Source organism: Bacillus massilinigeriensis, assembly GCF_900111815.1.
GTDB classification, from domain to species: Bacteria; Bacillota; Bacilli; order Bacillales; family Cytobacillaceae; genus Mesobacillus_C; species Mesobacillus_C mediterraneensis.
On sequence record NZ_LT630004.1, the window covers coordinates 595671 to 653341 of the forward strand.

Annotated in this window: 66 protein-coding genes, 1 CRISPR repeat array and 2 other annotated features (1 of these 69 only partly in view); all 66 genes read left to right on the top strand. The window is 44.9% G+C overall.

Going from position 1 to position 57671, the window contains the following annotated elements; genetic code table 11:
• Positions 1-397: 397 nt before the first annotated feature.
• Positions 398-859, top strand: a complete 462-nt coding sequence (locus BQ5796_RS03170; RefSeq protein WP_071458913.1) for a CtsR family transcriptional regulator — start codon at positions 398-400, stop codon at positions 857-859.
• 26 nt (positions 860-885) lie between these two features.
• Positions 886-1434 (top strand): protein-arginine kinase activator protein McsA, encoded by a 549-nt coding sequence (gene mcsA / locus BQ5796_RS03175; RefSeq protein ID WP_071458914.1) that lies wholly within the window; start codon positions 886-888, stop codon positions 1432-1434.
• A gap of 2 nt (positions 1435-1436) precedes the next feature.
• Positions 1437-2510, top strand: a complete 1074-nt coding sequence (gene mcsB / locus BQ5796_RS03180; protein WP_071458915.1) for a protein-arginine kinase McsB — start codon at positions 1437-1439, stop codon at positions 2508-2510.
• Positions 2511-2524: 14 nt separating this feature from the next.
• Positions 2525-4963 carry an ATP-dependent protease ATP-binding subunit ClpC gene (gene clpC / locus BQ5796_RS03185; protein ID WP_071458916.1) on the top strand — a complete coding sequence of 813 codons (2439 nt, stop codon included), beginning with the start codon at positions 2525-2527 and terminating at the stop codon, positions 4961-4963.
• A gap of 88 nt (positions 4964-5051) precedes the next feature.
• Entirely contained in the window at positions 5052-6434 is a 1383-nt protein-coding gene (radA, locus tag BQ5796_RS03190; RefSeq protein ID WP_071458917.1) for a DNA repair protein RadA, read from the top strand.
• 231 nt (positions 6435-6665) lie between these two features.
• A complete protein-coding gene (locus BQ5796_RS03195) occupies positions 6666-7742 on the top strand; it encodes a PIN/TRAM domain-containing protein (protein ID WP_071458918.1) in 1077 nt (358 codons plus the stop codon).
• A gap of 18 nt (positions 7743-7760) precedes the next feature.
• Positions 7761-8450 (top strand): 2-C-methyl-D-erythritol 4-phosphate cytidylyltransferase, encoded by a 690-nt coding sequence (gene ispD, locus BQ5796_RS03200; protein ID WP_071458919.1) that lies wholly within the window; start codon positions 7761-7763, stop codon positions 8448-8450.
• Positions 8451-8472: 22 nt separating this feature from the next.
• Complete coding sequence (ispF, locus tag BQ5796_RS03205) at positions 8473-8949, top strand: 2-C-methyl-D-erythritol 2,4-cyclodiphosphate synthase (RefSeq protein ID WP_071458920.1); 477 nt, start codon at positions 8473-8475, stop codon at positions 8947-8949.
• Between the two features lie 125 nt (positions 8950-9074).
• Positions 9075-10529, top strand: coding sequence for a glutamate--tRNA ligase (gene gltX, locus BQ5796_RS03210; RefSeq protein WP_428839285.1), 1455 nt, complete (start codon positions 9075-9077; stop codon positions 10527-10529).
• A 65-nt stretch (positions 10530-10594) separates the two neighbouring features.
• Positions 10595-10822 (top strand) — a binding site (T-box leader).
• A gap of 68 nt (positions 10823-10890) precedes the next feature.
• On the top strand, positions 10891-11544 hold the full coding sequence (gene cysE, locus BQ5796_RS03220) for a serine O-acetyltransferase (RefSeq protein WP_071458922.1): 654 nt from the start codon (positions 10891-10893) through the stop codon (positions 11542-11544).
• Positions 11541-12938: a cysteine--tRNA ligase gene (gene cysS, locus BQ5796_RS03225; protein WP_071458923.1), complete on the top strand. Its 1398-nt coding sequence runs from the start codon at positions 11541-11543 to the stop codon at positions 12936-12938. The genes cysE and cysS overlap by 4 nt, the downstream gene beginning before the upstream one ends.
• 3 nt (positions 12939-12941) lie before the next feature.
• Positions 12942-13349, top strand: coding sequence for a Mini-ribonuclease 3 (locus BQ5796_RS03230; protein WP_071458924.1), 408 nt, complete (start codon positions 12942-12944; stop codon positions 13347-13349).
• A 67-nt stretch (positions 13350-13416) separates the two neighbouring features.
• Positions 13417-14160 (top strand): 23S rRNA (guanosine(2251)-2'-O)-methyltransferase RlmB, encoded by a 744-nt coding sequence (gene rlmB, locus BQ5796_RS03235; protein WP_071458925.1) that lies wholly within the window; start codon positions 13417-13419, stop codon positions 14158-14160.
• A gap of 2 nt (positions 14161-14162) precedes the next feature.
• On the top strand, positions 14163-14672 hold the full coding sequence (locus BQ5796_RS03240; protein WP_071458926.1) for an NYN domain-containing protein: 510 nt from the start codon (positions 14163-14165) through the stop codon (positions 14670-14672).
• A 64-nt stretch (positions 14673-14736) separates the two neighbouring features.
• On the top strand, positions 14737-15393 hold the full coding sequence (sigH, locus tag BQ5796_RS03245; protein ID WP_200792898.1) for an RNA polymerase sporulation sigma factor SigH: 657 nt from the start codon (positions 14737-14739) through the stop codon (positions 15391-15393).
• A gap of 118 nt (positions 15394-15511) precedes the next feature.
• Complete coding sequence (gene rpmG, locus BQ5796_RS03250; protein WP_071458927.1) at positions 15512-15658, top strand: 50S ribosomal protein L33; 147 nt, start codon at positions 15512-15514, stop codon at positions 15656-15658.
• A gap of 50 nt (positions 15659-15708) precedes the next feature.
• Positions 15709-15888, top strand: coding sequence for a preprotein translocase subunit SecE (gene secE, locus BQ5796_RS03255; RefSeq protein WP_071458928.1), 180 nt, complete (start codon positions 15709-15711; stop codon positions 15886-15888).
• Between the two features lie 204 nt (positions 15889-16092).
• Complete coding sequence (nusG, locus tag BQ5796_RS03260; RefSeq protein ID WP_071458929.1) at positions 16093-16626, top strand: transcription termination/antitermination protein NusG; 534 nt, start codon at positions 16093-16095, stop codon at positions 16624-16626.
• 173 nt (positions 16627-16799) lie between these two features.
• A complete protein-coding gene (gene rplK / locus BQ5796_RS03265; protein WP_071458930.1) occupies positions 16800-17225 on the top strand; it encodes a 50S ribosomal protein L11 in 426 nt (141 codons plus the stop codon).
• Between the two features lie 157 nt (positions 17226-17382).
• Complete coding sequence (gene rplA, locus BQ5796_RS03270) at positions 17383-18075, top strand: 50S ribosomal protein L1 (protein WP_071458931.1); 693 nt, start codon at positions 17383-17385, stop codon at positions 18073-18075.
• A 50-nt stretch (positions 18076-18125) separates the two neighbouring features.
• Positions 18126-18266, top strand: a sequence feature (ribosomal protein L10 leader region).
• A gap of 35 nt (positions 18267-18301) precedes the next feature.
• The gene (rplJ, locus tag BQ5796_RS03275) at positions 18302-18802 is read left to right on the top strand and encodes a 50S ribosomal protein L10 (RefSeq protein ID WP_071458932.1); all 501 of its coding nucleotides are present in this window, start codon (positions 18302-18304) and stop codon (positions 18800-18802) included.
• 58 nt (positions 18803-18860) lie between these two features.
• The gene (rplL, locus tag BQ5796_RS03280; RefSeq protein WP_071458933.1) at positions 18861-19226 is read left to right on the top strand and encodes a 50S ribosomal protein L7/L12; all 366 of its coding nucleotides are present in this window, start codon (positions 18861-18863) and stop codon (positions 19224-19226) included.
• 88 nt (positions 19227-19314) lie between these two features.
• Positions 19315-19923 carry a class I SAM-dependent methyltransferase gene (locus BQ5796_RS03285; protein WP_071458934.1) on the top strand — a complete coding sequence of 203 codons (609 nt, stop codon included), beginning with the start codon at positions 19315-19317 and terminating at the stop codon, positions 19921-19923.
• Positions 19924-20159: 236 nt separating this feature from the next.
• Entirely contained in the window at positions 20160-23720 is a 3561-nt protein-coding gene (rpoB, locus tag BQ5796_RS03290) for a DNA-directed RNA polymerase subunit beta (RefSeq protein WP_071458935.1), read from the top strand.
• 81 nt (positions 23721-23801) lie between these two features.
• On the top strand, positions 23802-27395 hold the full coding sequence (gene rpoC, locus BQ5796_RS03295; protein WP_071458936.1) for a DNA-directed RNA polymerase subunit beta': 3594 nt from the start codon (positions 23802-23804) through the stop codon (positions 27393-27395).
• Positions 27396-27566: 171 nt separating this feature from the next.
• A complete protein-coding gene (locus BQ5796_RS03300; protein ID WP_071458937.1) occupies positions 27567-27815 on the top strand; it encodes a 50S ribosomal protein L7ae-like protein in 249 nt (82 codons plus the stop codon).
• A gap of 102 nt (positions 27816-27917) precedes the next feature.
• Entirely contained in the window at positions 27918-28340 is a 423-nt protein-coding gene (gene rpsL / locus BQ5796_RS03305; protein ID WP_023626436.1) for a 30S ribosomal protein S12, read from the top strand.
• Between the two features lie 45 nt (positions 28341-28385).
• A complete protein-coding gene (rpsG, locus tag BQ5796_RS03310) occupies positions 28386-28856 on the top strand; it encodes a 30S ribosomal protein S7 (RefSeq protein ID WP_071458938.1) in 471 nt (156 codons plus the stop codon).
• Between the two features lie 48 nt (positions 28857-28904).
• Entirely contained in the window at positions 28905-30983 is a 2079-nt protein-coding gene (gene fusA / locus BQ5796_RS03315; RefSeq protein ID WP_071458939.1) for an elongation factor G, read from the top strand.
• 122 nt (positions 30984-31105) lie between these two features.
• Positions 31106-32293, top strand: coding sequence for an elongation factor Tu (gene tuf / locus BQ5796_RS03320; protein ID WP_071458940.1), 1188 nt, complete (start codon positions 31106-31108; stop codon positions 32291-32293).
• A gap of 158 nt (positions 32294-32451) precedes the next feature.
• Positions 32452-33186 carry a CRISPR-associated endoribonuclease Cas6 gene (gene cas6 / locus BQ5796_RS03325; RefSeq protein WP_071458941.1) on the top strand — a complete coding sequence of 245 codons (735 nt, stop codon included), beginning with the start codon at positions 32452-32454 and terminating at the stop codon, positions 33184-33186.
• Positions 33170-34963, top strand: a complete 1794-nt coding sequence (locus tag BQ5796_RS03330; protein ID WP_071458942.1) for a hypothetical protein — start codon at positions 33170-33172, stop codon at positions 34961-34963. The genes cas6 and BQ5796_RS03330 overlap by 17 nt, the downstream gene beginning before the upstream one ends.
• Positions 34956-35846 (top strand): type I-B CRISPR-associated protein Cas7/Cst2/DevR, encoded by an 891-nt coding sequence (cas7i, locus tag BQ5796_RS03335; RefSeq protein WP_071458943.1) that lies wholly within the window; start codon positions 34956-34958, stop codon positions 35844-35846. The genes BQ5796_RS03330 and cas7i overlap by 8 nt, the downstream gene beginning before the upstream one ends.
• Positions 35846-36547, top strand: coding sequence for a type I-B CRISPR-associated protein Cas5b (gene cas5b, locus BQ5796_RS03340; protein ID WP_346190272.1), 702 nt, complete (start codon positions 35846-35848; stop codon positions 36545-36547). The genes cas7i and cas5b overlap by 1 nt, the downstream gene beginning before the upstream one ends.
• A 53-nt stretch (positions 36548-36600) precedes the next feature.
• Positions 36601-38820 (top strand): CRISPR-associated helicase/endonuclease Cas3, encoded by a 2220-nt coding sequence (locus tag BQ5796_RS03345; protein ID WP_071458944.1) that lies wholly within the window; start codon positions 36601-36603, stop codon positions 38818-38820.
• A gap of 11 nt (positions 38821-38831) precedes the next feature.
• Positions 38832-39341, top strand: a complete 510-nt coding sequence (cas4, locus tag BQ5796_RS03350; protein ID WP_071458945.1) for a CRISPR-associated protein Cas4 — start codon at positions 38832-38834, stop codon at positions 39339-39341.
• Positions 39342-39343: 2 nt separating this feature from the next.
• Positions 39344-40330 carry a type I-B CRISPR-associated endonuclease Cas1b gene (cas1b, locus tag BQ5796_RS03355; protein ID WP_071458946.1) on the top strand — a complete coding sequence of 329 codons (987 nt, stop codon included), beginning with the start codon at positions 39344-39346 and terminating at the stop codon, positions 40328-40330.
• Between the two features lie 2 nt (positions 40331-40332).
• Positions 40333-40596, top strand: coding sequence for a CRISPR-associated endonuclease Cas2 (gene cas2 / locus BQ5796_RS03360; RefSeq protein ID WP_071458947.1), 264 nt, complete (start codon positions 40333-40335; stop codon positions 40594-40596).
• Between the two features lie 201 nt (positions 40597-40797).
• Positions 40798-42914: a CRISPR direct-repeat array (repeat unit 29 nt; unit sequence ATTTAATCTGAACGTAGTGGGATATAAAG).
• Positions 42915-43088: 174 nt separating this feature from the next.
• Positions 43089-44405, top strand: a complete 1317-nt coding sequence (locus BQ5796_RS03365) for an IS1380 family transposase (protein ID WP_071458948.1) — start codon at positions 43089-43091, stop codon at positions 44403-44405.
• 624 nt (positions 44406-45029) lie between these two features.
• Positions 45030-45338, top strand: coding sequence for a 30S ribosomal protein S10 (gene rpsJ / locus BQ5796_RS03370; RefSeq protein WP_059174169.1), 309 nt, complete (start codon positions 45030-45032; stop codon positions 45336-45338).
• Between the two features lie 43 nt (positions 45339-45381).
• On the top strand, positions 45382-46008 hold the full coding sequence (gene rplC, locus BQ5796_RS03375; RefSeq protein ID WP_071458949.1) for a 50S ribosomal protein L3: 627 nt from the start codon (positions 45382-45384) through the stop codon (positions 46006-46008).
• 28 nt (positions 46009-46036) lie between these two features.
• The gene (gene rplD / locus BQ5796_RS03380) at positions 46037-46660 is read left to right on the top strand and encodes a 50S ribosomal protein L4 (RefSeq protein WP_071458950.1); all 624 of its coding nucleotides are present in this window, start codon (positions 46037-46039) and stop codon (positions 46658-46660) included.
• Positions 46660-46944: a 50S ribosomal protein L23 gene (rplW, locus tag BQ5796_RS03385; RefSeq protein WP_071458951.1), complete on the top strand. Its 285-nt coding sequence runs from the start codon at positions 46660-46662 to the stop codon at positions 46942-46944. The genes rplD and rplW overlap by 1 nt, the downstream gene beginning before the upstream one ends.
• A gap of 33 nt (positions 46945-46977) precedes the next feature.
• Positions 46978-47808, top strand: a complete 831-nt coding sequence (gene rplB / locus BQ5796_RS03390; RefSeq protein WP_071458952.1) for a 50S ribosomal protein L2 — start codon at positions 46978-46980, stop codon at positions 47806-47808.
• A gap of 57 nt (positions 47809-47865) precedes the next feature.
• A complete protein-coding gene (gene rpsS / locus BQ5796_RS03395) occupies positions 47866-48144 on the top strand; it encodes a 30S ribosomal protein S19 (RefSeq protein ID WP_071458953.1) in 279 nt (92 codons plus the stop codon).
• 18 nt (positions 48145-48162) lie between these two features.
• Positions 48163-48504: a 50S ribosomal protein L22 gene (gene rplV / locus BQ5796_RS03400; RefSeq protein WP_071458954.1), complete on the top strand. Its 342-nt coding sequence runs from the start codon at positions 48163-48165 to the stop codon at positions 48502-48504.
• A gap of 3 nt (positions 48505-48507) precedes the next feature.
• Positions 48508-49164, top strand: coding sequence for a 30S ribosomal protein S3 (gene rpsC, locus BQ5796_RS03405; protein ID WP_071458955.1), 657 nt, complete (start codon positions 48508-48510; stop codon positions 49162-49164).
• A 1-nt stretch (position 49165) separates the two neighbouring features.
• Positions 49166-49600, top strand: a complete 435-nt coding sequence (rplP, locus tag BQ5796_RS03410; protein ID WP_071458956.1) for a 50S ribosomal protein L16 — start codon at positions 49166-49168, stop codon at positions 49598-49600.
• The gene (rpmC, locus tag BQ5796_RS03415) at positions 49590-49793 is read left to right on the top strand and encodes a 50S ribosomal protein L29 (protein WP_071458957.1); all 204 of its coding nucleotides are present in this window, start codon (positions 49590-49592) and stop codon (positions 49791-49793) included. Before rplP ends, rpmC begins: the two co-directional genes overlap by 11 nt.
• A 21-nt stretch (positions 49794-49814) precedes the next feature.
• The gene (gene rpsQ, locus BQ5796_RS03420; RefSeq protein ID WP_041966521.1) at positions 49815-50078 is read left to right on the top strand and encodes a 30S ribosomal protein S17; all 264 of its coding nucleotides are present in this window, start codon (positions 49815-49817) and stop codon (positions 50076-50078) included.
• Positions 50079-50118: 40 nt separating this feature from the next.
• Entirely contained in the window at positions 50119-50487 is a 369-nt protein-coding gene (rplN, locus tag BQ5796_RS03425) for a 50S ribosomal protein L14 (RefSeq protein WP_071458958.1), read from the top strand.
• A gap of 33 nt (positions 50488-50520) precedes the next feature.
• Positions 50521-50832 carry a 50S ribosomal protein L24 gene (gene rplX / locus BQ5796_RS03430; protein ID WP_071458959.1) on the top strand — a complete coding sequence of 104 codons (312 nt, stop codon included), beginning with the start codon at positions 50521-50523 and terminating at the stop codon, positions 50830-50832.
• A gap of 29 nt (positions 50833-50861) precedes the next feature.
• The gene (gene rplE, locus BQ5796_RS03435) at positions 50862-51401 is read left to right on the top strand and encodes a 50S ribosomal protein L5 (protein WP_071458960.1); all 540 of its coding nucleotides are present in this window, start codon (positions 50862-50864) and stop codon (positions 51399-51401) included.
• A gap of 25 nt (positions 51402-51426) precedes the next feature.
• Entirely contained in the window at positions 51427-51612 is a 186-nt protein-coding gene (gene rpsN, locus BQ5796_RS03440) for a 30S ribosomal protein S14 (protein ID WP_001085700.1), read from the top strand.
• Positions 51613-51642: 30 nt separating this feature from the next.
• Complete coding sequence (gene rpsH, locus BQ5796_RS03445) at positions 51643-52041, top strand: 30S ribosomal protein S8 (RefSeq protein ID WP_071458961.1); 399 nt, start codon at positions 51643-51645, stop codon at positions 52039-52041.
• A 31-nt stretch (positions 52042-52072) separates the two neighbouring features.
• The gene (gene rplF, locus BQ5796_RS03450) at positions 52073-52609 is read left to right on the top strand and encodes a 50S ribosomal protein L6 (protein ID WP_071458962.1); all 537 of its coding nucleotides are present in this window, start codon (positions 52073-52075) and stop codon (positions 52607-52609) included.
• A 33-nt stretch (positions 52610-52642) separates the two neighbouring features.
• Positions 52643-53005, top strand: coding sequence for a 50S ribosomal protein L18 (rplR, locus tag BQ5796_RS03455; RefSeq protein ID WP_071458963.1), 363 nt, complete (start codon positions 52643-52645; stop codon positions 53003-53005).
• 23 nt (positions 53006-53028) lie between these two features.
• Positions 53029-53529 (top strand): 30S ribosomal protein S5, encoded by a 501-nt coding sequence (gene rpsE, locus BQ5796_RS03460; protein WP_071458964.1) that lies wholly within the window; start codon positions 53029-53031, stop codon positions 53527-53529.
• A gap of 14 nt (positions 53530-53543) precedes the next feature.
• Entirely contained in the window at positions 53544-53726 is a 183-nt protein-coding gene (gene rpmD / locus BQ5796_RS03465; RefSeq protein ID WP_071458965.1) for a 50S ribosomal protein L30, read from the top strand.
• A 36-nt stretch (positions 53727-53762) separates the two neighbouring features.
• Positions 53763-54203 (top strand): 50S ribosomal protein L15, encoded by a 441-nt coding sequence (gene rplO, locus BQ5796_RS03470; RefSeq protein WP_071458966.1) that lies wholly within the window; start codon positions 53763-53765, stop codon positions 54201-54203.
• A complete protein-coding gene (gene secY, locus BQ5796_RS03475; protein ID WP_071458967.1) occupies positions 54203-55507 on the top strand; it encodes a preprotein translocase subunit SecY in 1305 nt (434 codons plus the stop codon). Before rplO ends, secY begins: the two co-directional genes overlap by 1 nt.
• Positions 55508-55561: 54 nt before the next feature.
• Positions 55562-56212, top strand: coding sequence for an adenylate kinase (locus BQ5796_RS03480; RefSeq protein ID WP_071458968.1), 651 nt, complete (start codon positions 55562-55564; stop codon positions 56210-56212).
• On the top strand, positions 56212-56958 hold the full coding sequence (gene map / locus BQ5796_RS03485) for a type I methionyl aminopeptidase (RefSeq protein WP_071458969.1): 747 nt from the start codon (positions 56212-56214) through the stop codon (positions 56956-56958). The genes BQ5796_RS03480 and map overlap by 1 nt, the downstream gene beginning before the upstream one ends.
• 286 nt (positions 56959-57244) lie before the next feature.
• The gene (gene infA, locus BQ5796_RS03490) at positions 57245-57463 is read left to right on the top strand and encodes a translation initiation factor IF-1 (protein ID WP_028390440.1); all 219 of its coding nucleotides are present in this window, start codon (positions 57245-57247) and stop codon (positions 57461-57463) included.
• Between the two features lie 35 nt (positions 57464-57498).
• Positions 57499-57612 (top strand): 50S ribosomal protein L36, encoded by a 114-nt coding sequence (gene rpmJ / locus BQ5796_RS03495; RefSeq protein ID WP_003156543.1) that lies wholly within the window; start codon positions 57499-57501, stop codon positions 57610-57612.
• Positions 57613-57633: 21 nt separating this feature from the next.
• A protein-coding gene (rpsM, locus tag BQ5796_RS03500; RefSeq protein ID WP_071458970.1) for a 30S ribosomal protein S13 crosses the window boundary here: on the top strand, positions 57634-57671 show its 5' end (the start). It continues 328 nt past the right edge of the window; 38 of the gene's 366 nt are visible here — the first part of the coding sequence; it begins with the start codon at positions 57634-57636; the stop codon falls past the right edge of the window.

The window sequence follows — 57671 nt, forward strand, 5'->3', positions numbered from 1 at the left end:
GACCAGTATTTGGTTGTTTTTTCCGCAAGATGAGCGATTTCTCCTCAAAGTCGGCTGATTCTGCGCACAACTTGGTTGATTCCGCCCCCGGTGTGAGTAATTCCGCCCCCCCAGGCCTTCGGCTCTAATTGCAAGTGCTACCTTTCAATCATCCTCGATACGAGAAGGAGGGGCATAGGAGATAGCGTTAACTCGTATTACTTGAATCTAATTTGAGCTATGAGACAAATGCAGGTTTTGTGCATTGTTATTCCGGGCATGATAGAGGTAGTGGAAGATTGCAACGGAAGAAAAAATTTTGTATAATTAATGTCAAAGATAGTCAAAGTCAGGGCGTGCTTAATAAGGTGCCCAGACAGACTCAAAGGAAGGCTGAAGTCGGAATGGGGGAGGTTTTGTGAGAAATATCTCGGATATCATTGAAAGATACCTGAAACAGGTGTTGGAATTGAGTGATAGGGATATCGTTGAAATAAAAAGGAGCGAAATTGCCGATAAATTTCAATGCGTGCCATCCCAAATCAACTATGTTATCAATACAAGGTTTACGATTGAACGCGGCTATATGGTGGAAAGCAAACGGGGGGGCGGAGGTTATATCAGGATTATGAAAGTTCAGCTGTACGATCATGCGCACTTGATCGATCAGCTGCTGTCGCTGATAAACCACCGTGTCACTCAAGCGAATGCCGGACATATCATCGGCAGGATCACAGAGGAAGAAGTGATCACAGAGCGGGAAGCGAAAATCATGATGAGTGTCCTTGACCGTTCCGTTCTGCATATCGATTTGCCCGAGAGAGATGAACTTCGGGCGAGAATGCTTAAGGCGATGCTGATGGCGCTTAAATATAAGTAAAAAGATTGAGCTAAAGAGGTGAAAGCATGATATGTCAGGAATGTAACCAAAGACCGGCGACCCTGCATTTTACGAATTTCAGCAATGGTGAAAAAACAGAGCTTCATTTATGTGAGCAATGTGCACATGAAAAAGGGGAAATGTTTATGATGAACCAAGGACATGGTTTCTCCCTTAACAACTTGCTTGCTGGGCTGCTTCATATTGAACCAGCTCTTCAATCAAGCGCCCAAGGCCACTTTCATCAGGACGAGGTGCTCCAGTGTCCGCATTGCCATATGATGTATCCTCAATTCGTGAAAATTGGGCGCTTCGGCTGTGCTCACTGCTATGATACTTTCAGGGAGCAGCTTGTGCCGATTATCCGAAGACTGCATAGCGGAAATTCTGTCCACAGCGGTAAAATTCCAAAGCGGATTGGCGGGACAATCAGCATGCAAAGAAACTTATCTTCCTTAAAAGAAAAAATGGGAGATTTGATTGCGAAAGAGGAATTTGAACAGGCTGCTGAGCTAAGGGATGAAATCCGTGCACTTGAAAAGAGGCTCGCTGAGCAGAGCAAGGGAGGGGAGTAGATTTGTCACTGGAAAGATTCATCAACCAGGCAGTCAGTTCCTGGATGGGTACGGAAGGGCCTGATTCCGATATTGTCCTAAGCTCGCGAATTAGGCTTGCACGAAATTTAAATAATTACAAATTCCCAACATTAGCCGAAAATGAAGAGGCGTCCAGAGTTTTAAATGCAGTGGAGGCATGGGCTCATGAAAGCAAGGGGCCAAACGGTGAAAAGCTTGAAATGCTGAAGATGAATGAAGTCCAGCCGCTGCAAAAGCGAGTGTTGGTAGAGAAGCATTTGATCAGCCCGCATCTTGCGGAGCAATCAAGGCAGGGTGCTTGTCTCTTATCTGAAAATGAAGAGTTCAGCATCATGGTAAATGAAGAGGATCACATTCGGATTCAATGCCTTTTCCCGGGATTTCAGCTTTCTGAGGCGCTAGAGGCTGCGAATGATATTGACGATTGGATGGAAACGAGTTTTGATTATGCTTTCGATGAGAAATATGGCTACTTGACGAGCTGCCCCACAAATGCGGGAACCGGCTTAAGGGCATCCGTTATGATGCATTTGCCAGGGCTTTATTTGACCCAGCAGATCAATAGAATTGTCCCTGCGATTAATCAGCTCGGACTTGTAGTAAGAGGGATATACGGAGAAGGCAGTGAAGCCCTCGGCAATATTTTTCAAATATCGAATCAGATTACACTCGGAAAATCTGAGGAAGATATTGTGGAAGATTTAAAGAGTGTTGTTAAACAGCTCATTGAACAGGAAAGGTCAGCACGGGAAGCATTAGCTAAAACATCCAACATACAATTAGAAGATAGAATCTTCCGCTCCTATGGGGTACTTGCAAATAGCCGGATCATTGAGTCAAAGGAGGCAGCTCGCTGTTTATCCGATGTTCGGCTTGGAATAGATATGGGATATTTAAAGGATATCTCTAAAAATATTTTAAATGAATTGATGATACTCACGCAGCCGGGGTTTTTGCAGCAGTATGCTGGTGGCCCGCTTAGACCGGACGAAAGGGATATCCGAAGGGCTGCAATGATTAGGGAACGTTTAAGGATGGAAAAGAACAAACTATAAGGAGGATGGGTATTATGATGTTTGGACGCTTTACAGAGAGAGCTCAGAAAGTATTGGCATTGGCACAGGAAGAGGCAATCCGCCTTGGACACAGCAATATTGGCACAGAGCATATCCTGCTTGGTCTTGTACGCGAAGGCGAAGGGATTGCCGCAAAAGCGCTGTATGGTCTCGGTCTTGGGGCTGAGAAGATTCAGAAGGAAGTCGAGAATTTAATTGGCCGCGGGGAAGAAGGAGCACAAACTATTCATTATACCCCTCGTGCCAAAAAGGTCATCGAACTGTCGATGGATGAAGCGCGTAAACTCGGACATTCTTATGTCGGCACAGAGCATATCCTGCTCGGCTTAATTCGTGAAGGAGAAGGTGTTGCCGCGCGTGTGCTCAACAATCTTGGCGTCAGCCTAAACAAAGCGCGCCAGCAGGTGTTGCAGCTGCTAGGCAGCAACGAAACAGCCGGGGGACAGCCGGGAGCATCTGCCAACGCTAACACCCCTACACTTGACAGCCTTGCAAGGGATTTGACCGCTACAGCAAGGGAAGGAAGCCTTGACCCGGTAATCGGGCGCAGCAAAGAAATCCAGCGTGTCATTGAGGTGCTGAGCCGAAGGACAAAGAACAATCCTGTCTTGATCGGGGAACCGGGTGTAGGTAAAACCGCAATTGCGGAAGGGCTCGCTCAGCAGATCGTGAACAATGAAGTGCCGGAAATTTTGAGAGACAAACGGGTCATGACACTCGATATGGGAACCGTTGTAGCCGGGACGAAATATCGAGGAGAGTTTGAGGATCGTTTGAAAAAAGTCATGGATGAAATTCGCCAGGCAGGGAATATTATCCTTTTCATCGACGAACTTCATACGCTGATTGGCGCAGGGGGAGCAGAGGGAGCCATTGATGCCTCCAACATTTTGAAACCGTCCCTTGCACGTGGTGAATTACAGTGTATCGGCGCAACAACGCTGGATGAATACCGTAAATACATTGAAAAGGATGCTGCGCTTGAAAGGCGCTTCCAGCCAATTACGGTGGATGAGCCAACAGCAGAAGAATCCGTTCAAATATTGAAAGGGCTGCGTGATCGTTACGAAGCACATCACCGTGTTTCCATTACTGATGAAGCAATTGATGCAGCTGTTAAATTTTCAGATCGCTATATTTCCGATCGATTCTTGCCTGATAAAGCAATCGACTTAATTGACGAGGCAGGCTCTAAGGTCCGCCTTCGTTCTTACACCACACCTCCAAACTTGAAAGAGCTTGAAATGAAGCTTGAGGAAGTAAGGAAAGAGAAGGACGCATCCGTACAGAGCCAGGAATTCGAAAAGGCTGCTTCCCTCCGCGATACAGAACAGCGTCTCCGTGAGCAGTTGGAGAATACGAAGAAGACATGGAAGGAAAAGCAAGGCAAGGAAAACAGCGAAGTGACAGTGGAAGATATCGCCCATGTTGTCTCAAGCTGGACCGGAATTCCTGTCTCCAAGCTGGCGCAAACTGAAACAGATAAATTATTGAAGCTGGAAGAAATTCTTCATTCCCGCCTTATTGGCCAGGAAGAAGCGGTAAAAGCGGTGTCGAAAGCAGTCCGCCGTGCACGGGCAGGGTTGAAAGATCCGAAGCGTCCAATCGGCTCCTTTATTTTCCTTGGACCTACAGGTGTAGGTAAAACCGAATTGGCAAGAGCGCTTGCGGAGTCCATGTTCGGAGATGAAGATGCGATGATCCGCATCGATATGTCTGAATACATGGAGAAGCATTCCACTTCAAGGCTTGTTGGTTCACCTCCGGGATATGTCGGCTATGACGAAGGCGGGCAATTAACTGAGAAGGTCCGCAGGAAGCCATACTCAGTTATTCTCCTCGATGAAATCGAGAAGGCACATCCCGATGTCTTTAATATCCTTCTGCAGGTGCTGGAAGATGGCAGGCTGACAGACTCGAAGGGGCGCACCGTCGATTTTCGCAACACGGTGCTGATTCTGACATCCAACGTCGGTGCAGAGGCCTTGAAGCGCAACAAATACGTTGGATTTAACATTCAGGATGGCGAGCAGAATTACAAAGACATGAAGGGCAAAGTTATGGAAGAGCTGAAAAGGGCGTTCCGTCCGGAGTTTCTCAACCGGATTGACGAAATCATCGTTTTTCATTCTCTTGAAAAAGAACATCTGAAAAAGATTGTCACGCTCATGTCTGATCAGCTCGTTCTGCGTCTGAAGGAACAGGATATCCAACTCGAGCTGACAGATGCAGCAAAAGAAAAGATCTCGGACGAAGGATACGATCCGGAATATGGTGCAAGGCCGCTTCGCAGGGCAATCCAGAAGCATATTGAAGACCAGCTTTCGGAAGAGCTGTTGAAAGGGACTGTCTTAACAGGTCAGCATGTTCTAATCGACGTAGAAGATGGCAAATTTGTTGTAAAAACAATAGAGAATGCAACAAACGTGTAACATATTTCCATTATAATAAAGAGGTATACGGATATCGTGTACCTCTTTTTCGTTTAAGATATGGCTGGCATGGAGAGGAAGAAAGAACATGGCTAAAAGAAAAACGAAATTCATCTGCCAGGAATGCGGATACGAATCAGCAAAATGGATGGGAAAATGTCCGGGTTGCGGTCAATGGAACAGAATGGTCGAAGAGACGGAAACAGCTTCCGGCGGCAGACGCGGAGCTTTTACAGGAGCAGGAGGAACTTCATCGGGAATAGCGGTAAAGCCTGTCCCAATCACATCTATTGAGATGGTGACGGAACCGCGGATTTACACTGACTTGATGGAAATGAACCGTGTGCTTGGAGGAGGAGTCGTCAGGGGATCGCTTGTATTGATCGGTGGAGACCCTGGCATTGGGAAGTCCACCCTTCTTCTGCAGGTTTCCTTTCAGCTTGCAAGGAAAGGGCATTCTGTCTTGTATATATCAGGGGAAGAATCAATGAGGCAGACTAAACTAAGAGCAGAGCGCCTTGGGGTTGCTTCCGATAATTTGCTCATCTATTCAGAAACAAACCTGGAGGAAATCAGCAGGACGATTGAAAATGTTTCCCCTGAATTTGTCATTGTTGACTCTATTCAGACGGTCTACCATCCTGATGTCACTTCTGCTCCGGGTAGTGTTTCCCAGGTTAGGGAATCTACAGCGGAATTGATGCGGATTGCCAAAACAAAAGGCGTGGCGATTTTTATTGTCGGACATGTGACGAAAGAAGGCTCCATTGCAGGTCCGCGCCTGTTGGAGCATATGGTGGACACAGTGCTGTATTTTGAAGGAGAGCGGCACCACACATACAGGATATTGCGGGCGGTGAAGAACCGCTTTGGTTCTACGAATGAGATGGGGATTTTTGAAATGAAGGAAGCTGGACTGGAAGAAGTCGCGAACCCCTCGGAGATTTTTCTCGAGGAACGCTCGCAAGGAGCATCCGGTTCGACAGTCGTTGCTTCCATGGAAGGGACAAGGCCGGTGCTTGTAGAAATTCAGGCGCTTATTTCCCCATCAAGCTTTGGAAACCCGAGGAGGATGGCAACAGGTATTGACCATAACAGGGTGTCGCTGCTGATGGCGGTGCTGGAAAAACGAGTGGGCCTCTTGCTCGCTAACCAGGATGCCTACCTGAAAGTGGCAGGGGGCGTTAAGCTGGACGAGCCTGCGATCGACCTAGCTGTAGCTGTCAGCATTGCGTCAAGCTTCCGTGACAAGCCTGCGAGCCCGGCTGTCTGCCTAATCGGAGAGGTAGGACTGACAGGGGAGGTCAGACGGGTGTCGAGGATTGAACAGCGAGTTCAGGAAGCGGCCAAGCTTGGATTTGAAAGGATTATCCTGCCTGCAAATAATCTTAGCGGCTGGACGGCACCAAAAGGTGTGAGACTGATTGGAGTAAATACTGTCAGTGAAGCATTGAAGGTGACATTAGATTGACTGAAATTAGGGAATTTTCATTGAAAGAAGACGGGTTTGAGAGCTGTTGCAAGTTGGCAGTCTGCTATCATTTGACAGTCCCTGTAAGCGGTGCTACCTTAAAGATGTGCCGACTGCCGGCAACTCCCGTTCTATTTCCGACTTTTTCCGGTCCGGTCATAACGTAAAAAATCCAACCAGTATGTTTCAAATATTGGAAAATGTTTATAATGAGTAGAAGGAGGTGAAGGGATGTTAAGACGTATCATCCAGGCCTGCTTCCTTTTTACCGGAGGAACGCTTGGTATATTCTTAATTCCTGATTTAGTAACATTGATTAATCTAGAGGATGTTCCTCTTCTCGTAAGTCCGTATGTTTCTGCCGTTCTAGGTGCAATTATTTTTTATCTTATTACATTCTGGGCAGTCGGGCATGTGACGAATTTTGTGAAGTGGTTTGAGGAATCGCTGATCAAGGCGCCAATCACTGATATCATTTTTGGAAGCGTCGGCTTGTTGTTCGGCTTGTTCGCCGCTTTTTTGATTGGATTTACCTTGAATGATTTTCCAATACTCAACACGGTGGTTCCGATCGTATTGACGTTGATCTTCGGTTATCTCGGCTTCCAGGTGGGCTTTAAGAAGCGTGATGAGATGCTTAACCTTTTTGCGAAAAACAAGAAAAAGGCAGTAGAAGAGGATCCGGAGAAGAAGCATCCTGGCACAATGAAAATCCTCGATACGAGCGTTATTATCGATGGAAGGATTGCGGATATTTGCCAGACAGGCTTCCTCGACGGAACGATTGTCATTCCGCAATTCGTATTAGAGGAATTGCAGCATATTGCGGATTCTTCCGATGTCCTCAAGCGCAACAGAGGACGCCGGGGTCTTGATATCCTGAACAAGATCCAGAAAGAAATTGATATTAAAGTTGAAATTTACGAAGGTGACTTTGAGGATATCCAGGAAGTCGACAGCAAGCTTGTGAAGCTCGCAAAGCTTTCCGGCGGAATTGTTGTCACAAATGATTTCAATCTTAATAAAGTGTGTGAGCTGCAGGGAGTGTCTGTGCTCAATATTAATGACCTGGCAAACGCGGTGAAGCCTGTGGTGTTGCCAGGTGAGGAGCTTAACATCCAAGTGATCAAGGATGGAAAAGAACAGAAGCAAGGAATCGCTTATCTTGACGACGGAACGATGATCGTTGTGGAGGAAGGGCGCGATTATATTGGAAAAAGAATCGATGTGCTTGTGACGAGCGTGCTGCAAACTTCGGCAGGCCGAATGATTTTTGCAAAACCGAAGCTGTTGGAGAAAGCTTTATAGAAAGATAGGGGTTATATTATGGCATATACTGTCATCATCCCGGCGGCTGGCCAGGGAAAGAGAATGGGTGCAGGGAAGAACAAGCTGCTTTTAGCGCTTCGAGAAATCCCTGTGCTCATCCATACATTGAGGGTTTTCGAAGAAGATGAGGATTGTTCCGGAATAGTGTTAGCAGTTCATCCTGATGATGTACTTGCATTCAAGGAGCTCTTAGCGGAATATGCCATCAGTAAAATTCAGGCGCTTGTACCGGGCGGCAAAGAGAGGCAGGACAGTGTTCGGAACGGGTTAAAAGCTGTGGAAGGAGAAGAGATTGTTCTCGTCCACGATGCAGCTCGTCCGTTCATTAGGATAGAGACGATTTCCTTGTTGACAGCCGCTGCCAAGCGCGAAGGTGCTGCCATTGTCGCGGTTCCTGTGAAGGATACGATCAAGAAAGCGGAAAACCTTCAGGTGACAGAGACGGTGGAGAGATCAAGCTTGTGGGCAGTCCAAACCCCGCAAGCTTTTCGTGTTTCCATCCTTCGCGAAGCCCATGAAAGGGCTGAGGCAGAAAGTTTCATCGGGACAGATGAAAGCAGCCTTGCGGAGAGAATAGGTGTGAAGGTCGCAATCATCGAAGGAGATTATGATAATATTAAGCTGACGACACCAGAGGATTTATTTTTCGCTGAAGCCATTCTGAACAAGCGGGAGATCGAACAATAAGAGGTTAAAGGAGTATGTAAGCATGTTTCGTATAGGACAAGGTTTTGATGTGCATATACTGACAGAGGATCGTCCGCTTATTATTGGTGGAATCACGATTCCATACGAAAAAGGGCTGTTGGGTCACTCGGATGCGGACGTTTTGCTGCATACCGTTGCGGATGCAGCGCTTGGAGCAATCGGGGAAGGGGATATCGGCAGACATTTCCCTGATACAGATCCGGAGTTCAAGGACGCAGATTCAGCGCAGCTGTTGCAGCATGTATGGACGCTCGTGAAGGAAAAAGGCTATTGCCTCGTGAATATTGATTGCACGATCATTGCCCAGCAGCCAAAGATGGCACCGTATATCGGGAAGATGCAGGAGCGGATTGCAACGCTTTTAGAAGCAGAAACAAATCAGGTGAATGTTAAAGCGACGACAACGGAGAAGCTTGGCTTTCCAGGGCGCGGTGAAGGCATTGCTGCACAGGCTGTTATCCTTCTCGAAAAAAGATGAACTTGGCCTGTCCTTTTATCAGGAGATTCTTAGTGATACAATAGATGTTACAAAATTTCATTAGAAAAATGCATGGTGTGCTGGCTATTGGATTCCGGCACATGCTGCTTTTGGGAGGATTTGTTATGTCAGAAGTGAGAGTTCGCTATGCGCCTAGCCCAACAGGCCATTTACATATCGGGAATGCTCGTACGGCATTGTTTAATTATTTGTTTGCCAGAAACCAGGGCGGTAAATTCATCATTCGGATTGAAGATACGGACAAGAAGCGCAACATTGAAGGCGGAGAAGAGAGCCAGCTTCATTATTTGAAGTGGCTTGGAATCGATTGGGATGAGAGCGTTGATGTAGGCGGAGAGTACGGTCCTTACCGTCAGTCGGAAAGAAACCATATTTACGAAAAATACACGGCAGAGCTTTTGGAAAAAGGCTATGCCTATAAATGTTACTGTACGGAAGAGGAGCTGGAACAAGAGCGCGAGGCTCAGCTAGAAAATAATGAAACACCTAAGTACTCTGGCCGCTGTCGGTCCCTTTCGGATGCTGATAGGGAAGCATTTGAAAAAGAAGGCCGCAAGCCAAGCGTTCGTTTTAAAGTGCAGGAAGGCCTTGAGCTTATGTTTGATGACTTGGTCAAGGGACCAGTTACCTTCGAGTCAGAAGGCTTCGGTGATTTTGTCATCGTGAAGAAAGACGGCACGCCTACTTATAACTATGCGGTTGTTGTCGATGATTACTTGATGAAGATTTCGCATGTCCTTCGTGGGGATGACCATATTTCCAATACGCCTAAGCAGCTGCTTATCTATGATGCACTTGGCTGGGATAGACCTGTGTTCGGCCATATGACGCTTATCGTAAATGAAAGCCGGAAGAAGCTAAGCAAACGGGATGAATCTATTATTCAGTTCATCGAACAGTACGAAGAGCTTGGCTATTTGCCGGAAGCGCTGTTTAACTTCATCGGACTTCTTGGCTGGTCTCCTGCAGGGGAAGAAGAGATATTCTCGCAGGAAGAATTCATCCGTATTTTTGATGCTGCAAGGCTGTCAAAGTCGCCTGCGCTATTCGATCGGAACAAGCTGGAGTGGATGAATAACCAATACATGAAAAAAACCGATGTAGACAGAGTAGCAAGTCTTGCTATCCCGCACCTCGTGAAAGCGGGTAAGATCCGTGCAGACAGAACGGACGAGGAAGATCGCTGGGTGCATAACCTAATTTCCCTTTACCACGACAAGATGAGCTACGGTGCGGAAATAGTAGAGCTTTCGGATATCTTTTTCATGGAAGAAATAAACTATGAAGGAGAAGCAAAGGAAGTTCTGTCAGGCGAACAAGTGCCTGAAGTAATGAAAGCGTTCCTTGCTGAAATTGACGGATTGGAAGAGTTTACGGCAGCGAATATCAAAGCCGCGGTCAAGGCGGTACAAAAAGGGACAGGACATAAAGGACAGAAGCTGTTCATGCCAATCAGAGCAGCGGTTACTGGTCAGACACATGGTCCTGACCTCATGCTTGCTATTGAACTGCTAGGCAGGGAAAAAGTGAAGGAAAGAGTACAAAACCTTCTTCGTTAAAAAGATTTAAGCATTCCTGTTAACAAATCATCCGGAATGTAATATAGTAAGAGTAATTTAAATTAACGAAAGTGTTGAAGAGGGAAAGTAGGAAAGTGACGCTTTTTAGAGAGAACCATCACCGGCTGAAAGTGGTTCAGGCCTCTCATTTTTCGAAGTGCGCCTCGGAGCCCCTGCATGAAAGGGAGAAATCCTAAGTATTTCAGGGCGGGCCCCCCCGTTAACAGGTTTAAGTTGAGGGTGCCAAGCGGCAGCCTAAACAGAGTGGAACCGCGCGTCTTTGCGTCTCTGTCATTATTGACAGGGGCGTTTTTTTCGTTGCAGGACATTTCGGGAATTGGAATGAATAGGAGGGAAAAAGATGTTTAAAATGCTTAAAGAAGATATCGAGGTGATTTTTGAGCAGGATCCTGCAGCAAGGAGTTACCTTGAAGTTATTTTAACCTACTCTGGACTCCACGCCATCTGGGGACACCGGCTGGCACACGGCTTGTTTAAACGGAAATTCTTTTTCTTGGCAAGGCTTGTTTCGCAGATTAGCCGGTTCTTCACCGGTATTGAAATTCATCCGGGTGCGAAGATTGGCCGCCGTTTTTTCATCGATCATGGGATGGGCGTTGTTATCGGTGAAACTTGTGAAATCGGCAATAATGTAACAGTATATCAGGGGGTCACCCTTGGCGGTACGGGCAAGGAGAAGGGAAAGCGGCACCCCACTGTTATGGATAATGCTTTGATTGCAACTGGCGCGAAAGTCCTTGGGTCCATTACGATCGGCGAAGGCTCCAAGATTGGAGCGGGTTCGGTTGTGCTGAAGGATGTTCCAGCGAATTCGACAGTTGTCGGGGTCCCGGGCCGGGTTGTCATCCAGAACGGTGTGAAAGTGAACAAAGACTTGAATCATAGAGACTTGCCTGATCCTGTGTCGGATCGCTGCCACGATATTGAGGCCGAAATTGCTAGGCTGAAGACAGCGCTGGAAGAGCTGAAAAAAGAAAGGAGCCAGACGATATGACAGTTAAAATTTATAATACTCTCACGCGAAAAAAAGAGGAATTCATCCCCCTTGAAGAAGGAAAGGTAAAGATGTATGTGTGCGGTCCGACCGTTTACAATTTCATTCATATTGGCAACGCCCGCCCGCCGATCGTTTTCGATACAGTGAGGCGCTATCTGGAATACAGAGGCTACGATGTCCGCTATATTTCTAACTTTACTGATGTAGATGACAAACTGATTCGTGCAGCGAAAGAACTTGACGAAGAAGTGCCGGCAATTGCCGAGCGATTCATCGAGGCGTATTTCAAGGATGTGTCTGCGCTGGGCTGCAAAAAGGCGGATGTACATCCGCGTGTTACGGAAACGATGGATTTGATCATCGAGTTCATCGAATCGCTTATCAATAAAGGCTTCGCTTATGAATCAGGCGGTGATGTCTACTATCGTACAAGAGAATTCGCGGAATACGGAAAGCTCTCTCATCAATCGATTGATGAATTGAAAGTGGGTGCCCGCATCCAAGTTGGCGAGAAGAAGCAGGACGCATTAGATTTTGCCCTTTGGAAAGCGGCGAAAGAAGGCGAGATTTCGTGGGAAAGCCCATGGGGCAAAGGGCGTCCAGGCTGGCATATCGAATGCTCGGCAATGGCCCGTGAGTATCTTGGGGATACGATTGACATTCATGCCGGAGGACAGGATCTCGCATTCCCGCACCATGAAAATGAAATTGCACAATCAGAAGCTTTGACAGGGAAGACATTCGCAAAGTATTGGATGCATAATGGCTATATCAATATCGACAATGAAAAAATGTCTAAATCACTTGGGAACTTCATCTTGGTTCATGACATTATCAAAAAACATGATCCGCAGCTCCTCCGATTCTTTATGCTGTCGGTCCATTACCGGAACCCGATTAACTATAGCGAAGAACTGCTGGAAAACACGAAGGCGGCCTTCGAGCGTCTTATGACATCGTATCAGAATTTGAAACATCGCCTTGGTGCAAGCTCTAACCTTACCGAAAATGATGGAGAGTGGCTGGATAAAATCGGCGGACTTGAGCACCAATTCATCGAAGCAATGGACGATGATTTTAATACTGCGAATGCTGTTTCTGTCCTTTTTGATTTATCGAAGCTTGCCAACTTGTACCTTCTTGAAAAAAACACTTCGGGACAAGTAATATCCCGCTTCATCACTGCATTCGAACAGCTGCTTGGCGTTCTTGGTTTAAGCCCTGAAGAGGAAGCACTGCTTGATGAAGAAATCGAGCAATTGATCCAACAGCGCAACCAAGCGAGGAAAGACCGGAACTTCGCACTATCAGATGAGATTCGCGACAAGCTGAAAAGCATGAACATTATCCTTGAGGATACGGCTCAGGGCACTAGATGGAAGAGGGTTTAATCGATGCTTCCAGAAAGCCCGCGAATCAACGCAAAACAATTAAACAGCCTTGCGCTTGCCTATATGGGTGATGCTGTGTTCGAACAGTATGTCCGGCATCACCTGCTCTTGGGCGGGAAAGTCAGGCCGAATACGCTGCACAAGGAAGCAACGAAGTATGTCTCGGCGAGGGCTCAAGCGAAAATCCTCCGTTGCATGATGGACAAAGGTGCGTTCTCGGAAGTGGAAGAAGCTATCATCAGGCGGGGAAGAAATGCCAAGTCAGGCACTGTCCCGAAGAACACAGACGTCCAGACATACAGGCACAGCACCGCTTTTGAAGCTTTGATCGGTTTTTTATACTTGGAAGAATCGAAAGAGAGGCTGGAGGAGCTGGTCAGAGAAGCCATACGCCTTGCAGAGCAGCAATAGCGACCGCGGAAAAAGCGACCCTACATGGGACAAGCTTATATAAGCGGCAAGAGAGGAGCATTGTAACATGAGCGAAGAATACATCGCAGGTAAAAACCCGGTCCTGGAGGCGTTGAGGTCAGGCCGGGATATCAATAAAATTTTAATTGCCGAAGGGTCTCAGAAAGGCCCTATGATGACTGTTGTATCCTTGGCGAAACAAGCAAATGTTATCGTTCAGATTGTGCCGAGGAAAAAGCTTGATCATATATTTGGAGAAAACCATCAGGGGGTAATCGCCCAGGTTGCTGCATACGAATATGCGGAGCTGGAAGATTTGTTCAAGCTTGCTGAAGAGCGGAATGAAGCACCGTTCTTTCTAATCCTCGATGAAATAGAAGATCCGCATAACCTTGGGTCTATCATGCGGACCGCAGATGCATCGGGAGCGCATGGGATCATCATCCCGAAAAGGCGCGCGGTAGGATTGACCGCAACCGTGGCAAAAGCTTCAACTGGGGCGATTGAATATATTCCTGTTGTCAGGGTCACGAATCTTTCACGGGCGATGGACGAGCTGAAAGAAAAAGGAGTCTGGATTACAGGAACGGATGCTTCCGGAAAGCAGGATTACAGGGAAATAGATGCCTCCATGCCACTAGCGCTTGTCATCGGCAGTGAAGGAAAGGGAATGGGCAGGATTATCCGCGAAAAATGCGATTTTCTCCTTTCCCTTCCGATGGCTGGTAAAGTGACATCTTTGAACGCGTCTGTCGCTGCTTCGCTCCTGATGTACGAAGTTTACAGGAAACGTCATCCGCTAGGGGAATAGCGATGGACATCCTGCTGGTTGACGGCTATAACATCATTGGTGCCTGGCCGGAACTGATCAGACTGAAGAACAAAGACTTATCAGCGGCAAGGGACCTTCTAATCGAGAAGATGGCCGAGTACCAGGCTTACACCGGGTACCGGGTTATCGTTGTCTTTGATGCACACTATGTCCAGGGCATGGAGAAGAAGATAAAGAACTACAAAGTGGAAGTTATTTTCACGAGGGAAAACGAGACTGCGGACGAACGGATCGAAAAGATGGCAATTGAACTGAATGACAGAAGGACGCAGATTCACGTTGCCACGTCTGATTTTACGGAGCAATGGGCGATTTTCGGCCAAGGAGCGCTCCGTAAATCAGCTCGGGAACTGCTGACAGAAATAAATGTGATAGAAAAAAAGATTGAAAAAAGCGTTAAAGGAATCCAGAAGAAACAGCCTGCCAGTAAGATTCCGCTTACCGAAGAGATGGCAGAAATTTTTGAAAAATGGCGCAGAGGGGACAAATGACTGGTTGACGTTGAAAAAAAGCCTGCTGTATAATATTTCTATCTATGGAAGTCCAGGCGGGGGGATCACTGTGAGTATTGATTTCAAAGAGAAGCAAGCCGCAGCATATGTCGATCTGGAAGATGAGGAAATTGTGGAAGCAGTCCATCAAGGCGAAAGTGAAGCCCTTGACTATCTGATCCACAAGTACCGTAATTTTGTGCGCGCCAAAGCAAGGTCTTACTTTTTAATCGGTGCCGACAAAGAGGATATTGTCCAGGAAGGTATGATAGGCCTTTATAAGGCTATTCGAGATTTTAAAGAAGATAAGCTGACCTCGTTCAAAGCTTTTGCCGAGCTTTGTATCACGAGGCAGATCATCACCGCCATTAAAACGGCGACAAGGCAGAAGCACATCCCGCTGAATTCCTACGTTTCACTCGATAAGCCGATTTATGACGAGGAATCGGACCGGACGCTCATGGATGTTATAACCGGAGCGAAAGTGATGGATCCGGAGGAATTAATTATCAATCAGGAAGAGTTCGACCAGATTGAAGTGAAGATGGCCGAGCTATTGAGCGACTTAGAAAGAAAAGTCCTGGCTCTATATCTTGACGGACAGTCCTACCAGGAAATTTCCGAAGAACTAAACCGGCATGTGAAATCGATAGACAATGCTCTTCAGCGAGTCAAGAGGAAGCTGGAAAGGTATTTGGAGGTAAGGGAACTATCGATGTAATTTTAACTGAAAATGCAGCGAAACAAGCGTTCATTAAAAATCCTGAATATTGACACAAGATTTTTGCCATGATACATTTTTAAAAGGTATAGGATAAAATTATTTAGCAGGTGCATAAATGAGGAAGAAAGTGACATTGGCTTGTGCGGACTGCGGATCGCGCAATTATTCGACGGTGAGCAGCAAGGACCAGCAGGATCGCTTAGAGTTGAAAAAGTACTGCGGGAAATGCAGCGCTCATACAATCCACCGGGAAACAAAATAATATTAATAGATTCGTCTTTGTTTGCATTTGCATAAGTTGGAGGTTACAAGATGAGCGTCACGAAGTTTTTTGGCGATATTGGCCGCGAAATGAGAAAAGTCAGCTGGCCAAAACGACATGAGTTGGTTCGTTATACGATTACCGTATTATCCACTGTCCTGATTATGGCTCTGTTTTTCGCTGCAGTGGATATGGGGATTTCCGAATTGATTCGATTAATTCTTGAATAACCCCCGCAGTCTCATGGTATAATGGAAAATAACGCAGGATATATTTACAAAGCCCGTTTAACGGGTTTTTTCATTTGTTTAAATTTTTTACGGGGTTGGCATGGACATGCCTAAAAAAAGACCCGTGCCGCAATGAACCAGCGTCGTGCAAAAAACTTGCGCAGGCCGGGATATGAGGAGGGAAGGACGTTACAGTCCTCTTGAATGGAAAAAAATTGGTATGTGGTTCATACGTACTCTGGCTATGAGAACAAGGTAAAGACGAACCTTGAAAAACGTGTAGAGACAATGGGAATGCAGGACAAAATCTTTCGGGTGGTTGTACCGGAAGATGAAGAAACAGATTTTAAAAACGGCAAGAAGAAAGTCGTAAAGCGTAAAACATTCCCAGGTTATGTGCTAGTTGAACTAGTCATGACAGATGATTCTTGGTATGTTGTCCGCAATACGCCGGGCGTGACAGGCTTTGTCGGATCTAGTGGTTCTGGCTCAAAGCCGACTCCGCTCTTGCCTGAAGAAGTAGTGGTGATTCTAAAGCGGATGGGCGTCGAAGAGAAAAGGTTCGATATCGACTTCGCAGTTGGAGAGACAGTGGAAGTTTCCGAGGGGCCATTCAAAGGATTCTCCGGCTCTATTGAAGAGATTGATAAGGATAAGGGCAAGCTGAAAGTGCTTGTCAATATGTTCGGCCGCGATACCCCTGTCGAATTGGAATTTTCCCAGATTGAAAAATTATAGTTTGAAATAACTTGAATTCAGTTTTGAAAAGTGGTAATATTTCATAGGTCAGTATGTCTCGCCATAGCGGGAGTGACATAGATCGAACATCGTCGCTATAACGCGGCGGAAGATATGAGTGGGAGGGGAAAATCCCCTATTACCACATCACGGACTTTAAGGAGGTGTGTCTCGTGGCTAAAAAAGTTATTAAAATGGTTAAGCTTCAAATCCCTGCTGGGAAAGCAAACCCAGCGCCGCCGGTAGGTCCTGCATTGGGTCAAGCTGGTGTTAACATCATGGGATTCTGTAAGGAGTTCAATGCCCGTACAGCTGATCAGGCTGGTCTGATCATTCCTGTTGAAATTACGGTATTTGAAGACCGTTCCTTTACATTTATTACGAAAACTCCTCCTGCTGCCGTTCTTTTGAAAGTGGCGGCTGGAATCCAGTCTGGTTCCGGTGAACCAAACCGTAATAAAGTAGCAACAGTTAAGCGTGATAAAGTACGCGAGATTGCTGAGCAGAAAATGCCTGACCTTAACGCTGCTAGCGTAGAAGCTGCAATGCGCATGGTTGAAGGTACTGCACGCAGCATGGGTATCGTTATCGAAGATTAATCCATGCTTCAGCTCAAAAGGCAAGCTGGGGGTTGCGGGGTCAAAGATATTTTTACTCGCAACCTTTCTTCTGTCTAGCGAGGGCGCTCACAACAAGCGCTTTCGCTTTATAAGTGGGAGGTTATTCCGCTAAAACCACAATCTAGGAGGAAAAACAATGGCTAACAAAGGCAAAAAGTATGTAGAAGCCGCAAAGCTTGTTGACCGCACAAAAGCGTACACTGTTGCTGAAGCGGTTGAACTTGCGAAAAAGACAAGTATCGCAAAATTTGATGCTACTGTTGAAGCAGCATTCCGTCTGGGTGTAGACCCTAAGAAAGCTGACCAGCAAATCCGCGGAGCAGTTGTGCTTCCAAACGGAACTGGTAAAACTCAACGTGTCCTTGTATTCGCTAAAGGCGAAAAGGCAAAAGAAGCAGAAGCAGCAGGCGCAGATTATGTGGGAGATTCCGAATACATCAACAAAATCAGCCAAGGCTGGTTCGAGTTTGACGTAATCGTTGCAACTCCTGACATGATGGGTGAAGTTGGTAAGCTTGGCCGTACATTAGGGCCTAAAGGCTTAATGCCAAACCCTAAGACAGGCACAGTTACTTTTGATGTAACAAAAGCTGTCAACGAAATTAAGGCTGGTAAAGTAGAATACCGCGTCGACAAAGCTGGAAACATCCATGTGCCAATCGGCAAGGTATCTTTCGAAGACCAAAAGTTGATCGAAAACTTCAACACTATTTTCGAAACAATGATGAAAGTCAAGCCTTCTGCTGCTAAAGGAACTTACATGAAAAACGTCACACTCTCCACTACAATGGGACCTGGCGTAAAAGTAGATCCTTCTACAGTAAAATAATACCAATTGACAACTGATGATACGTTTACTATAATGTATCTTGTTGTGAAATAAATTTAACATTTGTACCGCAGACAGCAGGTGCCGCAAGGCTTAATCTCCTGCCGAGGTAATACGATAGATCCTATGGGTCACTTATTGTATAACTTCCTCCGTGTCTGCATCAGGCACGGAGGTTTTTATTTGCCTGGTATGAATGGATACAAATTCAACAGGAGGTGTAAAAATGAGCAGCGTAATCGAAACGAAGAAACAACTAGTACAAGAAATCTCCGAAAAGTTCAAAGCGAGCAAGTCGACGATCGTCGTTGACTACCGCGGCTTGACTGTAGGAGAAGTAACTGAACTTCGTAAACAGCTTCGCGAAGCAGGCGTTGAGTTCAAGGTTTACAAAAACTCCATGACTCGCCGTGCTGCAGAAGCTGCTGGTCTTGAAGGCCTAAACGAAGCATTGACTGGTCCGAACGCTATTGCGTTCAGCACAGAAGATGTTGTTGCTCCTGCGAAAATTCTTAACGAATTCGCAAAGAAAAACGAAGCGCTTGAAATCAAAGCGGGTGTTATCGAAGGGAACTTGGCTACTCTTGATGAAGTCAAAGCTCTTGCTGACCTGCCATCACGCGAAGGCTTGCTATCTATGCTCCTCAGCGTGCTTCAAGCACCTATTCGCAATCTTGCTCTTGCTGCAAAAGCTGTTGCAGACCAAAAAGAAGAACAAGGCGCGTAAGCTGATCTGCGTTTGACCAATAAAAAACCAAAATACTATTTCGGGAGGAAATAAGACAATGACTAAAGAACAAATCATTGAAGCAGTCAAATCCATGACTGTTCTTGAACTAAATGACCTTGTAAAAGCAATCGAAGAAGAGTTTGGCGTAACTGCTGCTGCTCCAGTAGCAATGATGGGCGGAGCTGCTGGCGGTGCTGCTGCTGAAGAGAAAACTGAATTTGACGTTGTCCTTGCAAGCGCTGGCGACCAAAAAATCAAAGTTATCAAGGTTGTACGTGAAATCACTGGCCTTGGACTTAAAGAAGCAAAAGAACTAGTTGACAACACTCCAAAAGCTGTTAAAGAAGGCGCTTCTAAAGAAGAAGCTGAAGAAATCAAAGGCAAGCTTGAAGAAGTTGGAGCAAACGTCGAAGTTAAGTAATAAACCTGAAAAAAGCTCGCTGTATAAGCGGGCTTTTTTTAACTGACCGAAGTCAGGCCGAATCTATCCAGCATGAGAGGTGGAAGCTGTGTCAGACCATTATTATTCGAAGAACCCCGAAGTCGAAAGCAATCCGGTGTATTGGAACTTCCGGCTGAGAGGGTATGACTTTCGCTTCAAGACGGACAGCGGTGTTTTTTCGAAAAAAGAAGTGGACTTTGGTTCCCGCTTGCTCATCGAAACCTTCCGGCGGGAAGCTGAAGCTGGCAGAATTCTGGATGTAGGATGCGGCTACGGCCCGATTGGTTTGTCCGTAGCGAAATCTTTCGGTGATGCTACAGTCCATATGGTCGATGTGAACGAGAGGGCGCTAGAGCTCTCGCGTGAGAACGCCAGGCTGAATGATGTAAAGAATGTGAGAATCTATGAAAGTGATTGTTTGCTTAGTGTAAAGGATGCGGAATTTGATGCGATTTTAACAAACCCGCCGATCAGAGCAGGCAAGAAGATTGTTCATGATATTTTTGAGCAGAGCTTCGACAAGTTGAAAGAGGGCGGAGAACTATGGGTGGTCATCCAGAAGAAACAGGGTGCCCCTTCTGCTATCGAAAGGCTGAAAGAATTGTTTGGCAACGCTGAAATTATCGAAAAGAAAAAAGGCTATTATATTATTGTTGCGAAAAAGTTGACTTGCTGATTTCGCTATGTTAGCATTATAAAATGCCAAAAGATTAGTTTTCTTTGTTTTGCTAAAATCACCATGGAGAGTATAATTTTAGCTTATTATGGGAAAACTAATAAAATAATTGTTCGTTAAAGGAATTGTGGTTTTTGACTATGAAAACCCTTTTTCTTTTTGTCTCAGAATGCTGCCCGGCTTGTGCGGGGCGGCGACAAAGGAATAATAAACGCTTGATTTGAGGGGTGAATCAGTTGACAGGTCAACTAGTTCAGTATGGACGACACCGCCAACGCAGAAGTTACGCTCGTATCAGTGAAGTTTTGGAATTGCCGAATCTAATTGAGATCCAAACATCTTCCTATCAATGGTTCCTCGATGAGGGGCTTAGGGAAATGTTCCAGGATATCTCCCCGATTGAAGACTTTACTGGCAATCTGTCACTCGAGTTTATCGATTACAGTCTTGGCGAACCAAAATATCCAGTTGAAGAATCGAAGGAAAGGGATGTCACTTACTCCGCTCCGCTAAGGGTGAAAGTGCGTCTTGTCAATAAAGAGACAGGCGAGGTCAAGGACCAGGATGTCTTCATGGGTGATTTTCCGCTCATGACGGAAACCGGAACGTTCGTCATTAACGGTGCCGAACGCGTCATCGTTTCCCAGCTGGTGCGCTCACCAAGCGTATACTATAGCGGGAAAATGGATAAAAACGGCAGGAAAGGTTTTTCCGCGACCGTTATTCCAAACCGTGGTGCCTGGCTCGAATATGAGACAGATGCCAAGGATGTTGTATATGTCAGGATCGATCGTACGAGGAAGCTCCCTGTTACGGTTCTTTTGCGTGCTCTTGGCTTTGGTTCAGACCAAGAGATTCTTGAACTAGTAGGTGACAACGAGTACATCCGCAATACGCTGGAAAAAGACAATACGGAAAGCACGGAAAAAGCGCTTCTCGAAATCTATGAGCGCCTGCGCCCTGGCGAGCCTCCAACAGTGGACAACGCAAAGAGCCTCCTTGTTTCCAGATTCTTTGATCCAAAACGCTATGATCTTGCTAGTGTTGGACGCTATAAAATAAATAAGAAGCTTCATATAAAGAATCGCCTGTTCGGTCAAACGCTTGCCGAAACGCTGGCAGACCCTGAAACAGGTGAAATCATCGCGGAGAAGGGTACTACGCTTGATCGCAGGACGCTTGACCGCATTCTGCCGAGCCTTGAGAAGAATGTTGGCTTCCAGAGCCACCGTCCTGTTGGCGGTGTTGTGGAAGACGAGATTGAACTTCAGACTATCAAGATTTACGCTCCGAACGATGAAGAAGAAAAAGTCATTAATGTTACAGGCAACGCCTATGTGCCAGAGCATGTGAAAAATATTACACCAGCTGATATTATCTCTTCCATCAGCTACTTCTTCAACCTGCTCCACGGAGTAGGCAATACGGATGATATCGACCATTTGGGCAACAGGCGTCTGCGCTCTGTCGGCGAGCTCCTTCAGAACCAGTTCCGCATCGGTTTGTCTAGGATGGAAAGGGTTGTTCGTGAGAGGATGTCCATCCAGGATACGAACACGATCACGCCGCAGCAGCTGATCAATATCCGTCCGGTCATCGCATCCATCAAGGAGTTCTTTGGAAGCTCCCAGCTATCTCAATTCATGGATCAGACGAATCCGCTCGCTGAATTGACGCATAAACGCCGTCTTTCTGCGCTCGGACCTGGTGGTTTGACGCGTGAGCGTGCCGGGTTTGAAGTGCGTGACGTCCACTACTCCCATTATGGACGCATGTGTCCGATCGAGACGCCGGAAGGTCCGAACATTGGTCTGATCAACTCCTTATCTTCCTTTGCGAAAGTAAACCGCTTTGGTTTCATTGAAACACCATACCGCAGGGTAGATCCGGAAACCGGAAGGGTAACTGAGCATTTCGATTACTTGACGGCAGATGAAGAGGATAACTATGTTGTGGCACAGGCGAACGCGCTGCTTTCCGAAGACGGAACGTTCCTTGAGGATGAAGTTGTAGCCCGTTTCCGCGGCGAGAATACCGTCGTGAAAAACGACCGCGTCGACTATATGGATGTATCGCCGAAGCAGGTAGTATCTGCTGCGACTGCATGTATCCCGTTCCTTGAAAACGATGACTCCAACCGTGCCCTTATGGGTGCGAACATGCAGCGTCAGGCTGTTCCATTGATGCAGCCTGAAGCGCCAAGGGTAGGTACCGGAATGGAACACGTAAGTGCAAAAGACTCCGGTGCAGCAGTTATCTGCAAACATGAAGGTATTGTTGAGCACGTTGAAGCCCGTGAAGTTTGGGTCCGCCGCATTAGCTACGTGGATGGCCAAGAAGTGCGCGGTGACCTGGATAAATACAGGATGCTGAAATTCATCCGTTCCAACCAGGGAACATGCTACAACCAACGCCCAATCGTCAGCACGGGAGACCGCGTGACGAAAGGCGAAATCCTTGCAGACGGTCCTTCCATGGAAAAAGGAGAACTAGCGCTTGGACGAAATGTTATGGTTGCGTTCCTCAACTGGGACGGCTACAACTATGAAGATGCGATTATCATGAGTGAGCGTCTTGTAAAAGACGATGTTTATACATCCATTCATATTGAGGAATACGAATCAGAGTCCCGCGATACAAAGCTAGGACCTGAAGAGATTACTCGCGATATCCCGAACGTAGGTGAAGACGCACTTCGCAATCTCGATGAGCGCGGAATCATCCGAATCGGTGCTGAAGTAAAAGACGGCGACCTGCTTGTAGGAAAGGTCACACCAAAAGGTGTAACAGAACTGACGGCAGAAGAGCGTCTCCTCCATGCTATCTTTGGAGAGAAAGCTCGTGAAGTACGTGATACGTCACTGCGTGTTCCGCATGGCGGCGGTGGAATTATTCTGGATGTCAAAGTGTTCAACCGTGAAGACGGCGACGAACTGCCTCCAGGCGTTAATCAGCTAGTCCGTGTCTATATTGTCCAGAAGAGGAAGATTTCCGAAGGGGACAAAATGGCAGGACGTCACGGTAATAAGGGGGTTATCTCCCGCATTCTGCCGGAAGAGGATATGCCGTATCTTCCTGACGGCACACCTGTAGATATCATGCTTAACCCGCTTGGTGTACCATCCCGGATGAACATTGGACAGGTGCTCGAGCTTCATCTTGGAATGGCAGCACGTTACCTCGGCATCCATGTAGCATCACCTGTATTTGACGGTGCGCGCGAGGAAGATGTTTGGGCAACGATTGAAGAAGCAGGTATGGCTCGGGACGCGAAGACGGTCCTTTATGATGGCCGCAGCGGCGAAGCTTTCGATAACCGTGTATCCGTAGGGATTATGTATATGATCAAGCTTGCGCACATGGTTGACGATAAGCTCCATGCGCGTTCTACTGGACCTTACTCACTTGTTACACAGCAGCCGCTCGGCGGTAAGGCACAGTTTGGCGGACAGCGTTTCGGAGAGATGGAAGTTTGGGCGCTTGAGGCATACGGCGCAGCTTACACACTTCAGGAAATCCTGACAGTTAAATCCGATGATGTCGTTGGACGTGTTAAGACGTACGAGGCGATTGTAAAAGGTGAAAACGTACCAGAGCCTGGCGTACCTGAATCATTCAAAGTATTGATGAAAGAGCTTCAGAGTCTTGGTATGGACGTTAAGATCCTTTCAAGTGATGAAAAAGAAATCGAAATGCGCGATTTCGATGACGAAGAAGAATTGCAGCATGCTGAGACATTGACAATTGCTCCGGAACAAGAGGATTTCGACTCGGAAAAAGTGGGATCCAAAGAATAGATGCAATATATGGACAAAGCGGCGCTCTATATAAGCGAGTGCCCGCTGTCCAAAGCCCGAGATTAAAGGGAGGTAGGCCCCTTGCTGGATGTCAATAATTTTGAGTACATGAAAATCGGCCTTGCATCGCCTGACAAGATTCGTTCATGGTCTTACGGCGAAGTCAAGAAGCCGGAAACGATTAACTATCGTACATTGAAGCCGGAAAAAGATGGTTTGTTCTGTGAGCGGATTTTTGGTCCGACAAAGGACTGGGAATGCCATTGCGGAAAATATAAAAGAGTACGTTACAAAGGTGTCGTCTGTGACCGATGCGGCGTAGAAGTAACAAGGGCAAAAGTTCGTCGTGAGCGCATGGGACATATTGAGCTGGCAGCTCCTGTTTCTCATATATGGTACTTTAAGGGGATTCCTTCCCGTATGGGCCTAGTGCTGGACATGTCACCAAGAGCATTGGAGGAAGTTATCTACTTCGCATCCTATGTCGTGACGGAAACTGGTGATACAGCCCTCGAGAAAAAACAGCTTCTTTCAGAGAAGGAATACCGCGCATATCGCGATAAGTACGGCAGCAAGTTCCAGGCTGCAATGGGAGCGGAAGCAATCAAAAAGCTCCTAAGCGACATTGATCTGGACAAAGAAGTGGAAGCGTTGAAGGAAGAGCTGAAGACCGCTCAGGGACAGCGCCGCACAAGAGCTATCAAGCGTCTAGAAGTGCTTGAAGCATTTAGGAATTCAGGCAATGAGCCTTCTTGGATGATTCTTGATGTACTGCCAGTCATTCCTCCAGAGCTTCGCCCGATGGTACAGCTGGACGGCGGACGCTTTGCGACTTCCGACTTGAACGACTTGTATCGAAGGGTCATCAACCGGAACAATCGTTTGAAGCGCTTGCTAGACCTTGGAGCTCCAAGCATCATCGTTCAGAACGAGAAGAGGATGCTCCAGGAAGCAGTTGACGCCCTTATTGATAACGGCCGCCGCGGCCGTCCTGTTACAGGACCAGGTAATCGCCCATTGAAATCCCTCTCGCACATGCTGAAAGGGAAGCAAGGCCGTTTCCGGCAAAACCTGCTAGGAAAGCGTGTTGACTACTCTGGCCGTTCGGTAATCGTGGTTGGTCCAAACTTGAAGATGTATCAGTGCGGACTGCCGAAAGAAATGGCGCTAGAGCTCTTCAAGCCATTCGTCATGAAGGAACTCGTCCAAAAAGGACTTGCACATAATATCAAATCTGCGAAGCGCAAAATCGAAAGAGTCCAGCCTGAAGTTTGGGATGTACTTGAAGAAGTCATTAAGGAGCATCCGGTTCTGCTTAACCGTGCCCCTACACTTCACAGACTAGGGATACAGGCATTTGAACCGACGCTTGTCGAAGGACGCGCTATTCGTCTCCACCCGCTCGTATGTACGGCATACAACGCGGATTTTGACGGTGACCAAATGGCAGTACACGTTCCGCTTTCTGCTGAAGCTCAGGCTGAAGCCCGTTTGCTCATGCTAGCGGCACAGAACATCCTGAATCCTAAGGATGGAAAGCCGGTCGTTACCCCATCTCAGGATATGGTTCTTGGTAACTACTACTTGACGATGGAGAGGGAAGGCGCGATCGGTGAAGGTATGGTTTTCCATAATACTAACGAAGCGCTTATTGCATACCAAAATGGTTTTGTCCACCTCCATACGAGAGTGGCAATCCATGCCGGTTCTCTTGGCAACCAGACATTTACTGAAAAGCAAGAAAACCAGCTGCTTGTCACAACAGTTGGTAAACTGATTTTCAATGAAATCCTGCCTGCTTCTTTCCCTTATATCAATGAGCCGACTAAGACGAATCTTGAAGAGAAAACACCAGAGAAGTACTTCATTGATAAAGGTGTCAACGTTAAAGAAGCAATCAAAGCAATGCCTCTGGTAGATCCATTTAAGAAGAAAATTCTTGGAAACATCATTGCTGAAGTGTTCAAGAAATTTAAAATAACAGAAACATCCAAGATGCTAGACCGGATGAAAGACCTTGGATTCCGCTACTCTTCACGGGCAGGTATCACTGTCGGTGTAGCTGATATCGTGGTTCTTCCGGAAAAAGCAGAGATCATCCACGAAGCGCAGACGAAAGTGGATAATGTCTTGAAGCAGTTCAGACGCGGGTTAATTACCGAAGATGAGCGTTATGATCGTGTCATCGCCATTTGGAGTGCAGCAAAGGACAACATTCAGTCTAAGCTGATGGCGTCCCTTGACAAGACGAACCCAATTTTCATGATGAGTGACTCCGGTGCCCGTGGTAATGCCTCCAACTTCACGCAGCTTGCAGGTATGCGCGGACTTATGGCCAACCCGGCCGGCCGGATCATCGAACTGCCGATCAAGTCCAGTTTCCGTGAAGGCCTGACGGTACTCGAGTACTTTATCTCGACACATGGTGCGCGTAAAGGTCTTGCCGATACAGCACTTAAGACAGCCGATTCCGGTTACCTTACAAGGCGCCTTGTTGATGTTGCCCAGGATGTCATCGTCCGCGAAGACGACTGCGGAACAGACAGAGGCTTGCTCGTAAGCTCCTTGAAAGACGGCACGGAAATCATCGAACCGCTGGAAGAACGTCTTATCGGGCGCTACGCCAGAAAAGCAATCAGGCATCCTGAGACAGGAGATGTCATCGTTGCAGAGAACGAGCTGATCACAGAAGATCTCGCAAGCGAAGTGGCAAACACGAGCCTCGAAGAAGTTTGGATCCGCTCTGCTTTCACTTGTAACACACGCCACGGCGTCTGCAAAAAGTGCTACGGCCGCAACCTTGCGACAGGGCAGGAAGTGGAAGTCGGGGAAGCGGTTGGTATTATCGCTGCCCAGTCCATCGGGGAGCCGGGAACCCAGCTTACGATGCGTACCTTCCACACAGGCGGTGTTGCAGGAGACGATATCACTCAAGGTCTTCCGCGTATCCAGGAACTATTCGAAGCGCGTAATCCGAAAGGTCAAGCGCTTATCAGTGAAATCGACGGCATAGTGGTTGGAATCAACGAAGGCCGCGACCGCCAGCAAGAAATTGTTGTCCAGGGCGAAGTTGAATCACGTACTTACAACGCTCCTTATACAGCCCGCTTGAAAGTAGCGATCAATTCTAAGGTTGCACGCGGTGAGGAACTGACAGAAGGTTCTATTGATCCGAAAGAGCTGCTCAAGGTTAAAGACGTCAACTCTGTTCAAGAGTATCTGCTTCGCGAAGTACAGAAAGTATACCGCATGCAGGGCGTTGAGATTGGCGATAAGCACGTTGAAGTAATGGTTCGTCAGATGCTGCGCAAAATCCGCGTTATGGATGCAGGTGAAACAGATGTTCTTCCAGGAACATTGCTTGAAATCCACCAGTTCACTGACGCAAACAGGAAAGCCCTTCTCGAAGGAAAGGCGCCTGCAACAGGACGTCCTGTCCTTCTCGGAATCACGAAAGCGTCTCTTGAGACAGATTCCTTCCTATCAGCTGCTTCCTTCCAGGAAACGACGAGAGTTCTTACAGACGCAGCCATCAAAGGCAAGCGTGACGAGCTTCTCGGCCTGAAGGAAAATGTTATCATTGGTAAGCTTGTACCAGCCGGAACAGGTATGCAGCGCTACAGGCGTGCAGAGCCTCTTCTTGTGGGAAGCGAAGATGAAGCCACTGTCGAATAGGCAGTGCAGGAACAATTGAAGTAAATAGCGGTACTCTTCCTTTTGGGAGGGTACCGTGAATTTTTGAAAAATACGATCATAATTTTTTTATTGCGTGTTGACAACAAAGTTCCAAAATGCTACTATAGCAAAGGTGCTCCTATTTACCTGTAAGCTTTGGAGGATGCTTTTATGTCTTATGATAAAGTCACGCAGGCTAAACGTTTCATCATAGGAACAAAACAATCAGTAAAAGCCTTGAAAGCCGGTGAGGCTGCTGAACTGATCGTCGCTTCCGATGCAGATCCAAGAATCGTAGTGAAAGCACTGGAGGCTGCCAATGAGGCAGGCATACCAGTTTCGCATGCTGATTCGATGGTGAAGCTTGGAAAGGCATGCGGTATCAGTGTAGGGGCAGCTGCTGTTGCCATACTGAAATAAAAACGTTTTTGCGGCGCGTACGGCTGCAGAAACTTTGTTTTTGGCAAAAAATGAACCACCTGGATGTGTGGGCTTACAAAAGAAATGAAGGGAGGAAAAATCATGCCTACAATTAACCAATTAGTGCGCAAGCCACGTAGCTCTAAAGAGGAGAAGTCAAAATCTCCAGCGCTAAACAAAGGTTATAACAGCTTCAAGAAAGCACAAACAAATGTTTCATCTCCACAAAAACGCGGTGTTTGTACCCGTGTTGGTACCATGACTCCTAAGAAACCGAACTCAGCGCTTCGTAAATATGCTCGTGTTCGTTTGACTAACGGAATCGAGGTAACTGCTTACATCCCTGGTATCGGCCACAACCTGCAAGAGCACAGTGTTGTTCTTATCCGTGGAGGCCGTGTAAAAGACTTACCAGGTGTGCGTTATCATATCGTTCGCGGTGCGCTTGACACAGCTGGCGTAAACAACCGTATGCAAGGCCGTTCCAAGTACGGAACAAAGCGTCCTAAAGCAGCGAAAAAATAATAGCAACGAAAAATTATAAAAGCCTTTTTGAAAGGAGGAAATAGAATGCCACGTAAAGGTCCAGTTTCTAAGAGAGACGTATTGCCGGATCCTATTTACAATTCAAAACTAGTAACACGCCTGATCAACAAGATGATGATTGATGGCAAGAGAGGGAAATCCCAAAAGATTCTTTACTCTGCTTTTGATATCATTGCCGAGCGCTCTGGTAAAGATGCAATGGAAGTATTTGATCAAGCACTGAAAAACATCATGCCTGTATTGGAAGTTAGAGCACGCCGTGTAGGTGGAGCGAACTACCAGGTACCAGTTGAGGTGCGTCCTGACCGTCGTACAACGCTAGGTCTTCGCTGGTTGGTAAACTATGCTCGTCTTCGCGGAGAAAAAACAATGGAAGAGCGTCTTGCTAACGAAATTCTTGATGCAGCCAACAGCACTGGCGCAGCTGTCAAGAAGCGTGAAGACACTCACAAAATGGCTGAAGCGAACAAAGCGTTTGCTCATTATCGTTGGTAATCACACACTCTATTTAAAACACTCATAACATGGAAGGAGAAATACCAAATGGCAAGAGAGTTCTCCTTAAAAAAGACTCGTAATATTGGAATCATGGCTCACATCGATGCTGGTAAAACAACAACAACTGAGCGTATCCTTTATTACACCGGCCGCATCCACAAAATCGGCGAAACTCACGAAGGTGCTTCCCAAATGGACTGGATGGAGCAGGAGCAAGAACGTGGTATCACGATCACATCTGCTGCGACAACAGCTCAATGGCATGACCACCGTGTTAACATCATCGATACTCCTGGACACGTAGACTTCACGGTTGAAGTTGAGCGTTCCCTAAGGGTTCTCGATGGCGCAGTAGCCGTTCTTGATGCGCAATCCGGTGTTGAACCGCAGACAGAAACAGTTTGGCGTCAGGCAACTACTTATGGAGTTCCACGGGTAGTATTCGTTAACAAAATGGATAAGCTAGGCGCAGACTTCCTATACTCTGTTGGAACAATTCATGACCGTCTGCAAGCGAACGCACATCCTATCCAGCTTCCAATCGGAGCGGAAGATGATTTCCAAGCCATCATCGACCTTGTAGAAATGAAAGCAGTTTTCTACGGCAACGACCTTGGCACAGACATTGAAGTTCGCGAAATTCCTGAAGAGCATATGGGATTGGCAGAGGAGTACCGCGAAAAGCTAATCGAAGCTGTAGCGGAACTTGACGAAGAACTAATGGAGAAATACCTTGGCGGAGAAGAGCTGACAATCGACGAGATTAAAGCTGCTATCCGTAAAGGAACTCTAAATGTTGAATTCTATCCGGTTATCTGCGGATCTGCCTTCAAGAACAAAGGTGTTCAGCTTATGCTTGACGCGGTAATCGACTATCTTCCATCTCCACTGGATGTACCTTCTATCAAAGGTCATACTCCAGATACAGATGAAGAGATCGAGCGCCACGCAGACGATGAGGAGCCATTCTCAGCGCTTGCATTCAAGGTTATGACTGACCCATATGTTGGTAAACTGACATTCTTCCGCGTTTACTCAGGTACGCTTGAGTCCGGATCATATGTACAGAACTCTACTAAAGGTAAGCGTGAGCGTATCGGACGTATTCTTCAGATGCACGCGAACAGCCGTCAGGAAATCTCTAAGGTTTACGCTGGCGACATCGCTGCCGCTGTAGGTTTGAAAGATACTACTACTGGTGATACGCTGTGTGATGAAAAGAATCTTGTTATTCTTGAATCCATGCAGTTCCCTGAGCCAGTAATCCAGCTTTCCGTTGAGCCTAAGTCCAAAGCGGACCAGGACAAAATGACAACAGCACTTCAAAAGCTGCAGGAAGAAGATCCAACTTTCCGTGCGCATACTGACCAGGAAACTGGACAGGTTATCATTGCTGGTATGGGTGAACTTCACCTTGACATCATTGTTGACCGTATGCGCCGTGAATTCAAAGTTGAAGCGAATGTCGGTGCTCCACAGGTTGCATACCGTGAAACATTCCGTGCTTCTGCACAAATCGAAGGTAAGTTTGCTCGTCAGTCCGGTGGACGCGGACAGTACGGCCACGTTTGGATCGAGTTCTCTCCAAACGAAGAAGGTAAAGGATTCGAATTCGAGAACGGTATTGTCGGTGGTGTTGTTCCACGTGAATACATCCCTGCTGTACAAGCTGGTCTTGAAGATGCGCTTGAGCGCGGTGTCCTTGCTGGATATCCACTGGTTGACATCAAGGCAAGACTTTTCGACGGTTCTTACCACGATGTTGACTCAAGTGAAATGGCGTTTAAAATTGCCGCTTCCATGGCTCTTAAGAATGCTGCTTCCAAATGTAACCCTGTTATCCTTGAGCCAGTTATGAGGGTTGAAGTTGTTATCCCTGAAGACTATCTTGGTGACATCATGGGTCAAATCACTTCCCGCCGTGGACGTGTTGAAGGTATGGAAGCTCGCGGAAATGCACAGGTAGTACGCGCTATGGTTCCACTATCCGAAATGTTTGGATATGCAACTGCGCTTCGCTCCAGCACGCAAGGCCGCGGTGTGTTCTCTATGCACTTCGACCACTACGAAGAAGTACCTAAATCGATTTCTGAAGAAATCATCAAAAAAAATAAAGGTGAATAATTGATTTTGCACCTTTAATCAAGTATAACTACTAATGTAAGCCTTGGTGCCGGAGGAAGCCCTGTGCTTTCTTTAGGCCCAAATTATACTTAGACTTTTATAATTCGAAGGAGGACTTCATAATGGCAAAAGCTAAATTCGACCGCTCCAAGCAGCACGTTAACATTGGTACAATTGGTCACGTTGACCATGGTAAAACAACTCTTACAGCTGCAATCACAACTGTACTTGCAAAAGCTGGTGGTGCTGAAGCACGCGGCTACGATCAAATCGATGCAGCTCCAGAAGAGCGTGAGCGCGGTATCACAATCTCTACTGCACACGTTGAGTACGAAACTGCAACTCGTCACTATGCACACGTTGACTGCCCAGGACACGCTGACTACGTTAAGAACATGATCACTGGTGCTGCGCAAATGGACGGCGGTATCCTTGTAGTATCTGCTGCTGACGGCCCAATGCCACAAACTCGTGAGCACATTCTTCTTTCCCGTCAAGTAGGCGTACCTTACCTTGTTGTATTCATGAACAAATGCGACATGGTTGACGACGAAGAGCTACTTGAACTAGTAGAAATGGAAGTTCGTGACCTTCTTTCTGAGTACGAATTCCCTGGTGATGACATTCCTGTTATCAAAGGTTCTGCCCTTAAAGCTCTTGAAGGAGACGCTGCTTGGGAAGAAAAAATTCTTGAACTTATGGCTGCTGTTGACGAGTACATCCCAACACCAACTCGTGACACTGACAAGCCTTTCATGATGCCTGTTGAGGACGTATTCTCCATCACTGGCCGTGGTACTGTTGCAACTGGCCGTGTAGAGCGTGGCCAAGTTAAAGTCGGTGACGTTGTTGAAATCATCGGTTTGACTGAAGAGCCAAAATCTACAACTGTAACTGGTGTAGAAATGTTCCGTAAGCTTCTTGACTATGCAGAAGCTGGCGACAACATCGGTGCACTTCTTCGTGGTGTAGCACGTGAAGAAATCCAACGTGGTCAAGTACTTGCTAAGCCTGGTTCTGTTAAGCCACACACTAAGTTCAGAGCAGAAGTATACGTTCTTTCTAAAGAAGAAGGTGGACGTCATACTCCATTCTTCACAAACTACCGTCCACAGTTCTACTTCCGTACAACTGATGTAACTGGTATTTGTAACCTTCCTGAAGGCGTAGAAATGGTTATGCCTGGCGACAACATCGAAATGACTGTTGAATTGATCGCTCCAATCGCTATCGAAGAAGGAACTAAGTTCTCTATTCGTGAAGGCGGCCGTACAGTAGGCGCTGGCGTTGTTGCTACAATCCAAGAGTAATCTTAAATAGAAGAAAGCAGACGGGTGACGATCCGTCTGCTTTTTTGTGTAGAAAAATATGTATTTTTATCGAAATTTTTTTCTTTATTGTTGAAAAATATGACAACTTCTTCTAAATTATATAATAGTAGGGAATTAGCAGGGAAGGAGGAAACAAAGTGCGTTTTTCTGTTACATACAATCTTGAGCACCTCGACTTAGCTTACCGAATGAAAATCTACAGTCTCATCAAAGAAGCAGTCTCTCTTGCGGACAAAGAGTATTACGAGAAAACCTTTGGTCATCAGGATAACAGAATGAAAAATTTCACATTTTCCGTTTATCTGCATAATTGTACGCTACAGGATTCTGTTTTTTCGCTTGATCGTATGACAATCAATATATCATCCCCTGACATGGAGTTTTTTGTACACGCTTTCAATGGTGTGAGAAAAATAAAGGAGTACAAGGCTGGTGGTGCGACTTGGGTTCAAAGCAATTTGCAACTGTTGTCTGAGTCTAGTATTAAGCATCGCAAAGTGATCTTTAAAACGTTAAGCCCTTTATTGATTGAAGATCAAAATGGAAAGCCATTGTCTCCTGACAATTCTGATTATGAGTCTCAACTTAACTACTATGCAGACTTACAAGTGAAGCAGTTCGCCAAAAGGGGTTTACAAGAGCCTTTGAGATTTACTCCTTTAAGGCTAAGTAAACTTGTTGTGAAAGAGGGGAATCGGCATTTAAGGAATGACGATATTCTTTATTTCACAACATACAAAGGGACTTTCCAGCTTGAAGGACATCCTGAGGATTTGCAGCTTCTTTACCAATTAGGTTTGGGCAGAAGATCAACATACTTTGGAATGTTAGACATTGTAAAGGAGGTTAGGGTGGATGCCGATAGAGATTAATGCAGAATTTTGGCCAATGGCCGCTGGATGTATCGGGCTTGCTAAGCTTTATCCAGATGGTGAGCTGTCCATCACCCAAAACGGCATCCTGCTTCAAGAGGAAATCCTGGATACCTTGGCAGAACGGTACATTAGAGGGTTAATTGAATCCTCCAGTGTCGTTAAGCGTGATGTGAAGAGATGGGAGTGGTATGCCAACCAGGCCTTGAAGACTCCAGAAAAAACAAAACAGCATGCAGCAGAATTACGAAAAAGGATGAACGAGCAGCATAAAAAACTCGTAAAATATTTTCCGGAAGCAGAAGAAACAAACAAGCTTGCTCACTTATTGGACGAGCTTAAAGAATACGACACCCCAGAGGATGCCCCAAAAGTTAGCGAAGCAATTGAGCGATATCAACAAATTGTCAGCACTCCACTCATCAATGAAAAATTAACATTAAACCTTGTAAAATCAGAAACCTTAGGAAAAGCCTTTTTCGGGCAAACAAGCTTTCTGCAAAAGACTTTTTTTCAAAAGACAACAGAAGAGCATGTAGCACAACTTCAGAAAGACTTCATTGATCCTGCCAAATTAGAATTACAACTGTATGCAAAGAGACGCAATGGATCAAAAGAAGAGTTAATTCAATTTCTACAAGAAAACAGCACATATAAGCCATTCAAAAATTTAATAAAGCCGCTTGAAAAATTAAGCAGCATACAAGAGATTGAAGATTACTTCTATCATGAAACCCTTTCTTGTTCTTTCTTTCATGGAATGCTAGCGACAAGATCATTTGAAGAAATGGTTTTTGGACCGCTAGCCTTTACAAAGCAAGTGGCTAATTTCACTTGGGATTTCCAAAATGATATACCAGTACCAATCAGTGCATTAGCAAGGCTAATCCTTTTCCTCTCTCCTTTAGGAATGGCATTTTATCCAAAAAGAGTCGGAAATGAAAATGCCTCTGATTACCTTCGCTATGGAGGCCTTATCCTTTCGCAAAAGCCTTTTGCTGAGGTAGTTAAAGATAATCTAAGGTACCAAAAATTAAGGTTAGACGGTACAAGTTTCAGTGAATCCCTTGTTGGAATTTTGCAAGAATCACTGGATAAAGTTAAGAAATTTCAACAGTCCTTTCTCATCATTGAAATGCACTCAGATATTGATAAAAAGAAAACCCTGCTTGATTATCAGCACATGCCGCCATATTTAGTAAAATACCTCGAAAATTATGGAAATTCTCTCAAGCTGCTGTTAGACAGGGAACTAAAAGATGCATTCTTAAGAAGCGTGCTTAAGGGAATTGATCCGAAAAGCACCGTTTATGAGTACGTTCGCAAGGCAATTAAAGAGCCGTTTCATGCAGATGGAGCCTTTTTTGCAGCAAGGGAAAGAAAAAGAGTGTTACTAGCAAAGGGAGGAGAGTGGAACATGGGTGAGTTTGATAAAACAATATCATTGATAAATTATCGCGGTGCTGTGCTGCGGATAGCCATGGTAAATGGACGGCCGGAAGCTAAGGAAGGGGAGGTTTACCGGGCAAGTGGGAGAAAGAAACTCGAATCGATTGCTTACCGGTTGTTAAACGCAGCAAAAGCAGGAAACAAAAGCGATTTTATGGATACTATTTTCCGTGTGCATATGGCCGCTAATCTTGATGTTCCATCTGTGTTTGTAGAAGCCTACAAAGAAAAAGGCTTAGACTTCGATACGATTGCTACGGCTTTTATTGCTGGAATGCTTGGAGAAGGAAAAAAACACAATGAAGGAGAGGACAAACAAAATGGGTAAGGCTATTACATTTACAGTAGTTTTTCAGGGGAATTCTTTGAATTATGGTGAAGGCATTGCCAATATTTCAGAACTAAAGAAAATTCATCGCAGTAATGGACAGGTGCTGACCTTCGCTTCCCGTCAAAGTATCCGTTATGATATTGTCCGGCTTGGAAATGAGTGGTTTGGCTGGAACCTAGATACCGTGGACAAAACAAAAGGTACCCTACAATTCAAAGAAAGTGCAACCATTGCTGAATCTGTTGAAATGGACTTGTTCGGCTATTTGAAGACAGGGAAACAATCCCAGAAGCGGCCTGCAGTAGCACGTTTATCACATGCAATCTCTCTCGAACCATATCGCAGCGATATGGAGTTTTTAAACAATATGGGTTTTGCTGAACGTATCAATGAAACACCTAACCTAGCAAATATTGAGCAGCATGAGAGCATGTATTCCTACACGATGACCATTGACCTTGATAAGGTTGGGAAGGACCAAGGTATTGAGTTAAGCAATGAGGAGAAAGTGGAGCGGTTGGAGCAATTGCTCGAAGTCATAAAGTTTTTGAACAGAAATATTCGAGGTCGCCAGGAAAGCCTTGCACCACTCTTCATTATCGGCGGAGTGTATCCTGTTGCTAATCCATTTTTCATGGGTAAGGTAAGCGTTGAGCCAGGCCAGTATAAATGGAATATGAATGTGAGCGCAATAGAAAGCACGCTTGAATCTACATTCTTGGGTAAACCGATTCATCCTGACACCTACATAGGGTATGTAGCAGGACTGTTTGAAAATGAAAAAGAGTTCCATACACTTGTAGATGACCGCGCTGGTTCTGTTGAAAGCTTCTTTGGGTCATTGAAAAGCCAACTTCGTGATTATTATGGAGTGAGATAATGATGCAAGCTTTAAGGCTGAAGCTATACCAAGAAACAGCATGCTATAAAAAGCCATTTGCATTCAAAGTTTCAGAGACTTATCCGTTGCCTCCCTATGCAACGGTGAAAGGAATGCTGCATGCAGTTTTAGGTGCAAAGAAACTAATTCCAATGAAAATCAGCATCCAAGGAAAATACGATACGATTGTTTCTGACTATCAAACACATTACTTTTTTAAAAACAAGAAAACGAATGAGTTCGCACTGATCCTGGACGGCTTGGGTAGTAAAAGAACCTTCGAGCATATTACGACGATGCCCATCTATATGCATATGCTTTATGATGTTGAACTGCTCATTCATGTCCAGGCGGAGGAAGATGTCCTGCATGAGTTAGAGCAACGAATAAAATCTTCCAACACTCACTTGAGCCTTGGGAGATGGGAAGACCTTGTACGGGTAGATGAGTGCATGTTAGTTACAACTCAAGATTATGACGGGGATGAAGATCCTACGCTTAGTTTTAATGCATTCGTTCCTGAAAGATTTATTGAAGACAGTAGTAACTATATTTATGATCTTAATTGGACGTACCGAATTGTCAAAGGTGTACGGGTTTGGGACAAAATACGGGCTGGTTATGTTCAGATTGGTGAACCGATTGCTGATGGGGGAGAATTGACAGTCGACCAATATGGAGACTTAATTTTCTTCCCATAGAGACACTTACAGGAAAGCGTAATGCTTTCCTGTTTTAGTAGGGAGGATTTTCAATGGAGTACTATGCAAAGTCATCTCCTCCAGAGTCAATAAAACAACATACAGATGAGTTGCTGAATAGACTGGAGGAATTTCAGAGGCTTTACGGGAAATGGTTGCCTTTAACAGCCAGGGATTGGCAATTACTTCGACTTGCGGTGCTGTATCATGATGCCGGAAAAGCGGATATTGTTTTTCAAAATAGGATTAGGGGTATTTTGGGTTTGAATTTGTTACCTGAGGCTAGTTCTTATCAGATTCCACATAATATCCTATCTGTTATGGCTATTCCTTTTCGACTATTAGATTTAAATAAAGATGAACAGGTGCTTTTAGCTCAATTGGTTGCTTATCATCATGAGCGAGGAATACTTCCTGATAAAGAAGAAATAAAAGCCAACTATAAAGGAAATATTGTCCCGTATAAAAAGGAGCTGGAAGAACATCTTGGGATTGCGATAGATGAAAAAACAGCCGTCTCGAAAATTAGCAAAATCGAAGTTCCTAAACGGTTTTATCCTTCGCATCCTTCGTATCACCGTTATATATTGTTAAAAGGAATTTTGCATCGTCTCGATCATGCAGCATCGGCACATGTGCCAATTGAACTGGCAACAGAGATGGATGTCTCTCAGCATGTAAATGATTTTTTTGCAAATAAGCTTAAGAAGGAGAAAAAGCCGCTGCAAGTGTTTGCTGAGGAGCACAGAGAGGAACACTTAGTGATTGTTGCTCAGACGGGGATGGGGAAAACAGAAGCGGGACTATTATGGCTCGGCAACAAAAAAGGATTTTTTACGCTTCCGTTGCGTGTATCAATTAACGCAATGTATAGCAGGGTATCCAGCGAGGACCAAATCGGTTTTTCTAAAAAGGGGAGAGAGGGAGAAGAAGCCATCGGATTGCTTCATTCGACCAGTCTTGACTACTTATATGATCAAGAAGGCGGCCGAGAAGATGAACTGGAGAAAATGCATAGCCAGACGAAGCAGTATGCGAATAAATTAATCATCTCTACGATAGACCAGATTCTTAAGTTTCCACTGTATTATCTTGGCTTTGAAAAGGAATATGCCTTGATGGCAACTTCCAAAGTCATTGTCGATGAATTGCAGGCTTATGATCCGAAGATTGCTGCGGTCTTAATCCGGGCGATGAAGCTCATCGACGAGATTGGCGGTTCTTTTATGATTATGACGGCAACTCTGCCTGGCTTTTACTATAATGCCTTGCAGCGGGAGCTGTTCCATTCCAAGAAGCAGTTAACATATGCTGAATTTATTGATGACTCGATTATCCGCCACCATGTCTTAACGGCAGCGAAGTCCATTTCAGATGAGGAAATATTGGAAGAAATTAAGGGGAATGGAGAAAGCAAAAAAGTACTGGTTATCTGTAATACAGTTAGGCGAGCACAAGAGGTTTATGAGGGCCTTAGAGAGAAGGGGTGCAAAACATTCTTGCTTCATTCACGTTTTATTAAGCAGGATCGAAGCAGGCTTGAGACGGATATTTTGGCGTTTGCAAAGGGGCAGGCTGCGGGTGTTTGGGTGACGACGCAGCTTGTTGAAGCGAGCTTGGACATTGATTTTGATATGCTCTATACCGAGATGTCCTCGCTGGATAGCCAGTTTCAACGTTATGGACGCTGCAATAGAAAAGGGTTAAAGTCTGTTGCGGAACCAAATGTTATTGTTTTAACAGAGGACGTATCTGGAGTGTTGAGAAAAGGAAAGGTCTATCATAAAGATATTTATAACAGAAGCCTCATACTTTTGTCTGATTGTCAAGAAGGGGTCCTCCTAGAATCCGAAAAGCAAAGAATGATTAAAGAACTCTATGATGAAGAATCGTTAAAAAACAGTGGTTTTCTCAAAGAGTTTGAAGAAGCAATGGTCGATTTGAAGGAGCAATCGCATTATGATCCACAGCTGAAGAAAAGAGTCGCTCAAGAGATATTACGTGATATCCAACAAATTCAAGCAGTCCCAATTGACTTTCAGCAGAATGAACATTTCCAAGAGGCGTTGTGCGAATGGAAAGCTGCAAGTAGTAAGCAGGAAAAAAGGAGAGCCAGAATGGTGATTGAAGCTTTTTCGGTTGGTGTTCCTATGAAAACAGCTGAGAGAATAGGGTACAGCCCTTTAGAAAATATCAAAGGTCTTTTCTACATCCATTGTAGCTATAGTAATGAATTAGGGTTGCTTACAGATAAAGAAACTCTATTTAGCTAGGGGGAAGAAATATGACGAGCAAGCAAACGGTCGGGGGAGTAGATCTAGCTTATTATGTCATATGCAAACGAAAACTTTGGCTGTACAAGAAAGGAATCGGGCTTGAATTAGAGTCAGATAGAGTGCTTCAAGGTGCTGTACTACATGCAACTGCATACCCTGGTGTGGCAAAGAAGGAAATAATGATAGATGAAGCATTTAAAATCGATGCAATCGAAGGGGATTATGTACGGGAAATTAAACTTTCAAGCAAAATGGAGAAGTCTGATAGAGTGCAAATGCTTTTCTATCTTTACCAGCTTTCTTTAAGGGGAGTGAAGAAGAAGGGGCTTCTTAGTTATACAAAGGAGAGAAAGACTGTTGAGGTTGAATTAACAGAAACAGAACAAAAGGAAATGAAGAAGTTAATTGCAGAGGTTTACAAAGTGATCGATCAACCTTCCCCTCCTAGAGTAACAAAACTACCTTATTGCAAAGCATGCGCCTATTATGAGTTTTGTTATTCAAAGGAGGCGGACTGAATATGTTGCGAGATCATTATGTTTTTTCCAATGGTAAGCTTAGGAGGAAAGACAATACAATTTACTTTGAGAATGAGAAAGGGATCAAAAAACCTCTGCCCATTGAGAAGATAAATAGTCTACACCTTTTCGGGGAAGTGGATGTTAACAGTAAGCTTCTTACTTATTTGAGCCAATATGGAATAAGTCTACAGTTCTATAATTACTATGGTTTTTATGCGGGCGCGTTCTATCCTCGTACTAAGAAGGAATCTGGTTATATAATCGTGAGACAAAGCGAGCATTACTTAGATGCTGAAAAGCGTTTGTTTCTAGCTTACCAATTTCTAAATGGTGCCGTTTTTCATATGGTGCGAAATCTGCGAAGCTATAAGGAAAAGACGAGTACGTATATGGAGCCTATTGTCTCTATTCATCAGAGGATGGTTAATTGCACCTCTATTCCAGAGTTAATGGGGAATGAGGGACAGATACGGCAAATGTATTATCAGGCTTTTAATAGTATATTGAACCAGGAATTTGTCTTAGAGAAGAGAGAAAAGCAGCCACCGAGGGATCCGGTTAATGCGCTAATATCTTTTGGCAACACGCTTATGTACAATACGGTTTTAAGCGAGATTTATAAGACATCACTGAATCCAACTATTAGTTATTTACACGAGCCGTCGACAAAGCGATTTTCGCTATGCTTGGATATTGCGGAAATCTTTAAGCCTCTTATTGTCGATCCAATCATCTTTTCTTTAATTAATAAGAGGCAACTAACGAAAAAGCATTTTGATTATTTAGAGGGAGAAATATGTTTCCTGAATGAAGAAGGTAAGAAAAAGTTCATTATGGCATGGGAGGAAAAACTCAAGCAATCAATAAAGCACCGGACGCTGAAACGAAATACTACCTATCGCTATCTCATACGACTAGAGTGTTATAAAATTATTAAACATCTGATTGGTGATGAAAAGTATAAACCATTGAAGGCGTGGTGGTGACTATGTTTGTCATCATTACTTACGATGTAGGAGAGAAACGAGTAGGCAAAGTTTGCAAGCGTTTAAGGAAATATCTCGATTGGACACAAAACTCAGTTTTTGAAGGGGAAATTACTGCTGGAAAATTAGCGGAATGTCTGGCAGAATTAAATCAGATCATCCATCATGATGAAGATTCTATTTACTTATATAAAGTAAATAACCCCAGAAATATAAAGAAGATTGTCCACGGCCAGGAGAAAAACCCGTTTGATTTGTTTTTATAATTATAGGAACTATGGAGAAGAAGTAAAATTGCAGCGCATCCAATTTATTGAAAAACCGGTCCAACCCCTTGGGCGGCAAGTAATCTAACGGTTTTTATCGCGAGAAAGCAAAACGCTACTCTAGGTTCGCTGCAAACCCTTAAAGCCTAGAGAATAATAAACCCTTGGTATTACTGTGTTTAACCCCTGTCTTAAGGCAGGATTTAATCTGAACGTAGTGGGATATAAAGGGTCGTGACTTGTTCCTATACAACGTCAACCGTCTGATTTAATCTGAACGTAGTGGGATATAAAGTAATATAAAGTCTGTCCCTGGATGTATCCGTCAGCATTTAATCTGAACGTAGTGGGATATAAAGGACTTATTAAAACAGATAGCTGATTTATATGGCGTATCATTTAATCTGAACGTAGTGGGATATAAAGGGCAACATTACGGTGCGTGCGGTTGATGACGACGAATTTAATCTGAACGTAGTGGGATATAAAGTCTTCTGTATTTAGTACCCCCCTGTTAGGAATACGATTTAATCTGAACGTAGTGGGATATAAAGGGATCCGAATTTTGTACAGGTTGTTAACGGAAAAAGATTTAATCTGAACGTAGTGGGATATAAAGTAAACTTGACGCTTTTACCTTAATCCTGAACGTTTTGCATTTAATCTGAACGTAGTGGGATATAAAGCAAAGTCTCTTCGGGGGAAAGCTTGTCGGTCATTGCATTTAATCTGAACGTAGTGGGATATAAAGACTGCTCATCGCGCTTTCGCAGCTCATACCGCAACCGATTTAATCTGAACGTAGTGGGATATAAAGATAAATGAAATTCATCGATGAACAAGACCAGTTCCATTTAATCTGAACGTAGTGGGATATAAAGATACAAGGAGTGGTTAAAATGAAAAATCTTGAAAAATTTAATCTGAACGTAGTGGGATATAAAGTTACTTTCGCTTCTAACTTTTCAATCGTTCCATCTTTCATTTAATCTGAACGTAGTGGGATATAAAGAAAAGAAAGCCATGTTGGTGGCAAGGACAGAGGCAGGATTTAATCTGAACGTAGTGGGATATAAAGGCAAATGAGTAGGAAAAGGTAGATCCGACATCAGTTGATTTAATCTGAACGTAGTGGGATATAAAGGCAGCAACCGCGCGTAGGATAGACTGGATTGGCTCGTATTTAATCTGAACGTAGTGGGATATAAAGTGCCTTCTTTCACGATTTTCCACGCCATGCGAAGCGATTTAATCTGAACGTAGTGGGATATAAAGACGGGGGAAACAAGAGGAGTTTATATTCGCTTGCGTATTTAATCTGAACGTAGTGGGATATAAAGGTACCATCAAACGACGAACTGGACAACGCAGCAAAATTTAATCTGAACGTAGTGGGATATAAAGTTACGGAAGATCGGTTCAAGGTTAGCACAGGAGCGCCATTTAATCTGAACGTAGTGGGATATAAAGCATCAAAAAGGCTTTTTATCATGTAAAATCCATGCCCATTTAATCTGAACGTAGTGGGATATAAAGGGAAGCGTTTGATGGTATCAATATTATCCCTTCTAGAATTTAATCTGAACGTAGTGGGATATAAAGGTCGAATTTCATGTTCAGTGTGCCCAGGAACAACATATTTAATCTGAACGTAGTGGGATATAAAGATGAAGAAGTCTAACCTTTACAGGGTTCAGGTATTCGCATTTAATCTGAACGTAGTGGGATATAAAGAAATATACAAACAGGTATTATATCAGAAACAGTATATATTTAATCTGAACGTAGTGGGATATAAAGACGATTGAGTATTCCGGATTTTTCGTCGCCTTCTTATTTAATCTGAACGTAGTGGGATATAAAGTACGTTGCTTGTGTCTTTGCTAAGACTCACGGTGACGATTTAATCTGAACGTAGTGGGATATAAAGTTTTCAAGTTTCACACGTCTAATAATCAGCCCGTTAATTTAATCTGAACGTAGTGGGATATAAAGATGAAACAGGTAGACAGTCTAGTTAAGTGTCAAGCATTTAATCTGAACGTAGTGGGATATAAAGAAGTGAGTTATAACCTTTTTCGTATTTCTTACTTTATTTAATCTGAACGTAGTGGGATATAAAGGAGCAGTTTACAGCGGAGTTCATCGTGCAAGAACTGATTTAATCTGAACGTAGTGGGATATAAAGGACGGTTCAAGTCTAATCGGCAAGATTGCGAAAGGTATTTAATCTGAACGTAGTGGGATATAAAGTAATATAATTAACACACTCACATTCAAATATTCATGATTTAATCTGAACGTAGTGGGATATAAAGACGATGAAATTAAGAATACCTAGATTATTCACCGATATATATAAAATCCCACAGAAAAGCCGACTTGTTGGCTTTTCTGTGGGATTCTCTTTTTCACTTAAAAGATGAAAAAAGAATCCATTTCTGTTATGGTTATTGCGACTAAACACCAACCAACTAGAAAGGATTCTTCTAATGGCTACTTTATCGCAAAACACTCTACATTTCAACCGTTCCATTAAATTGTCTAATGATGGTGGTGCGCTTTCTTCTGACACTGGAGAATTCATTTTTCGTGAGTTTGATGAAAAAATCAGTTTCTCACAAACGATTTCAAAACATCTCCAATTAAAAGATGAACGCACGTATTGCTTCCATACGAATGAACATTTACTTCGTCAAAAAATCTATCAGCTGATCGCTGGCTATCATGAGGATGATGCAGCGGACCGTTTAACACATGATCCGGTTTTCACACAGGTTCTTGGCAAATCTGCACTCGCTTCTCAACCGTCCTTATCACGATTTTTTAAGCGCTTTGACACGGAAGCACTAAACCAACTTCAATCAGCCAATCAGGAACTGCTTGACCGGGTTCATCATGCTCGACAATCGAAGACACTTATTTTCGACCTGGATTCCACACATGCCGATACATACGGAAACCAAGAAAATTCTTCCTACAACGCGCATTATTCTACAACAGGCTTTCATCCACTAGTCGCATTTGATGGGCTAACAGGTGATTTCTTGAAAGCGCAATTGCGCCCGGGAAACGTTTATACTTCCAATGGTGTTGTAGATTTTATGCGCCCACTCATCGAGCACTATAACGAAGTTTTCCCCGAAAAATCTTATCTAGTCCGTGGCGATAGTGGCTTCGCGGTGCCTGGTCTATATGAATTATGCGAAAAGGAATCGGTTTACTATATCATTCGTCTAAAAGCGAACGCCAAGTTAAAAGCACTTGCGGAAGAACTACACCCAGCACATGAAATTCATGATGTGTCCGTGACAGAAAGCTATGTAGAGGAGTCCATTTACCAAGCATCTTCTTGGTCAAAGCCTCGTCGTATTATCATTCAGTCCATTCGCCCTGCTGGTGAATTGTTATTTTCACATGCCTTTTTTGTGACGAGTCTGGGTGAAGCCTTTTCGCCCCAAGCGATTGTCACATCTTATCAACAGCGGGGCACAATGGAGAATTTCATCAAAGAAGCGAAAGATGGCTTTGGTTTTGATCAGATGAAAAGCCATGATTTTCTGATCAATGAAGCTCGGATGATGTTGAGTCTGCTTGCCTATAACTTCACGAACTGGTTACGGACATTCAGTTTTCCGACCAAGTATAAGGGCATTCAAATCCAAACGATTCGTACCCGGCTAATCAAAGTGGCAAGTAAGTTGGTGAAATCCGGACGCTCGCTATATTTTAAAATGTCCTCGAGTTTTGTGTATGAACGCTTTTTTTGGGACGTACTCACCCGAGTGCAACAACTAAAATTTGAATAAATACCCTTTTAAAATAAATCGAACCTGCACCAAGGGAGAAGTCTGTCCAAAAATCGGTTTCCTCCCAAGAATCGTTTTAAATTTCCTGTCATTCGATTATTTTCTCCGTAAAAATTCACCTAAACTTTAAAAATTTCATTAAATACCCAGAATTTCAGATCACGGTGAATAATTCAGGGAATAGATTCTGTCTTGAAAACAATTTAATCTGAACGTAGTGGGATATAGAGACTTTGAATTCAAAATGGTTTTTGCTGAATCGTCTTTCAAATCGCACTGGTTTCTTCATATAATATGTCATCCCTTCTGTAGGGTAATAATCAATGTTTGATATAGTTTCCTAACACATTCTCTTCTGGGAAACAATAACACTTCCAAACATCCTGTCCTATACTTGTCATGATGCTTGGTTGCGATTATAATAGGTGAAGTGTGCTAAACAGAAGAAAAGGTGCAATCTTGGGTTGCGCTTTGCTTTTGTTTTATGTATAATAGACAATGTTGGTCTTTGACTGCGATGATGCGGAAGGTTGCTGACACACCCGGCCGCTTTGCCATGGCGAGTGTGTGGGAAATTTTCGCGGAGAATGTCTATTTTAAAATAGGCGAAAAGGAGGGAAAATAATGGCAAAACAAAAGATTCGTATCCGTTTGAAGGCTTATGATCACAGGATTCTTGATCAATCAGCAGAAAAGATTGTTGAAACAGCAAAGCGTTCAGGTGCGGCTGTATCCGGCCCGATTCCGCTTCCAACTGAAAAAACAATCTACACAATTCTGCGCGCGGTGCATAAGTACAAAGACTCTCGTGAGCAATTCGAGATGCGTACGCACAAGCGTCTGATCGACATCGTGAACCCAACTCCACAAACAGTTGATTCATTGATGCGTTTAGACCTGCCATCAGGTGTAGATATCGAAATTAAACTTTAATCGAAATAAATTAAACTGAGAGAACACAGGAGGTGTGACTATAATGACCAAAGGAATCTTAGGAAGAAAGATTGGTATGACTCAAGTGTTTGCAGAGAACGGCGATCTTATTCCGGTAACAGTGGTAGAAGCAGCTGCTAACGTTGTTCTTCAAGTGAAGACAATGGAAACAGACGGCTACGAAGCAATCCAGCTTGGCTTTGAAGACAAGCGCGATAAGCTTTCCAACAAACCGGAAAAAGGCCATGTCGCTAAGGCGAACACTGCTCCTAAGCGCTTCGTTCGTGAATTTAACGGAGTTGACTTAGCGGGTTACGAAGTTGGTCAGGAAGTCAAAGTTGATATTTTCGCAGAAGGCGATGTAGTAGATGTAACAGGTATCTCTAAGGGTAAAGGTTTCCAAGGCGCAATCAAACGCCACGGACAATCCCGCGGACCTATGGCTCACGGTTCCCGTTATCACCGTCGTCCAGGTTCAATGGGCCCTGTAGCTCCAAACCGCGTATTCAAAGGCAAATTGCTGCCAGGACGCATGGGCGGAGAGCAAATTACTGTTCAGAACCTGCAAATCGTGAAAGTCGACGCAGAACGCAATCTTCTTCTTATCAAAGGAAACGTTCCTGGAGCAAGAAAAGCATTGCTTAAAATCAAAAGTGCGGTAAAAGCGTAATAACGTTTAGAGAAAGGAGGAAAAAGGTATGCCAAAAGTAGCATTATTCAACCAAGCTGGATCCCAGGTCGGAGAAATCGAACTGAATGATTCTGTCTTCGGTATTGAGCCTAACAACCATGTTTTGTTCGAAGCAGTAATTATGCAGAGAGCATCACTTCGTCAAGGTACTCATAAAGTAAAAAATCGTTCTGAAGTAGCAGGCGGTGGACGTAAGCCATGGCGCCAAAAAGGCACAGGCCGCGCTCGTCAAGGTTCCATCCGCTCACCACAATGGCGCGGAGGCGGAACTGTATTCGGACCGCAACCACGCAGCTACAGCTTCAAAATGCCTAAGAAGGTTCGCCGTCTTGCAATCAAGTCTGCGCTTTCTTCCAAAGTGCATGAAGAAAACATCATCGTTCTAGAAAATCTTGCATTCGAAACGCCGAAAACGAAGGAATTCGCAAATGTATTGAAAGGTCTAAACGTTGATAAAAAAGCTTTGATCGTAACTGCAGGCACAGAGGAAAACGTTGCTCTGTCCGCACGTAATATCCCTGGCATCACATTTGTTCCTGCTGATGGAATCAATGTCCTCGATGTTTTAAATCATGACAAGTTGATCATGACTAAAGCAGCGGTTGAAAAAGTAGAGGAGGTGCTTGCATAATGGATGCACGCGATATCATTAAGCGCCCCGTTATCACTGAGCGTTCCTCTGAGCAGATGGAAGATAAGAAATACACTTTCGAAGTCGACGTCAGAGCGAACAAAACTCAAGTGAAACACGCTGTGGAAGAAGTATTTGGCGTGAAAGTTGAAAAAGTGAACGTGATGAATTACAAAGGTAAATTCAAGCGTATGGGTAAGTTCGGCGGATACACAAACAAACGCCGTAAAGCCGTTGTCACTCTTTCTAAAGACAGCAAAGAAATCGAATTGTTCGAAGTATAATCATTCATATAACCAGAAGAGGAGGGAAAAGAAATGGCGATTAAAAAGTACAAACCTACCTCTAACGGTCGTCGTAACATGACAGCTTCTGATTTCGCTGAAATCACTACTGACAAGCCGGAAAAATCCTTGCTTGCTCCGTTGAAGCGCAAAGGCGGCCGTAACAACCAAGGTAAGTTAACTGTTCGTCATCAAGGTGGCGGCCATAAGCGTCAATATCGTATCATCGATTTTAAACGTAACAAAGATGGCATTCCTGGACGCGTTGCCACAATCGAGTATGATCCAAACCGTTCTGCAAACATTGCCCTAATCAATTATGTAGACGGAGAAAAGCGTTACATCCTAGCACCGAAGAACCTGCAAGTTGGAATGGAAATTATGTCAGGCCCAACAGCCGACATTAAAGTGGGTAATGCACTTCCATTAGCTAACATTCCTATGGGTACTGTCGTGCACAACATCGAACTGAAACCAGGCAAAGGTGGCCAATTGGTACGTTCCGCTGGTACATCTGCACAGGTTCTCGGTAAAGAAGGCAAATATGTTCTTATCCGTCTGAACTCCGGCGAAGTTCGTATGATTCTTTCTGAGTGCCGCGCTACTGTCGGTCAAGTCGGCAATGAGCAGCACGAACTGATCAACATCGGTAAAGCAGGACGTTCTCGCTGGTTAGGCAAGCGCCCGACTGTTCGCGGATCCGTCATGAACCCGAACGATCACCCGCACGGTGGTGGGGAAGGCCGTTCTCCAATCGGACGCAAGTCTCCAATGACACCTTGGGGCAAACCAACCCTTGGTTACAAGACTCGCAAGAAGAAAAACAAATCCGACAAGTTTATCGTACGTCGTCGTAAAAAATAACGGGATTGTACTACGGTTCAAAAGAACCGTAGAACAGTCACGAAGGGAGGTTCAATCATGGGTCGTAGCTTGAAAAAAGGACCTTTTGTAGATGACCATTTAATGAAAAAGATCGAAAAGCTTAACGAAACGGAGAAAAAGCAAGTTGTTAAAACTTGGTCTCGCCGTTCCACGATCTTCCCGCAATTCATCGGCCACACTGTAGCAGTATATGATGGTCGCAAACATGTTCCTGTATATGTCACTGAAGATATGGTAGGCCACAAGCTTGGAGAATTCGCTCCAACGCGTATGTACAAAGGCCATGCCGCTGACGATAAGAAAACAAGACGTTAATGAGAGGAGGCCATTCTGATGCAAGCTAAAGCTGTTGCTAGAACAGTTCGTATTGCTCCTCGTAAAGCTCGCCTAGTATTGGATTTGATTCGAGGAAAGCAAGTTGGAGAAGCGGTAGCTATTTTAAAACTTACCCCAAAAGCTGTTTCGCCAATCGTTGAAAAAGTGTTAAAATCTGCACTTGCAAATGCAGAACACAACTACGAAATGGATATTAATAACCTAGTGGTATCCCAAGCGTATGCTAACGAAGGACCAACGCTGAAGCGTTTCCGTCCACGCGCAATGGGCCGCGCAAGTGCAATCAATAAGCGCACAAGCCACATCACAATCGTTTTATCAGAAAAGAAGGAGGGATAATCAGTGGGTCAAAAAGTAAATCCAGTCGGTTTGCGTATCGGGATCATCCGTGATTGGGAATCCAAGTGGTACGCAGGCAAAGACTATGCTGATCTTTTACACGAAGACCTTAGAGTCCGTGAGTACATCACAAAGCGTTTGCGCGATGCTTCTCTCTCCAAAATTGAGATTGAGCGTGCGGCAAACCGCCTAAATGTAACTGTCCACACTGCGAAGCCAGGAATGGTAATTGGTAAAGGCGGTACAGAAGTCGAAGCACTTCGTAAAGCTCTTAACAAACTTACCGGCAAGCGTGTCCATATAAATATCCTTGAAATCAAAAGAGCAGATATCGATGCTAAATTGGTAGCAGAAAACATCGCTCGCCAGCTTGAAAACCGCGTATCTTTCCGCCGTGCTCAGAAGCAAGTTATCCAACGTGCTATGCGTGCAGGAGCAAAAGGTATTAAAACAATGGTTTCCGGCCGTCTTGGCGGTGCTGACATCGCTCGTTCAGAACATTACAGCGAAGGAACTGTTCCACTTCATACGCTTCGCGCTGATATCGATTATGCTACAGCAGAAGCTGATACTACGTACGGCAAACTTGGCGTAAAAGTATGGATCTACCGTGGAGAAGTCCTTCCTACGAAGAAGAAAACTGAGGAAGGAGGCAAATAATATGTTATTGCCTAAACGCGTGAAATACCGTCGTGAACATCGCGGAAATATGCGCGGACGTGCCAAAGGTGGCACTGAAGTAGCATTCGGCGAATTCGGTTTGCAAGCTACTGAAGCTTCTTGGATCACGAACCGTCAGATCGAAGCAGCCCGTATTGCAATGACTCGTTACATGAAACGTGGCGGTAAAGTCTGGATCAAGATTTTCCCTCACAAGCCATACACTAAAAAGCCTCTTGAAGTCCGGATGGGTTCTGGTAAAGGTTCTCCTGAAGGCTGGGTAGCAGTAGTTAAGCCAGGCAAAGTAATGTTCGAAATCGCGGGTGTTTCAGAAGAAATTGCACGCGAAGCATTGCGCCTTGCAGCACACAAACTTCCAGTTAAATGCAAGTTTGTAAAACGTGAAGAAATTGGTGGTGAATCCAATGAAAGCTAATGAAATTCGTGACCTTACCACTGCCGAAATTGAACAAAAAGTTAAGTCTTTGAAAGAAGAACTTTTCAATCTGCGCTTTCAACTAGCGACTGGACAACTTGAAAATACAGCACGCATCCGTGAAGTACGGAAAGCAATCGCTCGTATGAAAACTGTGATTCGCGAAAGAGAGATTGGAATTAACAATCGATAACCAGAGAGGAGGCCATTCACAATGAGTGAACGCAACCAACGCAAAGTGTATACAGGACGCGTTGTTTCTGACAAGATGGATAAAACCGTTACTGTTCTTGTAGAAACATATAAAAAGCATTCTCTATACGGCAAGCGCGTGAAGTACTCTAAAAAGTTTAAAGCTCATGATGAGCAAAACGAAGCAAAAATCGGCGATGTAGTACGTATCATGGAAACTCGCCCACTTTCTGCCACTAAACGCTTCCGTCTGGTTGAAGTAGTGGAAAAAGCAGTTATTATCTAAATCGTTCGGACCAGGTTGATTCCGAAGGGAGGTTACTCGCATGATCCAACAGGAAACACGTTTGAAAGTTGCTGATAATTCAGGTGCTCGTGAAGTGCTTACCATTAAGGTTCTTGGCGGTTCCGGCCGCAAGACTGCCAACATCGGAGACATCATCGTTTGCACAGTCAAACAAGCAACACCAGGAGGCGTTGTTAAAAAAGGTGAAGTTGTAAAAGCTGTTATCGTCCGTACTAAGAGCGGCCTTCGCCGTAAAGACGGTTCTTATATCAGTTTTGACGAGAACGCATGTGTCATCATCCGTGACGACAAGAGCCCGCGTGGAACTCGTATCTTCGGACCGGTTGCCCGCGAACTCCGCGACAACAACTTTATGAAAATCGTTTCACTAGCTCCAGAAGTACTTTAATATAAAACATTGGCTTTAAGGAGGTGCGCACAGATGCATGTAAAAAAGGGTGACAAAGTAATGGTCATCTCTGGTAAGGACAAAGGCAAGACAGGAAACATCCTGGCAGCTTTCCCTAAGCAGAGCCGTGTCCTCGTAGAAGGCGTTAATATCGTGAAAAAACACGCTAAGCCATCTCAATTGAATCCGCAAGGCGGAATCATCAGCAAAGAGGCACCGATTCATGTATCAAACGTTATGCCTATCGACCCTAAATCCGGCGAACCAACCCGAGTTGGTTACAAGGTGGAAGACGGTAAAAAGGTACGCGTAGCGAAAAAATCCGGTGAAGTATTGGATAAATAACAGTCTACTGAAGAAGGGAGGTACACTAAATGAACCGCCTAAAAGAAAAGTTCAATAAAGAAATCACGCCTGCTCTTGTGAGCAAGTTCAACTATACATCTGTAATGCAAGTACCAAAAATTGAAAAGATCGTTATCAACATGGGTGTCGGTGATGCTGTAGCAAACGCGAAGGCTCTCGATAACGCTGTTGAAGAATTGGCACAAATCACTGGTCAAAAGCCAGTTATCACTCGCGCGAAGAAATCAATCGCTGGTTTCCGTCTGCGTGAAGGCATGCCTATCGGTGCGAAAGTAACCCTTCGCGGCGAGCGCATGTACCAATTCCTAGACAAACTGATCTCAGTATCTCTTCCACGTGTACGCGACTTCCGCGGTGTTTCTAAGAAGTCATTCGACGGCCGTGGTAACTACACACTTGGTGTGAAAGAGCAGCTGATCTTCCCTGAGATTGATTACGATAAAGTAAGCAAAGTACGTGGCATGGATATTGTTATTGTAACGACTGCTAACACTGATGAAGAAGCTCGTGAACTATTAACATCATTCGGAATGCCATTCCAAAAGTAATCTCTAAATAGAGGGAGGCGAAAACGTGGCTAAGAAATCAATGATTGCGAAACAAAAACGCACGCCTAAGTTCAAAGTGCAAGAGTACACTCGCTGTGAGCGTTGCGGCCGTCCGCATTCTGTATACCGTAAATTCAAGCTTTGCCGTATTTGTTTCCGCGAACTGGCATACAAAGGGCAAATTCCTGGTGTGAAAAAAGCAAGCTGGTAAAACGAGAAGTTGGGAAGGAGGTAAACAATAATGGTCATGACAGATCCGATTGCAGATATGCTTACACGTATTCGCAACGCGAATATGGTTCGTCACGAAAAGCTGGAAGTTCCTGCTTCCAACGTTAAGAAAGAAATCGCTGAAATCCTGAAGCGTGAAGGTTTCGTGCGTGACGTTGAATATATCGAAGACAACAAACAAGGTATCATCCGTATCTTCCTAAAGTACGGTGCTAACAACGAGCGTGTAATCACTGGCCTAAAGCGAATCAGCAAGCCTGGACTTCGCGTTTATGCAAAATCCAACGAAGTACCTCGCGTACTGAACGGACTTGGAATCGCTCTTGTTTCCACATCGAACGGAGTTCTAACTGACAAAGAAGCTCGCGCTAAGCAAGTTGGCGGCGAAGTTCTCGGATACGTTTGGTAATAAAGTTTTTTAATGAATGGAGGTGCAATGAATGTCTCGCATAGGTAAAAAAACAATCGAAATCCCAGCTGGGGTTACGGTTACGAATGACAACAACCATGTAACGGTTAAAGGTCCTAAAGGCGAACTTTCCCGTACATTTAACAAAGACATGGTGATCAGCATAGAAGAGAATGTTATCACAGTCTCACGTCCTTCTGATGTGAAAGAACATCGTGCGCTACACGGAACAACTCGCGCCGTTCTTTCCAACATGGTGGAAGGCGTATCTAAAGGTTTCGAAAGAGCCCTTGAACTAATCGGTGTCGGTTACCGTGCAACAAAACAAGGCAAGAAGCTTGTATTGAGCGTTGGTTATTCACATCCAGTCGAAATCGAGCCAGAAGAAGGCGTCGAAATCGAAGTTCCTGCGAATACTAAAATTATCGTAAAAGGCACTGACAAAGAACGCGTTGGAGCACTTGCTGCAAACATCCGCGACGTTCGTCCGCCTGAGCCTTACAAAGGCAAAGGAATCCGCTATGAAGGCGAATTCGTCCGCCGCAAAGAAGGTAAAACAGGTAAGTAATGCCGCTTAGGTTAAACGAAAGGAGTGACAGTAATGATCACTAAGGCTGATAAAAACGCTACTCGCAAAAAGAGACATGCCCGTGTACGTGCGAAACTCAGCGGAACAGCAGCTCGTCCTCGTTTAAATGTGTTCCGTTCCAACAAGCACATTTATGCCCAGCTGATTGATGACGTAAAAGGAGTAACTTTAGCGAGTGCTTCTACTATAGAAAAAGATTTTAACATCGAAGCTACTGGTAACCTTGAAGCTGCGCAAAAGGTCGGAGAATTAGTTGCAAAACGCGCTGTAGAAAACGGAATCACTGAAGTAGTATTTGACCGTGGCGGATACCTTTACCATGGCCGCGTTCAAGCGCTTGCTGATGCTGCCCGTGAAAACGGTCTGAAATTCTAACAAAAAAGGAGGGACACACAAAGATGCGTCGTATTGATCCAAACAAACTTGAACTTGAAGAACGCGTAGTAACGGTTAACCGTGTTGCGAAAGTTGTAAAAGGCGGACGCCGCTTCCGTTTCACTGCTCTTGTAGTAGTAGGCGACAAGAACGGCTACGTCGGTTTCGGTACTGGTAAAGCACAAGAAGTACCGGATGCAATCCGCAAGGCTATTGAAGATGCGAAGAAAAACCTTGTATACGTACCAATGGTCGGAACTACTATTCCGCATGAAGTTATCGGTCACTTTGGTGCCGGCGAAATCCTATTGAAGCCAGCTGCAGAAGGTACTGGAGTTATCGCGGGAGGACCTGTCCGTGCCGTGCTTGAACTTGCAGGTGTAGCTGATATCCTTTCGAAATCCCTAGGAACAAACACTCCAATCAACATGGTTCGTGCTACTGTTGATGGACTGAAACAACTAAAGCGTGCTGAAGATGTTGCTAAGCTACGCGGCAAATCAGTCGAAGAACTGTTAGGATAAGGAGGGAAATCAAAATGGCTAACAAATTGGAAATTACCCTCACACGCAGCCTGATCGGTCGTCCGGAAGGTCAGCGTGAAACAGTTAAAGCCCTTGGTCTTAAAAAAATGCACCAAACAGTTGAGCAAGAAGATAATGCTGCCATCCGCGGCATGATCAACAAAGTTGCTCACCTTGTGACGGTTAACGAAAAGTAATAGATTTTCTTCTCTTTAAAATAAGGAGGTGCCAACATGAAACTTCACGAGTTAAAGCCTGCAGAAGGTTCACGCAAAGAACGCAAACGTAAAGGCCGCGGTATCGGATCCGGAAACGGCAAAACTGCCGGAAAAGGTCACAAAGGACAAAACGCTCGTTCTGGCGGCGGTGTACGCCCAGGATTCGAAGGTGGTCAAACACCTTTGTTCAGACGTCTGCCTAAGCGTGGTTTTACGAACATAAACCGCAAGGAATATGCAATCGTAAACCTTGACGCTCTGAACCGTTTTGAAGACGGAACAGAAGTAACACCAGAACTTCTTATTGAAACAGGGCTTGTAAAGAAAGAGTTAGCTGGTATCAAGATTCTTGCCAATGGCAAGCTTGAGAAAAAGCTAACAGTAAAAGCTCAAAAGTTCTCCTCTGCTGCCAAGGAAGCTATCGAAGCTGCCGGCGGACAGCTTGAGGTGATCTAATGTTCCAAACAATCTCCAATTTTATGCGCGTGGGTGAAATTAGAAATAAAATTCTCTTCACCCTTTTAATGTTGATTATATTCCGGTTGGGTGCGTTCATCCCTGTACCTGGCGTAAATGCAGAAATACTCGCTCAGCAGGATGACCTTAGCGTTTTTGGAGTGTTGAACACATTTGGCGGTGGAGCGCTGATGAACTTTTCTATTTTAGCGATGGGAATTATGCCTTACATTACAGCATCGATTATCATCCAGCTCTTGCAAATGGATGTTGTTCCGAAGTTTACGGAATGGTCCAAACAAGGCGAAGTAGGACGAAGGAAGCTCGCTCAAATCACTCGCTATTTTACCATTGTGCTTGGGTTCATCCAGGCTATTGGCATGTCTATCGGTTTTAACAACATGGCAGGCGGCACACTCATCGTGGATACTGGCATTACGTCATATCTGTTGATCGCGCTCGTCCTCACTGCCGGAACTGCATTCCTGATGTGGCTGGGTGAACAGATTACGGCCAAGGGTGTCGGAAACGGAATCTCCATCATCATTTTTGCAGGTATTTGCGCAGGTTTGCCGACAATGGTAAACCAAATTTACGCACAGCAGTTCGAAAATGCAGGGGAGCAGCTGTTCCTTCGCATTGTCACTGTTGTCTTGATTGCTCTTGCGATTATTGCCATCATTGCTGGTGTCATTTTCATTCAGCAAGCAACCAGGAAAATTCCGATACAGTATGCCAAGCGAATGAGTGCAGGCAACCAGCCTGTCGGCGGCCAGAACACTCACTTGCCATTGAAAGTGAATGCGGCCGGCGTCATCCCGGTTATCTTTGCGATTTCGTTCGTTGTTACGCCACCAACAATCGCCCAGTTTTTCGGGGATCCCCAAAAACAGGACTGGACCGATACGGTACAAAAGATTTTTGATTATACACAGCCAATCGGAATGATCATCTATGTTGCATTGATCATTGCATTCACTTATTTCTATGCGTTTATTCAGGTGAATCCGGAGCAGGTTGCGGAAAACTTGAAGAAGCAAGGTGGTTATGTCCCGGGCATCCGTCCTGGACAGAAGACACAGGAATATTTAACGAAGGTTCTTTACCGCCTGACATTTGTGGGAGCTCTTTTCCTTGCTGCCATTTCGGTTTTGCCGGTTTTCTTCATTAAATTTGCTGGTCTGCCTCAATCCGTACAGATTGGCGGCACGAGCCTTCTGATTGTCGTTGGGGTCGCCCTCGAAACGATGAAACAGCTTGAGGCACAGCTTGTAAAACGCCATTATAAAGGATTCATTAAATAAAGGTTTAGGGGATTTATCTTCCCTAAACCTTCATTGGAAACTGGGGGAATTCACATGAATTTAGTTTTAATGGGACTCCCGGGTGCCGGAAAAGGCACGCAGGCCGAGAAGATCGTTGCTAAGTACAATATTCCTCATATCTCTACAGGAGATATGTTCCGCGCTGCAATGAAAGAAGAAACAGAACTTGGACTAAAGGCTAAATCATTCATGGATGCGGGGCAGCTCGTACCGGATGAAGTTACCATCGGCATCGTCCGTGATCGCTTAAGCAAGCCTGACTGCTCAAATGGGTTCCTTCTGGATGGATTTCCGCGCACTGTCGCTCAGGCAGAAGCGTTGGAAGCCATGCTTGCAGACATGGAAAAGAAAATCGACTTTGTCATCAATATTGATGTAGACCAAAGCATTTTGATGGAGCGTTTGACAGGGCGCAGGATTTGTAAGAAGTGTGGGGCAACCTACCATCTTGTATTCAATCCTCCTGCAAACGAAGGCGTATGCGACCGTTGCGGCGGAGAACTATACCAGCGCGCGGACGACAATGCAGAGACTGTTCAGAACAGGTTGGACGTTAATATCGAGCAGACAAAGCCGCTTCTTGCTTTTTATGAGGAACGGGGAATGCTTCGCAACATCAATGGCCAGCAGGATATCAATGTTGTATTCCAAGACATTGAGCAATTGCTTGGGGGCTTAAAATAATGATCATTTGCAAAACCCCTCGTGAAATAGAAATCATGCGCGAGGCTGGACGAATTGTGGCATTGACTCATCAGGAGCTGAAGAAACATGTCGCTCCTGGCATTACGACGAAAGAACTGGACGCCATCGCGGAGGAATTCATCCGCAAATTTGATGCAACACCTTCTTTCAAAGGGTACAATGGTTTCAGCGGCAGCATCTGTGCATCGGTTAACAATGAACTAGTTCACGGGATACCTGGTAAGAGAGTCCTGGAAGAAGGCGATATCATCAGTATTGATATCGGTGCGAAATACAACGGATATCATGGTGATTCAGCCTGGACCTACGGCGTAGGGACAATCGATGATGAATCCCGCCGCTTAATGGAGGTTACAGAGCAATCGCTATACCTTGGGCTTGAAGAAGCAAAGCCGGGTGCGCGCCTGTCGAACATCTCCTATGCTGTTCAAACGTATGTGGAAAACAACGGTTTTTCAATCGTGCGTGAGTATGTAGGCCACGGAATCGGGCAAGAATTACATGAGGACCCTAGTGTCCCTCACTTCGGCCCTCCGAACAAAGGACCTAGGCTACGGCCAGGCATGGTCTTTTGTGTGGAGCCAATGGTGAATGCCGGAAAACGCTATGTCAAGACTTTGGCAGATGACTGGACAGTCGTGACGAATGATGGCAAAAGATGTGCCCATTATGAGCACACAATTGCAATCACAGAAAGCGGCTTCGAAATCCTGACAAAAGCCTGATGGCGATTCGGCAGGTCATGGTGAACCCCGTTTTTAAAAAATGCTCATTTTCATGAGTTTTTAGAGGACGGGAGCGGGCTAATATGATATATTTATAAGGTTGACGGAAGAAAGGGATGTTTTTGAGAGCGGCTGACATACACTTCGACCGGATCACCTTATCATTGAATCCGTTTCTCCAAGATGACAGCCTTGAAAAGGCCGCACGAAAACAGGTATGCTAGATTCGCCTGTGCGAAGCAGTTTGTATCATACGAGAATGAAATATAGAAGGGAGACGAGTTCGATGGCGAAAGATGATGTAATTGAAGTGGAAGGCACAGTACAAGAAACTTTGCCTAATGCCATGTTTAAGGTAGAACTAGAGAACGGTCATACAGTGTTGGCTCACGTTTCCGGCAAGATCAGAATGCATTTTATCCGCATTTTGCCTGGAGACAAAGTAACGGTTGAGCTTTCTCCATATGATTTAACTCGCGGAAGAATTACCTACCGCTTTAAATAAACTGGAAACTCCGAACTATCAGGGAGGTTAGAGTAATGAAAGTGAGACCATCGGTTAAACCGATCTGCGAAAAATGCAAAGTTATCCGCAGAAAAGGTAAAGTTATGGTGATCTGTGAAAACCCTAAACATAAACAAAAACAAGGCTAATATTGAAGGAGGTGCACTTTAATGGCACGTATTGCTGGTGTAGATATTCCACGTGAAAA

Coding starts and splice junctions, on each gene's coding strand:
- cas2 (WP_071458947.1), top strand. CDS start 40,333: ATGTTTGTCATCATTACTTACGATGTAGGAGAGAAACGAGTAGGCAAA.
- rplJ (WP_071458932.1), top strand. CDS start 18,302: ATGAGCAGCGTAATCGAAACGAAGAAACAACTAGTACAAGAAATCTCC.
- cas4 (WP_071458945.1), top strand. CDS start 38,832: ATGACGAGCAAGCAAACGGTCGGGGGAGTAGATCTAGCTTATTATGTC.
- rplD (WP_071458950.1), top strand. CDS start 46,037: ATGCCAAAAGTAGCATTATTCAACCAAGCTGGATCCCAGGTCGGAGAA.
- BQ5796_RS03300 (WP_071458937.1), top strand. CDS start 27,567: ATGTCTTATGATAAAGTCACGCAGGCTAAACGTTTCATCATAGGAACA.
- ispF (WP_071458920.1), top strand. CDS start 8,473: ATGTTTCGTATAGGACAAGGTTTTGATGTGCATATACTGACAGAGGAT.
- mcsA (WP_071458914.1), top strand. CDS start 886: ATGATATGTCAGGAATGTAACCAAAGACCGGCGACCCTGCATTTTACG.
- nusG (WP_071458929.1), top strand. CDS start 16,093: ATGGAAAAAAATTGGTATGTGGTTCATACGTACTCTGGCTATGAGAAC.
- rplC (WP_071458949.1), top strand. CDS start 45,382: ATGACCAAAGGAATCTTAGGAAGAAAGATTGGTATGACTCAAGTGTTT.
- rplL (WP_071458933.1), top strand. CDS start 18,861: ATGACTAAAGAACAAATCATTGAAGCAGTCAAATCCATGACTGTTCTT.
- rpmC (WP_071458957.1), top strand. CDS start 49,590: ATGAAAGCTAATGAAATTCGTGACCTTACCACTGCCGAAATTGAACAA.
- BQ5796_RS03345 (WP_071458944.1), top strand. CDS start 36,601: ATGGAGTACTATGCAAAGTCATCTCCTCCAGAGTCAATAAAACAACAT.
- BQ5796_RS03330 (WP_071458942.1), top strand. CDS start 33,170: ATGCCGATAGAGATTAATGCAGAATTTTGGCCAATGGCCGCTGGATGT.
- cas7i (WP_071458943.1), top strand. CDS start 34,956: ATGGGTAAGGCTATTACATTTACAGTAGTTTTTCAGGGGAATTCTTTG.
- rpsG (WP_071458938.1), top strand. CDS start 28,386: ATGCCACGTAAAGGTCCAGTTTCTAAGAGAGACGTATTGCCGGATCCT.
- BQ5796_RS03195 (WP_071458918.1), top strand. CDS start 6,666: ATGTTAAGACGTATCATCCAGGCCTGCTTCCTTTTTACCGGAGGAACG.
- rplV (WP_071458954.1), top strand. CDS start 48,163: ATGCAAGCTAAAGCTGTTGCTAGAACAGTTCGTATTGCTCCTCGTAAA.
- BQ5796_RS03230 (WP_071458924.1), top strand. CDS start 12,942: ATGCTTCCAGAAAGCCCGCGAATCAACGCAAAACAATTAAACAGCCTT.
- infA (WP_028390440.1), top strand. CDS start 57,245: ATGGCGAAAGATGATGTAATTGAAGTGGAAGGCACAGTACAAGAAACT.
- secY (WP_071458967.1), top strand. CDS start 54,203: ATGTTCCAAACAATCTCCAATTTTATGCGCGTGGGTGAAATTAGAAAT.
- tuf (WP_071458940.1), top strand. CDS start 31,106: ATGGCAAAAGCTAAATTCGACCGCTCCAAGCAGCACGTTAACATTGGT.
- rpsJ (WP_059174169.1), top strand. CDS start 45,030: ATGGCAAAACAAAAGATTCGTATCCGTTTGAAGGCTTATGATCACAGG.
- radA (WP_071458917.1), top strand. CDS start 5,052: ATGGCTAAAAGAAAAACGAAATTCATCTGCCAGGAATGCGGATACGAA.
- BQ5796_RS03240 (WP_071458926.1), top strand. CDS start 14,163: ATGGACATCCTGCTGGTTGACGGCTATAACATCATTGGTGCCTGGCCG.
- rplP (WP_071458956.1), top strand. CDS start 49,166: ATGTTATTGCCTAAACGCGTGAAATACCGTCGTGAACATCGCGGAAAT.
- rpsS (WP_071458953.1), top strand. CDS start 47,866: ATGGGTCGTAGCTTGAAAAAAGGACCTTTTGTAGATGACCATTTAATG.
- BQ5796_RS03480 (WP_071458968.1), top strand. CDS start 55,562: ATGAATTTAGTTTTAATGGGACTCCCGGGTGCCGGAAAAGGCACGCAG.
- BQ5796_RS03365 (WP_071458948.1), top strand. CDS start 43,089: ATGGCTACTTTATCGCAAAACACTCTACATTTCAACCGTTCCATTAAA.
- rplR (WP_071458963.1), top strand. CDS start 52,643: ATGATCACTAAGGCTGATAAAAACGCTACTCGCAAAAAGAGACATGCC.
- fusA (WP_071458939.1), top strand. CDS start 28,905: ATGGCAAGAGAGTTCTCCTTAAAAAAGACTCGTAATATTGGAATCATG.
- rplW (WP_071458951.1), top strand. CDS start 46,660: ATGGATGCACGCGATATCATTAAGCGCCCCGTTATCACTGAGCGTTCC.
- rplE (WP_071458960.1), top strand. CDS start 50,862: ATGAACCGCCTAAAAGAAAAGTTCAATAAAGAAATCACGCCTGCTCTT.
- cas5b (WP_346190272.1), top strand. CDS start 35,846: ATGATGCAAGCTTTAAGGCTGAAGCTATACCAAGAAACAGCATGCTAT.
- rpmD (WP_071458965.1), top strand. CDS start 53,544: ATGGCTAACAAATTGGAAATTACCCTCACACGCAGCCTGATCGGTCGT.
- secE (WP_071458928.1), top strand. CDS start 15,709: ATGAGCGTCACGAAGTTTTTTGGCGATATTGGCCGCGAAATGAGAAAA.
- rpsL (WP_023626436.1), top strand. CDS start 27,918: ATGCCTACAATTAACCAATTAGTGCGCAAGCCACGTAGCTCTAAAGAG.
- rpsH (WP_071458961.1), top strand. CDS start 51,643: ATGGTCATGACAGATCCGATTGCAGATATGCTTACACGTATTCGCAAC.
- gltX (WP_428839285.1), top strand. CDS start 9,075: ATGTCAGAAGTGAGAGTTCGCTATGCGCCTAGCCCAACAGGCCATTTA.
- rpmG (WP_071458927.1), top strand. CDS start 15,512: ATGAGGAAGAAAGTGACATTGGCTTGTGCGGACTGCGGATCGCGCAAT.
- rplX (WP_071458959.1), top strand. CDS start 50,521: ATGCATGTAAAAAAGGGTGACAAAGTAATGGTCATCTCTGGTAAGGAC.
- rplB (WP_071458952.1), top strand. CDS start 46,978: ATGGCGATTAAAAAGTACAAACCTACCTCTAACGGTCGTCGTAACATG.
- ispD (WP_071458919.1), top strand. CDS start 7,761: ATGGCATATACTGTCATCATCCCGGCGGCTGGCCAGGGAAAGAGAATG.
- rplF (WP_071458962.1), top strand. CDS start 52,073: ATGTCTCGCATAGGTAAAAAAACAATCGAAATCCCAGCTGGGGTTACG.
- rplO (WP_071458966.1), top strand. CDS start 53,763: ATGAAACTTCACGAGTTAAAGCCTGCAGAAGGTTCACGCAAAGAACGC.
- rplN (WP_071458958.1), top strand. CDS start 50,119: ATGATCCAACAGGAAACACGTTTGAAAGTTGCTGATAATTCAGGTGCT.
- rpsE (WP_071458964.1), top strand. CDS start 53,029: ATGCGTCGTATTGATCCAAACAAACTTGAACTTGAAGAACGCGTAGTA.
- rlmB (WP_071458925.1), top strand. CDS start 13,417: ATGAGCGAAGAATACATCGCAGGTAAAAACCCGGTCCTGGAGGCGTTG.
- rpmJ (WP_003156543.1), top strand. CDS start 57,499: ATGAAAGTGAGACCATCGGTTAAACCGATCTGCGAAAAATGCAAAGTT.
- rpsQ (WP_041966521.1), top strand. CDS start 49,815: ATGAGTGAACGCAACCAACGCAAAGTGTATACAGGACGCGTTGTTTCT.
- cysE (WP_071458922.1), top strand. CDS start 10,891: ATGTTTAAAATGCTTAAAGAAGATATCGAGGTGATTTTTGAGCAGGAT.
- cas1b (WP_071458946.1), top strand. CDS start 39,344: ATGTTGCGAGATCATTATGTTTTTTCCAATGGTAAGCTTAGGAGGAAA.
- cysS (WP_071458923.1), top strand. CDS start 11,541: ATGACAGTTAAAATTTATAATACTCTCACGCGAAAAAAAGAGGAATTC.
- rplA (WP_071458931.1), top strand. CDS start 17,383: ATGGCTAACAAAGGCAAAAAGTATGTAGAAGCCGCAAAGCTTGTTGAC.
- clpC (WP_071458916.1), top strand. CDS start 2,525: ATGATGTTTGGACGCTTTACAGAGAGAGCTCAGAAAGTATTGGCATTG.
- map (WP_071458969.1), top strand. CDS start 56,212: ATGATCATTTGCAAAACCCCTCGTGAAATAGAAATCATGCGCGAGGCT.